The sequence below is a fragment of the Pseudoalteromonas sp. CO325X genome (assembly GCF_004208955.1).
Classification (GTDB): Bacteria; Pseudomonadota; Gammaproteobacteria; order Enterobacterales; family Alteromonadaceae; genus Pseudoalteromonas; species Pseudoalteromonas ruthenica.
In genome coordinates, this window is the sequence record NZ_SGPG01000013.1 from 115,343 (window position 1) to 161,627 (window position 46,285).

General features: G+C 47.1%; 56 protein-coding genes, 2 tRNA genes and 1 pseudogene (1 of these 59 only partly in view). 8 read left to right on the forward strand and 51 right to left on the reverse strand.

Annotated elements, in window-relative coordinates; translation table 11 throughout:
- Together EXT46_RS05195 and EXT46_RS05200 are read right to left on the reverse strand one after the other, a co-directional pair.
- A protein-coding gene (locus tag EXT46_RS05195) for a reverse transcriptase domain-containing protein (RefSeq protein WP_130145659.1) crosses the window boundary here: on the reverse strand, window positions 1-963 show its beginning. It extends 4,386 nt beyond the left edge of the window; only the first 963 of its 5,349 coding nucleotides appear in the window; it begins with the start codon at window positions 961-963; the stop codon falls past the left edge of the window.
- A 193-nt stretch (window positions 964-1,156) separates the two neighbouring features.
- A complete protein-coding gene (locus EXT46_RS05200) occupies window positions 1,157-1,429 on the reverse strand; it encodes a transposase (protein WP_165381056.1) in 273 nt (90 codons plus the stop codon).
- Between the two features lie 97 nt (window positions 1,430-1,526).
- On the opposite strand from EXT46_RS05200, the gene EXT46_RS05205 reads away from it, so the two are divergent.
- Window positions 1,527-1,835: a helix-turn-helix transcriptional regulator gene (locus EXT46_RS05205; RefSeq protein WP_205988213.1), complete on the forward strand. Its 309-nt coding sequence runs from the start codon at window positions 1,527-1,529 to the stop codon at window positions 1,833-1,835.
- Between the two features lie 141 nt (window positions 1,836-1,976).
- Window positions 1,977-2,093: pseudogene (locus EXT46_RS18980) on the forward strand (thioredoxin-dependent thiol peroxidase); the annotation flags it as partial.
- 71 nt (window positions 2,094-2,164) lie between these two features.
- Here the strand turns inward: EXT46_RS18980 and queE are convergent.
- Window positions 2,165-2,830, reverse strand: a complete 666-nt coding sequence (queE, locus tag EXT46_RS05215; protein WP_022944491.1) for a 7-carboxy-7-deazaguanine synthase QueE — start codon at window positions 2,828-2,830, stop codon at window positions 2,165-2,167.
- 93 nt (window positions 2,831-2,923) lie between these two features.
- Here queE and queC point away from each other — a divergent pair, with 93 nt between their 5' ends.
- From queC to EXT46_RS05230, 3 genes are all read left to right on the forward strand, one after another.
- Window positions 2,924-3,631 (forward strand): 7-cyano-7-deazaguanine synthase QueC, encoded by a 708-nt coding sequence (queC, locus tag EXT46_RS05220; RefSeq protein ID WP_268743718.1) that lies wholly within the window; start codon window positions 2,924-2,926, stop codon window positions 3,629-3,631.
- 99 nt (window positions 3,632-3,730) lie between these two features.
- Entirely contained in the window at window positions 3,731-3,961 is a 231-nt protein-coding gene (locus tag EXT46_RS05225) for a hypothetical protein (protein ID WP_022944493.1), read from the forward strand.
- A 37-nt stretch (window positions 3,962-3,998) separates the two neighbouring features.
- Window positions 3,999-5,330, forward strand: a complete 1,332-nt coding sequence (locus tag EXT46_RS05230) for a diguanylate cyclase (RefSeq protein WP_130145663.1) — start codon at window positions 3,999-4,001, stop codon at window positions 5,328-5,330.
- Here EXT46_RS05230 and EXT46_RS05235 read toward each other — a convergent pair whose 3' ends face one another.
- From EXT46_RS05235 to EXT46_RS05330, 21 genes are all read right to left on the reverse strand, one after another.
- Entirely contained in the window at window positions 5,331-6,053 is a 723-nt protein-coding gene (locus tag EXT46_RS05235) for a transporter substrate-binding domain-containing protein (RefSeq protein ID WP_130145665.1), read from the reverse strand.
- Window positions 6,054-6,175: 122 nt separating this feature from the next.
- Entirely contained in the window at window positions 6,176-8,182 is a 2,007-nt protein-coding gene (gene uvrB, locus EXT46_RS05240; protein WP_130145667.1) for an excinuclease ABC subunit UvrB, read from the reverse strand.
- 12 nt (window positions 8,183-8,194) lie between these two features.
- On the reverse strand, window positions 8,195-9,565 hold the full coding sequence (locus EXT46_RS05245) for an MATE family efflux transporter (RefSeq protein WP_130145669.1): 1,371 nt from the start codon (window positions 9,563-9,565) through the stop codon (window positions 8,195-8,197).
- A 669-nt stretch (window positions 9,566-10,234) separates the two neighbouring features.
- A complete protein-coding gene (locus EXT46_RS05250) occupies window positions 10,235-10,507 on the reverse strand; it encodes a hypothetical protein (RefSeq protein ID WP_130145671.1) in 273 nt (90 codons plus the stop codon).
- 144 nt (window positions 10,508-10,651) lie between these two features.
- Window positions 10,652-11,059 carry a hypothetical protein gene (locus EXT46_RS05255; RefSeq protein WP_130145673.1) on the reverse strand — a complete coding sequence of 136 codons (408 nt, stop codon included), beginning with the start codon at window positions 11,057-11,059 and terminating at the stop codon, window positions 10,652-10,654.
- A gap of 61 nt (window positions 11,060-11,120) precedes the next feature.
- Window positions 11,121-11,369: a hypothetical protein gene (locus tag EXT46_RS05260; protein ID WP_130145675.1), complete on the reverse strand. Its 249-nt coding sequence runs from the start codon at window positions 11,367-11,369 to the stop codon at window positions 11,121-11,123.
- A 4-nt stretch (window positions 11,370-11,373) separates the two neighbouring features.
- Complete coding sequence (locus tag EXT46_RS05265; RefSeq protein WP_130145677.1) at window positions 11,374-11,955, reverse strand: hypothetical protein; 582 nt, start codon at window positions 11,953-11,955, stop codon at window positions 11,374-11,376.
- Entirely contained in the window at window positions 11,952-13,433 is a 1,482-nt protein-coding gene (locus tag EXT46_RS05270) for a LamG domain-containing protein (RefSeq protein WP_165381057.1), read from the reverse strand. The genes EXT46_RS05265 and EXT46_RS05270 overlap by 4 nt, the downstream gene beginning before the upstream one ends.
- A gap of 2 nt (window positions 13,434-13,435) precedes the next feature.
- Entirely contained in the window at window positions 13,436-14,281 is an 846-nt protein-coding gene (locus tag EXT46_RS05275) for a hypothetical protein (RefSeq protein ID WP_130145681.1), read from the reverse strand.
- Entirely contained in the window at window positions 14,278-15,681 is a 1,404-nt protein-coding gene (locus tag EXT46_RS05280; RefSeq protein WP_130145683.1) for a hypothetical protein, read from the reverse strand. The genes EXT46_RS05275 and EXT46_RS05280 overlap by 4 nt, the downstream gene beginning before the upstream one ends.
- The gene (locus tag EXT46_RS05285; RefSeq protein ID WP_130145685.1) at window positions 15,678-21,920 is read right to left on the reverse strand and encodes a hypothetical protein; all 6,243 of its coding nucleotides are present in this window, start codon (window positions 21,918-21,920) and stop codon (window positions 15,678-15,680) included. Before EXT46_RS05285 ends, EXT46_RS05280 begins: the two co-directional genes overlap by 4 nt.
- Window positions 21,913-22,305 carry a DUF1799 domain-containing protein gene (locus EXT46_RS05290; RefSeq protein WP_130145687.1) on the reverse strand — a complete coding sequence of 131 codons (393 nt, stop codon included), beginning with the start codon at window positions 22,303-22,305 and terminating at the stop codon, window positions 21,913-21,915. The genes EXT46_RS05285 and EXT46_RS05290 overlap by 8 nt, the downstream gene beginning before the upstream one ends.
- A gap of 32 nt (window positions 22,306-22,337) precedes the next feature.
- Window positions 22,338-22,688: a hypothetical protein gene (locus tag EXT46_RS05295; protein ID WP_130145689.1), complete on the reverse strand. Its 351-nt coding sequence runs from the start codon at window positions 22,686-22,688 to the stop codon at window positions 22,338-22,340.
- 53 nt (window positions 22,689-22,741) lie between these two features.
- Entirely contained in the window at window positions 22,742-23,680 is a 939-nt protein-coding gene (locus tag EXT46_RS05300) for a hypothetical protein (protein WP_130145691.1), read from the reverse strand.
- A 6-nt stretch (window positions 23,681-23,686) separates the two neighbouring features.
- Complete coding sequence (locus tag EXT46_RS18810) at window positions 23,687-23,836, reverse strand: hypothetical protein (RefSeq protein WP_165381058.1); 150 nt, start codon at window positions 23,834-23,836, stop codon at window positions 23,687-23,689.
- Window positions 23,829-24,269, reverse strand: a complete 441-nt coding sequence (locus EXT46_RS05305) for a hypothetical protein (protein WP_130145693.1) — start codon at window positions 24,267-24,269, stop codon at window positions 23,829-23,831. Before EXT46_RS05305 ends, EXT46_RS18810 begins: the two co-directional genes overlap by 8 nt.
- On the reverse strand, window positions 24,269-24,688 hold the full coding sequence (locus EXT46_RS05310; RefSeq protein WP_130145695.1) for a phage protein Gp36 family protein: 420 nt from the start codon (window positions 24,686-24,688) through the stop codon (window positions 24,269-24,271). Before EXT46_RS05310 ends, EXT46_RS05305 begins: the two co-directional genes overlap by 1 nt.
- A 3-nt stretch (window positions 24,689-24,691) precedes the next feature.
- Window positions 24,692-25,162 carry an HI1506-related protein gene (locus EXT46_RS05315; RefSeq protein ID WP_130145697.1) on the reverse strand — a complete coding sequence of 157 codons (471 nt, stop codon included), beginning with the start codon at window positions 25,160-25,162 and terminating at the stop codon, window positions 24,692-24,694.
- Between the two features lie 74 nt (window positions 25,163-25,236).
- Complete coding sequence (locus tag EXT46_RS05320) at window positions 25,237-26,151, reverse strand: Mu-like prophage major head subunit gpT family protein (protein WP_130145699.1); 915 nt, start codon at window positions 26,149-26,151, stop codon at window positions 25,237-25,239.
- Window positions 26,151-27,299: a phage protease gene (locus tag EXT46_RS05325; RefSeq protein ID WP_130145701.1), complete on the reverse strand. Its 1,149-nt coding sequence runs from the start codon at window positions 27,297-27,299 to the stop codon at window positions 26,151-26,153. Before EXT46_RS05325 ends, EXT46_RS05320 begins: the two co-directional genes overlap by 1 nt.
- A 329-nt stretch (window positions 27,300-27,628) precedes the next feature.
- The gene (locus EXT46_RS05330; RefSeq protein ID WP_130145703.1) at window positions 27,629-28,081 is read right to left on the reverse strand and encodes a phage virion morphogenesis protein; all 453 of its coding nucleotides are present in this window, start codon (window positions 28,079-28,081) and stop codon (window positions 27,629-27,631) included.
- Window positions 28,082-28,121: 40 nt separating this feature from the next.
- Between EXT46_RS05330 and EXT46_RS18815 the strand changes: the two genes are divergently transcribed.
- Window positions 28,122-28,200, forward strand: a tRNA-OTHER gene (locus EXT46_RS18815).
- Here the strand turns inward: EXT46_RS18815 and EXT46_RS05335 are convergent.
- The 27 genes from EXT46_RS05335 to EXT46_RS05455 form a co-directional block, all read right to left on the reverse strand.
- Entirely contained in the window at window positions 28,193-29,539 is a 1,347-nt protein-coding gene (locus EXT46_RS05335; RefSeq protein WP_130145705.1) for a phage minor head protein, read from the reverse strand. The two genes, EXT46_RS18815 and EXT46_RS05335, sit on opposite strands and share 8 nt — an antisense overlap.
- The gene (locus EXT46_RS05340) at window positions 29,532-31,094 is read right to left on the reverse strand and encodes a DUF935 domain-containing protein (protein WP_130145707.1); all 1,563 of its coding nucleotides are present in this window, start codon (window positions 31,092-31,094) and stop codon (window positions 29,532-29,534) included. Before EXT46_RS05340 ends, EXT46_RS05335 begins: the two co-directional genes overlap by 8 nt.
- Window positions 31,095-31,096: 2 nt before the next feature.
- Window positions 31,097-32,680 (reverse strand): terminase family protein, encoded by a 1,584-nt coding sequence (locus EXT46_RS05345; protein WP_130145709.1) that lies wholly within the window; start codon window positions 32,678-32,680, stop codon window positions 31,097-31,099.
- Entirely contained in the window at window positions 32,673-33,266 is a 594-nt protein-coding gene (locus EXT46_RS05350; RefSeq protein ID WP_130145711.1) for a DUF3486 family protein, read from the reverse strand. The genes EXT46_RS05345 and EXT46_RS05350 overlap by 8 nt, the downstream gene beginning before the upstream one ends.
- Before the next feature lies 1 nt (window position 33,267).
- Entirely contained in the window at window positions 33,268-33,567 is a 300-nt protein-coding gene (locus EXT46_RS05355) for a hypothetical protein (RefSeq protein ID WP_130145713.1), read from the reverse strand.
- Window positions 33,554-33,901 carry a DUF2730 family protein gene (locus tag EXT46_RS05360; protein WP_130145715.1) on the reverse strand — a complete coding sequence of 116 codons (348 nt, stop codon included), beginning with the start codon at window positions 33,899-33,901 and terminating at the stop codon, window positions 33,554-33,556. The genes EXT46_RS05355 and EXT46_RS05360 overlap by 14 nt, the downstream gene beginning before the upstream one ends.
- 2 nt (window positions 33,902-33,903) lie before the next feature.
- A complete protein-coding gene (locus EXT46_RS05365; protein WP_130145717.1) occupies window positions 33,904-34,125 on the reverse strand; it encodes a TraR/DksA C4-type zinc finger protein in 222 nt (73 codons plus the stop codon).
- Window positions 34,112-34,561, reverse strand: a complete 450-nt coding sequence (locus tag EXT46_RS05370; RefSeq protein ID WP_130145719.1) for a 3TM-type holin — start codon at window positions 34,559-34,561, stop codon at window positions 34,112-34,114. The genes EXT46_RS05365 and EXT46_RS05370 overlap by 14 nt, the downstream gene beginning before the upstream one ends.
- Entirely contained in the window at window positions 34,554-34,814 is a 261-nt protein-coding gene (locus tag EXT46_RS05375) for a hypothetical protein (RefSeq protein ID WP_130145721.1), read from the reverse strand. The genes EXT46_RS05370 and EXT46_RS05375 overlap by 8 nt, the downstream gene beginning before the upstream one ends.
- A complete protein-coding gene (locus EXT46_RS05380; RefSeq protein WP_130145723.1) occupies window positions 34,807-35,382 on the reverse strand; it encodes an N-acetylmuramidase in 576 nt (191 codons plus the stop codon). Before EXT46_RS05380 ends, EXT46_RS05375 begins: the two co-directional genes overlap by 8 nt.
- 120 nt (window positions 35,383-35,502) lie before the next feature.
- Window positions 35,503-36,027: a hypothetical protein gene (locus EXT46_RS05385; RefSeq protein ID WP_130145725.1), complete on the reverse strand. Its 525-nt coding sequence runs from the start codon at window positions 36,025-36,027 to the stop codon at window positions 35,503-35,505.
- Window positions 36,027-36,311, reverse strand: a complete 285-nt coding sequence (locus tag EXT46_RS05390) for a hypothetical protein (RefSeq protein ID WP_130145727.1) — start codon at window positions 36,309-36,311, stop codon at window positions 36,027-36,029. Before EXT46_RS05390 ends, EXT46_RS05385 begins: the two co-directional genes overlap by 1 nt.
- Window positions 36,312-36,615: 304 nt before the next feature.
- Window positions 36,616-36,801 (reverse strand): hypothetical protein, encoded by a 186-nt coding sequence (locus EXT46_RS05395; protein WP_130145729.1) that lies wholly within the window; start codon window positions 36,799-36,801, stop codon window positions 36,616-36,618.
- A gap of 1 nt (window position 36,802) precedes the next feature.
- Entirely contained in the window at window positions 36,803-37,453 is a 651-nt protein-coding gene (locus EXT46_RS05400) for a KilA-N domain-containing protein (protein ID WP_130145731.1), read from the reverse strand.
- A 270-nt stretch (window positions 37,454-37,723) separates the two neighbouring features.
- The gene (locus tag EXT46_RS05405; protein ID WP_130145733.1) at window positions 37,724-37,987 is read right to left on the reverse strand and encodes a hypothetical protein; all 264 of its coding nucleotides are present in this window, start codon (window positions 37,985-37,987) and stop codon (window positions 37,724-37,726) included.
- Between the two features lie 76 nt (window positions 37,988-38,063).
- Window positions 38,064-38,222, reverse strand: a complete 159-nt coding sequence (locus tag EXT46_RS18820; protein WP_165381059.1) for a hypothetical protein — start codon at window positions 38,220-38,222, stop codon at window positions 38,064-38,066.
- Window positions 38,222-38,662 carry a Mor transcription activator family protein gene (locus tag EXT46_RS05410; protein ID WP_130145735.1) on the reverse strand — a complete coding sequence of 147 codons (441 nt, stop codon included), beginning with the start codon at window positions 38,660-38,662 and terminating at the stop codon, window positions 38,222-38,224. Before EXT46_RS05410 ends, EXT46_RS18820 begins: the two co-directional genes overlap by 1 nt.
- Window positions 38,659-39,117, reverse strand: coding sequence for a hypothetical protein (locus tag EXT46_RS05415; RefSeq protein ID WP_240701086.1), 459 nt, complete (start codon window positions 39,115-39,117; stop codon window positions 38,659-38,661). Before EXT46_RS05415 ends, EXT46_RS05410 begins: the two co-directional genes overlap by 4 nt.
- Before the next feature lie 22 nt (window positions 39,118-39,139).
- Window positions 39,140-39,760, reverse strand: a complete 621-nt coding sequence (locus EXT46_RS05420; protein WP_130145739.1) for a regulatory protein GemA — start codon at window positions 39,758-39,760, stop codon at window positions 39,140-39,142.
- Window positions 39,761-39,862: 102 nt separating this feature from the next.
- Window positions 39,863-40,036 carry a hypothetical protein gene (locus tag EXT46_RS18825; RefSeq protein ID WP_165381060.1) on the reverse strand — a complete coding sequence of 58 codons (174 nt, stop codon included), beginning with the start codon at window positions 40,034-40,036 and terminating at the stop codon, window positions 39,863-39,865.
- A gap of 9 nt (window positions 40,037-40,045) precedes the next feature.
- Window positions 40,046-40,648 (reverse strand): DUF3164 family protein, encoded by a 603-nt coding sequence (locus tag EXT46_RS05425; RefSeq protein ID WP_130145741.1) that lies wholly within the window; start codon window positions 40,646-40,648, stop codon window positions 40,046-40,048.
- Window positions 40,638-40,859: a hypothetical protein gene (locus tag EXT46_RS05430; protein ID WP_130145743.1), complete on the reverse strand. Its 222-nt coding sequence runs from the start codon at window positions 40,857-40,859 to the stop codon at window positions 40,638-40,640. The genes EXT46_RS05425 and EXT46_RS05430 overlap by 11 nt, the downstream gene beginning before the upstream one ends.
- Before the next feature lie 4 nt (window positions 40,860-40,863).
- Complete coding sequence (locus tag EXT46_RS05435; RefSeq protein ID WP_130145745.1) at window positions 40,864-41,187, reverse strand: helix-turn-helix transcriptional regulator; 324 nt, start codon at window positions 41,185-41,187, stop codon at window positions 40,864-40,866.
- The gene (locus EXT46_RS05440; RefSeq protein ID WP_130145747.1) at window positions 41,174-41,773 is read right to left on the reverse strand and encodes a hypothetical protein; all 600 of its coding nucleotides are present in this window, start codon (window positions 41,771-41,773) and stop codon (window positions 41,174-41,176) included. Before EXT46_RS05440 ends, EXT46_RS05435 begins: the two co-directional genes overlap by 14 nt.
- A gap of 9 nt (window positions 41,774-41,782) precedes the next feature.
- Window positions 41,783-42,490, reverse strand: coding sequence for an ATP-binding protein (locus EXT46_RS05445; RefSeq protein ID WP_130145749.1), 708 nt, complete (start codon window positions 42,488-42,490; stop codon window positions 41,783-41,785).
- A 19-nt stretch (window positions 42,491-42,509) separates the two neighbouring features.
- Entirely contained in the window at window positions 42,510-44,723 is a 2,214-nt protein-coding gene (locus EXT46_RS05450; protein ID WP_130145751.1) for a Mu transposase C-terminal domain-containing protein, read from the reverse strand.
- Between the two features lie 2 nt (window positions 44,724-44,725).
- Complete coding sequence (locus tag EXT46_RS05455) at window positions 44,726-45,019, reverse strand: helix-turn-helix transcriptional regulator (protein WP_346428459.1); 294 nt, start codon at window positions 45,017-45,019, stop codon at window positions 44,726-44,728.
- Window positions 45,020-45,292: 273 nt separating this feature from the next.
- Here EXT46_RS05455 and EXT46_RS05460 point away from each other — a divergent pair, with 273 nt between their 5' ends.
- Both EXT46_RS05460 and EXT46_RS05465 read left to right on the forward strand, forming a co-directional pair.
- A complete protein-coding gene (locus tag EXT46_RS05460; protein ID WP_130145753.1) occupies window positions 45,293-45,874 on the forward strand; it encodes a helix-turn-helix transcriptional regulator in 582 nt (193 codons plus the stop codon).
- Between the two features lie 335 nt (window positions 45,875-46,209).
- Window positions 46,210-46,283 (forward strand) — tRNA-Asn (locus EXT46_RS05465).
- The last annotated feature ends 2 nt before the right edge of the window (window positions 46,284-46,285 follow it).

Here is a 46,285-nt window from a genome sequence, read left to right on the forward strand (position 1 = left end):
TTCAAATAAAGAAAAAATATCATGCAATATTTTTTCACCTAAGTTCAAATCACCCTTGCAATCTATATTACAGAACAAGCCAACCAATAATACTCTCTCTGAATGGCTAGGGCTTTCCTTGTTTTCAATTTTTATAGCTAACTTTTTTAGTGGTTCTGATTTTTTCCATAACTCCAAAACATCCTTTAATTCGAACCCTTTTTTTACAACTTTTATAGACTTAACACGGTTGTGATGAACGAAATTTGTTGTATAACTTTCAAAAAAAACGCCCATAGCGCTTTCTAGGTAGGATTTACTTGTGTCGGTATGGCTTTCAAGAATTTTTATATTTTTTTTAACCAGGCTTTCATTAAGTGTTCTATGTTTCACTACCTCTTTAATCTCTGCTACATTTTCGATAAGGTAAGAGTAGGTAGCTGATTTCTTATGTTTTGACAAAGGTATTTTCACGCCCTTCCCAACTCCCCCAGTAGGTGAAGCTGAATGCGGAAATCGGTCTAAGCCGACTAAATCGCTATCAAATTCTAGCCCTGTCGAATTAAGTATAGCCTGCTGAATATCATAACCAGTCCTGTAATTAATAGACTCCTCAAAAGTAATCCATACATGAAAACCTCTATTTCCTGAATACTCTAATAAATATGGTATTTTTAGGATTGATAATTCGTTACAGAATTCTGTAACGACACGATTCAATTCAGCTAGCCCTTTTTCTATATCATTACCAATACATTTTTTTAGAATATCAAAATCGAAACATATCCATTTTATATTTGAGTCAGCGTTCTTTTGATAAACAGCTATCGAGCCTTGATTGGAGAGGACACGCTGAATAAGGTTGGGGTTAACTACGCCTGCACGTTTATGGTAAGAGCCGTCAGATTGCTGCTCTACATAGTGATTTTGGTTAGTTGCTAAATGCTTACATAACAGTTCACCGTACCTTTTGTATAACAACATCAATCCTGTCCTTGTATCAGCCCGAATTAGAGAAAGCGACTTGACTTTAATTTTTTCAATACATGAACTTACCATATTAATGCTCGGTTGCTAAGACCTAGCAATGCCACAACTCCCTAATAGTATGCAGAATAGTTCGTGGCAATTGCAGCTAGCTAAACCATACGCGTCGAAATTTTTTCTAGCTACCTTTTCAATTCTTGTTTCCTAATTCACAAGCCAAGATGTGTATAGCTTGAATTAAAACGTTCTTGTCATTAAGGGCTTTATTAAGGTTATCTTCCAATTTTTTATTTATAAACATACGCTTAGACTTCATTTTAAGCTCTTTGTCAACATTGATCCAACTATACAACGTGCTAGGTGAAACTCTTAACTCTTTCGCCACGTCAATGACACTTCTATTGAACTGAGTTACTTGTTGGATTGCTGAAACTTTCAACTTATTTGAATAGTATTTATTCATGTTAATCCTCATCAACAAAACTTAGGATTCCTAAGTATACAATAAATTATTAAACTTAGAGAATCTAAGTACTATTGGTATTGCTTATGAAGGCCACTTGCAAGCTGTCACTAACCCAATTCCTTCTCGACTTAAAAATGCGAGAGTATCACAAGGAATTTCTCAAAAAGAACTCGGAATACGGATTGGTTTGGACGAAAGCTCCGCCAGTAGCCGAATGAATCACTATGAGAAAGGCAGACACGTGCCTGACATACAGACTTTGAAAAAAATCGCCGATGAACTGGAGGTTCCGTTGGCTTACTTTTTTTGTGAATCAGAACTATCAGCGGAGCTTAGCTGCTTGATCGAGAAGCTAAGTGATGAAGAAAAATCGAAATTAATAAACTCCCTTAAAAAGAAGTAGTTGCTATTCTTTGGCTTGATTTGTAGCATTACCTTCCGCAAAAAACTCTAAATGTGCAAAAACTAAAATGCACACTTCATAAATATTCACAACCCGCCTGATCGTTAACGTAATGTGCAAATTATTTGGGGTATAAAGCAGCATCGTATCAGCTTCCTTATTGGCCAAGATGGCAATATCAAACACGTATTCAACAAGTTTAAAACTAAAGAACACCACCAAGTGGTGCTCGATTATTTGCAAGAGCATAACGCGTAACGCAAAAAGCCCACGGTATGTGGGCTTTTTCATAACCTCAGTATGCTGCAGCACTCAGCTCGTGAGCGAAGTTAATTAATACCAATGTATTTATGGACTTGTACTGATAAACGCCAGTTTTTCTGAATGCAGGTATCAATCGCCAGCTTGGTAGCTTTCGCTTTTTGGCTAATTGGCTGTAGGTACACAAGCTTAGGTGCCACACCTGTTTGCGCAAATAGGGCCTCGAGCTCATCCACGTGTTTTTGCATCGCTACTGGGTGCTTAATTTCATCGGCGCGTTGCATGGCACTGGCCAGCACATCATATCCACCACGCATATTAATTTTCGGCGACACTGTCACCCAAGTTTGCGCCGGGGCCTTTATGGCAAAAGTACCGCTGGTTTCTATTTGCGTGGAATACCCATGTTCATGCAATAGCTCACACAGTGGGTTTAAATCAAATAAGCAAGGTTCGCCGCCAGTGATCACGACATGTTTGGCAAGATAACCACGCTGTTGAAATAACGCCAGTACGTCTTCGGCGCTGGCATGGGCCCAATGTTGAGAATCCGCTTTTTTCTCCACTGTTTGCTCAAGGCTTACAACGTAGCTATCACTTGCATCCCATGTCTGTTTGGTATCACACCACGCACACCCTACAGGACACCCTTGCAAGCGCACAAAAATAGACGGTGTACCAGTGTAACTGGCTTCCCCTTGGATGGTTTCAAAAATCTCATTAATTTGGTACAAAAAACTTACCTACTGCTCATACTTTACATTAGCGTGTGACATTTACAGCCCCGTATTCGGGAATAATTGTGATCCACTCTCAAACCCTGTAGTATACCGCGCCCGAATGCAAACCTCTATGATAAAAGGCTAGAAGGCACCATGGCAGAAAAAGTTGTAGTTATTTATTCCGGCGGCATGGACTCATTCACTGTGCTGAATAAAGCACGCATGCAGGGGCACGAAGTGTATGCGCTCTCCTTTAACTATGGTCAGCGCCATGTTAAAGAGCTTGAGGTTGCAAAAGCAGTCTGTGAGCGCCTTGGAGTGGATCATAAAATCGTTGATATTTCTGCCATAAATCAATTGATTGGTGGCTCGTCTTTGACCGACGACATCGATGTTCCCGAAGGCCATTATGAAGAAGAAAGCATGAAAAGCACGATAGTGCCGAACCGCAATATGATTTTGTTGTCGCTCGCTGTCGGTTATGCTGTCTCACTTAAGGCCAATAAAGTCTATTATGGCGCTCACTCGGGCGACCATGCCATTTATCCAGATTGTCGTCCTGAATTTGTGAAGAAAATGGATGATGTGTGCCGTATTGCTAATTACGACGAAGTCGAAATTGTCTGCCCATACTTAGATAGCAGTAAGATTGATATTCTCCGTGACGGCTTGGCCATGGATTTAGACTACAGTCAAACATGGACCTGCTACAACGGCCGTGAACAAGCCTGTGGCAAATGCGGTGCTTGCCAGGAGCGCTTAGAAGCGTTTGCGGAAAATAACGCAACGGATCCTCTCCCCTACGAGTCTTAACCCTGCCTGCTGACCACTGATGATTGTAAAATTGTCAGTGGTCATACTGAATTTTCCCGTTATACTGAACAGTAGATCAAATTAATAGGGAATTATTTCATGTACATAGCGCTGATGTTGGTGGTAGCCGCCCTTGTTATTGTCGCCACGGTGATGGTGGTGGATGTTCGCAATAAACAAAAAGCGCTGAACGCACGTGCTGGCCGCGAAAATGAGCAGCTCACAACCATGAGCAAGGAGCTTTCCCAACTCAAAGAACGTGTACAAATATTAGAAAAAGTCGTGACGGATAAGGGATTTAGCGTCGAACAAGAAATAAATAACCTATAATGCACCCAGTTGTGTGCTATTTGTGGCTGCCGCTACCATGAGCGTAAAGCGTTTATACCTTTATATCTTTGCGAGCCTAGCGTATTTTTGCCTGGCTGGCTTTGGTATTCACCTACTCACTTCGGCATATTATGAAAAACAAAAAGCAGAGAGTGAGCAACACCTGCGCGAGCAAACGGCACTTGTCCGCAACAAAATAGAAACCACCATTTTCAAAGATGTATTCGCCGCTGAAAGCTTGGCGACTGTGGTCGCTCTAAACCCTGAGCTGGCCATTGCTAATTGGCATACCATCGCCGCTAAGACCCTAGAACAATCGCAATTGGTGCGCAATTTAGGGCTTGCTCCCAATGACACCATCAGCCACGTATTCCCATTAGAAGGAAATCAACGCGCCATTGGTTTTAACTTCAAATCCAGCCCAAAGCAATACGCCACCGTGGTTAAAGCACGACAAAGTAAAAAGGTGGTCATTGCAGGCCCTTTAGAGCTAGTGCAAGGCGGCCAAGCGATCATCGCACGTTTCCCTCTTTTTGATGACTACCCCGTCAACGCCCATTATTGGGGCACTCTCAGTGTGGTTATGGATTTAGCCACACTGTATAAACAGGTCGGTATCAAAGATACTGAGCATTTGCATATCGCTTTGCGTGGGGTAAATGCATCGGGTGCCGAGGGCAAGGTGTTTTATGGCGATGCGAGCATCTTCAGTAATCCTGACAGCACCTCCACCATCCAACTTCCTAATGGCCGCTGGCACCTTGCGGCCCGCTATAGCATCCTCAGCAACCACGGTGACAATGCCCAACTACTCGGCGCCATCAGTATCGCGGCTGCCATTATACTGTATTTCTCTATCGCGATACTGGTGCGGGCATACCACCTCACTAAAACAATGTCTTTGCAGGATGAGCTAACCAAGCTGGCAAACCGGCGATATATCATGCAACGCCTTAATGCCTTGGTAAATGACCCACAGCAAGAAAAGAAGTTTGCCATCATCAGTATTGATTTAAATGAGTTTAAACAAGTAAACGATAACTTCGGTCATGCGGTGGGAGATGCGCTGCTAGTTCACGTTGCCCGAGAACTAGAAACTGCACTACGCGACGCGGATGTGGTTGCCCGCCTTGGCGGCGACGAGTTTTTAGTGCTTTTATATCGTATAAATGATCCGGATACGGTCGCACAAATTGTCGAAAAAGTGCGTCGCCATATAGAAAGCACTCCCCTCGCTCATGGCGATTTGTTTATCTACCCTTCACTAAGCTGCGGTTACAGTTGCCATACCGAACAAACACTGGATATTGAAGCTCTGCTAAACGAAGCAGATAAACGTATGTATAGCGACAAAGCGCAGCAAAAATAATCAGTGGTTGATGAGCTCAGCCAAAGCCGCATCCATTTTCGCTATAAAATCATATTTAAAGGGGTAGTTGCCGCGTTCGTCCCGCGCATAGCCGATGTGGGCTGAGCGTGTCATTAACACATGCTGCACAGTCAAATTCTTCGCCTTTATAGCAAGTTCAGGCTGTCGCTGCACTATTAGCTCTAATTCATACTCGCTTGAACGGCGGTCATTCACATAGCACTCAATTCGTTGCTTTAGTAGCTTAAACAAATTTGAACGGGTATTGGCATTACGCCATACTCGCACATCGCCGCGCTGCTGGGCTGCACGCACGGCATGGTCAAAAATCAAGTACCCAGCGTTGACACCAATATTAACCGCTGCGCCCGGTTTACCAGCTAATGCTGCCGGTAAATCAGTGTCATTGTGGCACAGTGCGACCACTGTTTCTTGCTCCAGTGGCAGCGAATACATATCGATAAAGGGACGTTTATCAAGGTGTTTATAGGGCGGTAATATCGCAAACGCAGCGCCCTGCTCAAGCTGCTGCAGTGCCCGTTTCCAGGGCATTGGCTTTAATACCACCTCATAGTCTGTCAGTGATTTAGCAGCGCTTTGCACCAATGCAACGTAATCGCCTTGCAAAGTGCCTTGGCGAACATAAGTGTAAGGCGGATAGCTTTGATCAACCAGTATTTCAACGCGTTGCGACTGCGCAAAAACCGGCGCCACCCAGCACATAACAGCGCAGCCGAGAAGTGAAAAACACGCTTTTAAAATCAACGTGCGCCAACCGCCTTTGCAGGAATAATATCCTTAGTTTATAGCCTCCAACGAGCTAATATGCAAGGAGCCGATGGCCACTAGCTATGAATAAGCTGCTGCTGCAGTTCGTGCACTTGGTCGCGTACTTTGGCCGCTTTTTCAAATTCCAAATCACGAGCAAATTCGTGCATTTGTGCTTCTAGGCGACTAATTTCTTTGGCTATCTCACTGGCATCCATTGTCGTGCCGGCCTTTTTCGATGCCGGTTTAAGGCGTGCCTGCGCCGCTTTGTTTTGTACCTCTTCGCCGGTATCCATCACATCGGTAATGCGTTTTTTCAGCGCTTGCGGGGTGATCCCATGCGCTTCGTTATGGGCTATTTGTTTTTCTCTACGGCGGTTGGTTTCGTCCATGGCTTGACGCATTGAACGAGTGACCACATCACCATATAAAATAGCACGGCCGTTAATATGGCGGGCCGCACGGCCAATGGTCTGAATAAGCGAGCGCGCTGAACGTAAAAAGCCTTCTTTATCAGCATCTAAAATAGCGACCAATGACACTTCCGGCATGTCTAATCCCTCTCGCAGCAGGTTGATGCCAACGAGTACATCAAATACCCCTGCCCGTAAATCGCGAATGATTTCCATGCGCTCTACGGTATCAATATCGGAGTGTAAATAGCGCACCTTCACATCATGATCGCTAAGATAATCAGTGAGGTCTTCCGCCATTCGCTTAGTGAGGGTGGTCACTAAAACCCGCTCGTTCACTTCAACACGTTTATATATTTCAGAGAGCAAATCGTCCACCTGAGTGGCCACGGGACGCACTTCTATTTGCGGGTCGACCAAGCCAGTAGGACGGATCACCTGTTCAGCAACTTCGCCTGCGGACTTGTCTAGCTCATAATCCCCTGGGGTGGCAGATACATAGATAGTCTGGGGCATAATGGCCTCAAACTCTTCAAACTTAAGCGGCCGATTGTCCATTGCCGAGGGCAATCTAAAACCATACTCGACAAGATTTTCTTTACGCGAGCGGTCGCCGCGATACATAGCCCCCACTTGTGACACGGTAACGTGAGACTCATCGATGATCATCAAAGCATCATCCGGGAGATAGTCCAGTAAGGTTGGCGGTGGCTCGCCTGGCGCCCGACCCGACAAGTAACGGCTGTAGTTTTCAATGCCACTGCAATAGCCAAGCTCTTGCATCATTTCAATATCGTACTGGGTGCGTTGTGCAATACGCTGCTCTTCAATCAGCCGGTTGTCATCAAGCAAGCGTTGGCGGCGGCTTTTCAATTCGGTTTTGATATTCTCAATAGCCGCTAAGATTTTCTCACGGGGTGTAACATAGTGTGTTTTTGGGTAGATGGTGGCGCGCACAAGGTTTTTTTCCACATGACCGGTGAGCGGATCAAATAAGCTTAAGCGCTCTATTTCATCATCAAACATCTCGACGCGTACGGCAATATCATCGGACTCAGCGGGGAAAATATCAATCACCTCGCCACGCACGCGATAGGTGCCCCGGCTGAAATCCATATCATTACGGGTGTATTGCAACTCAGCTAAACGCCGCAGCATATCACGTTGGTCTATGGTATCTCCGACCTTCAATAGCAGCATCATTTTCATGTAGGAATCAGGATCGCCAAGACCGTAAATGGCAGAAACGGAAGCCACAATCACCACATCGCGCCGCTCTAATAAGGCTTTGGTGGCCGACAACCGCATTTGCTCAATATGCTCATTAATGGAGGCGTCTTTTTCGATAAAGGTGTCGCTTGCAACTACATAGGCTTCTGGCTGGTAGTAGTCGTAGTATGAGACGAAATATTCCACAGCATTATTGGGAAAGAACTCTTTCATTTCGCCATACAACTGCGCCGCCAGCGTTTTATTGTGCGCCATGATAATAGTCGGGCGATTAAGCTCTGCCATAATATTAGCCATAGTAAAGGTCTTGCCGGTTCCTGTCGCGCCGAGCAAAGTTTGGTGAGCCAGCCCCGCTTCTAACCCTTCGACCAACTGGGCAATGGCACTAGGTTGGTCGCCACTTGGCGAGTAACCTGATACCAATTCGAACATATCTTTCACTAACAAGACTCCTTATTGTTGGCTGTGGCGTTTAAGCTCGTGTGTGAACCATAAGTACGCAACGACGGCAGTAAACAGATTACCTATTGCCGCGCCAATAAATAAACCGGTTAAGTCGGCGATTAAACTGCCGACATAGGCAATCGGCACATAAAAGACAAACAACCGAATTACGCTCAAAACGAGTGCATTCATTGGCCTGTGCAAGGCATTGAACGAGGAGTTAGTTAAAATAATAACGCCTTGTAGGCCATACGATAGCGGTAAAATGTAAATAAATAAGCTGATCAGCTCCCGCACTTGGCTCTCACTGGCAAAAGCAAGCGCTATCCAATGACCCACAGCTAACAGTAATAAGTAGATGAGCAATTGCCAAATAAGGACAAACTGCAAGGTCTTTTGGTATGCCTCGCGCACCCGCTCTATTTTCCCGGCTCCAAAGTTTTGGCTGATAAACGGCGGTAGTGTCATTGACAACGCCAACACCACCAACGACGCTATCGACTCTATCCGGCTGCCGACACCGAACGCAGCCACCGCTGGTGCACCAAAGGTAGCGACGATAGCAGTCATAACGGCCATCGCTAGAGGCGTTAGCATATTCGCACCCGCCGCAGGAAAGCCTATTTTTAAAATCTTCCGTGTTGCCCCATAAAAACTCTGACTGCGGCACTGACTGCTCAGTAGTTTACGACGCACAATGAGAATATGCAGCACCAAAATAACGCCAACAACCCAAGAAATCGCACTGGCAATGGCCGCGCCTTGGACACCTAGTGCCGGAATTGGGCCCCAGCCGAAAATCAACACAGGATCAAGTATGGCATTGATAAGTCCAGAGCCGCCCATGATCAGGCTAGGCGTCTTAGTATCGCCATTCGCGCGCAAAATAGCATTGCCAATCATGGGTGTGACTAATAGCACACTGGCTAGAAACCAAATATGCATATATTGGTCGATGATGGGTAGCAACTGTGCTTGGGCCCCTAGAAGCTTAAACAACGGTTCGCTAAAGAGATAACCTGCTACCGATAGCAAGAGCACAAGTATCGCTGAAACAATGAGCGCAACCGTGCCATCAAAGCGAGCTTGAGCATGCTCACCCGCTCCCAATGCTTTAGCTATCACCGCTGAGGTCCCAATCCCTAGACCAATAGCGAGGCTAATAACGGTGAATGTCACAGGGAAGGTAAAGCTAATTGCCGCTAAAGGTTGTGTACCTAGCATACTAATAAAAAATGTATCAACTAGGTTAAACATCATCAAAAAGATCATGCCAAAAATCATCGGCACAGTCATTTTCGTTAAAGTCGGTACAATGGCAGCATGAAGAAGCTGAGAGGGTTGCGCATGATCAGAAGAATGAGTTTCGGCTGTAGCCATATCGACGCTTATTGCTGCTAATTCCAAATCTCCATTCTAAAGCATCAAAGCATCCCTCGCTACGCCTAAATGGTGCATAAAAAATGATCTTTTTCTAAATTTGGCTGACTTGTTTGTGCAAAAGCATGTAAAAAACAAATTATTTACAGCATGTATACATTTTGGGGATGAAATGACTTTTTTTTACACAGTAAGATGAATACATCGTCAATTCAGATTATAACAAACGCTCTTTAAGTAACGCCAAAGAATATAAGAGCAAATCATTGATTTTAAATAAAAATATTTTTTATCCTTTTCCCCTTGCATTCTTACTCGCTCTCTGTCGATACCGATAGCTACTGCCCTTGCCCTATTCATAAACAGACTTATCCACAGATTTCGTGGATAAGTTACGCCACCCCTTTAATTATAAGGGGTTAAGCTAATTTGCTCGTTTTTTACTGAGTTTACGTTCATCTTCGGGTTGTTTGCGCTATGAGTCATGAAAGTATAAGTTACTGTAGCCGCGCAGCATAAATGATACCGGCCACCGCCAATAGTGATAACCGAGGCGACGAACACACTTGCGGCGTCACTAAGAATGATAACGGTTTTGGGCTCGTGGGGTGAATAAAAGATACTCGAATCGACTTTTCAAACAGTGCTTAAACGATTGTTAAACACAACCTACTCGTTTATTTTATTTTTTAGTAATTCTATGGCCGCAGAAAAATCCCTTTTTGTTTCGTCTGCAGTAATTGTCAGTTCCTGTAACGCCCTCTCGAGGCTAGCTTTATCATCTGCATAGGTATCATTACCTATTCGTCTTAAAGTCTCACCTAAGTATATACAGAAGCAACCAAGCGCATTTAATAGCCCTACACCTAACTTCAATAGAACTGCAACTGTAAAATAAGCTAACACTATCATGTATATATAAAGACCCACTTCCATCGGCATTGCTTCACCTCACGACCTGAGAAAAGCCAATTTACTGTATATTTAAACAGTATTCAAACGTCATTTTTGATTTGTAAACTTTAGGGGATGCTCTAAAGTTTCATTTCATCAAGAACAAGCTGGACGATGAGTGAATGGGCATGTCTACTGACAACGGCTTGCACCAAGCTGAATCCATTGCTGCTTGTATTTAAGTTGGGCTATGTCGATAACTTGCACTGTCAGAGATGCATTAACGTAGCCTAAGTCCGTAATAACTTGGCATACATATTTCGCATAACCATCTCGATTAGTTCCATCATCAATCACCCCAACCTTAAATACGCCGTCAGATGCCCATATAGCATCTTTAACGGTTGGCTCTTTTGAACTGGTGAAGTGCTCTAAAAGCACTTGTTGTTGTGCTTTTTTGGTCGCGGACAAGTCATCTTGAATCGGTTCATCATGCGCAAAAAACGCATATGCGCCATATACAATGACTATAAGAATAAACAAGTGGCCGATTGAGAAGTGGCGTTGCAAAATTGGTGTTTTGGTGTGTGCTGAATTCATATTTAACTCCTTTTAAATATCACTAGCCAGCATAGGTGTGTTCTGGCTAATGATCAATGCGCTAATAGTAACTCGCTCTGTCCCATTCAATGGAGTTGTAGCAGTGGTCATCATCCCAAAAGAAGATTGCGTTTATTACCATCTCAGCAATTAACCATCGCTTTAGCTTGGTAGTGTGGGCTTTGTAACCAACTCTACCGCTAATTGTGTGGTCTTCGTGGCCGTTGAGTAAAAGTACGTTTAACCCCTGATCAAACACTAATCCAAGGCGTTTTAAATAGGGTTTCTTTTTCTTCATTTTATCTTCCATAGCGTCACCTACTAAAGAATGCCTGGCGGGCTTGTAAGAACAACAACGCGAACATTTCAAACTCTGCAGTACTCTCAAATGTGATGACACTCTCACCATTCTTTGAATCAGCTTTAAAGTTAAATGGAGTAATGTTTGCGCCATGCTTTTGCGCCAGTTCGCACGCTTTAAGCACTGCTGCGATACCATTTTGGTTGGACTCAGTCAGGCTCACACTCTTACCTGCATAAGTCATCCCATCCATTTTACGCTTAGAGGCCACCGTCGCGAGTGATTGCGTATCTAGTGGTCCCATAGAGTATGGCTTTAAAGGGGGCGTGATGACTTGCTCATTACCTTCATCGTCGGTGATGGTCTGTGGCTCTCGACTGTACACTGATTCCAAAAGGGCCATGCCATCATTAATAAATTCGTAGTCACGGTTATCTAGGTGGTCATAACCAATGAGTTGGTGGCCACTGGAAAGCTGGGGCGGGTGATACAGTGAGCGTATGACATACACTGCAGCATTGCCTTTTTTAATAACTTGGGCGCTAGGGTGCTCAGCATTGGCATAGTCACCAATGTAGATTAGATAGTCTTTCATGGTCTGACTCCTGATAAGAATTTCACTTCATCAGCGTTGAGAGCGAAATCGTAAATCCGAAAATCTGAGATATGCATCTGCTGTGCAATGAACCCTGTCCCCCCTTGGCTTCCTATATAAACTGGCTCAGTGAGAATATCGAGGGCCGTTTTGCCCGTTGTAAAAGAGTCTGCCAGCTCACCGTTCACAAACATCGTGGCATGTGAGCCATTGAACGTGACAACGACTGTTGCGCTAAGGCTCTGTGTAGGCAAGTCATAGCTGGCACGCTCGGCGATTTCCACTCGATTAGCTTCGAATCTCAACACTGTTTGACCGGCGATGGTAACGAAATACAATCGATAGTCATCGTCGATGGTGCCCGCCGACCAAACAACCTCAGCGCCTTCAATAAAGTGCTTTTTATCTATATTAACAACAACGCTTTGGCCCGCACTTTCACACGGGATATTGCCCTCTGCGGGGAGCTTGATTTCATCGCTCAACCGAGCTACAGGATTCGTATTGGTAGCAATGTAGCTAGATGGGAATGGCAGCTCTTCCAATTGCGCTCCCCAAATAGCGAGGCCAGAACTCCCGTCGCCAATAAAGGGGGTAAGGTCATCGTTATATGGGAACCAACGACAGGTAATTGAATTCGAAGCACCGCTGGTAAAAGTCAGAGAAATACGCAGATAGTTATGTCGGACCTTCTGTACCGTGGCTGATGCGTTACTAAACGTTCCTTTCGCAACAGCTTCGCCAATGATAGCGCCATCGCTTAACCTTACCGTAAGGCTCGCATTATTTCCTGAAGAACTGCTATAAGGCTGGAGCCTTACAGCGGCGACATTGCCTACAGGCCTGATGAAAGCGCTCAATGTGACCGTAGCGTTGGGTGTTGTCGTGGCCGTTTGGCTGCAGATACCTGAGTTGTAAGAATCAAATCCATCCGAAGGAATGATTGCATCTGCTGAGAGGGTGCCATCAGGTGCCGTTTCGCTATCTGTGTTGACAGTAAACTGTGGGCTTGTAACCCATGCGGCTGCAGCTAAGTCCTCTGAGTGTAAAAGAAGGTTGGTGCTTTGAGCTTCAAATAAATAACCGTTGCGCTCAAGACGGGGCTGGTCGATAGGTGCTTGTTTTACGCCGCCGTAGGTATCAATAAAGCTCGCGGGCGTGGCTCTCGACACAGTTAAATTGCCTGCCATCACCGGAGACAAAGCACTTTTGGTAAACAGTCGACAAAGCGGATCATCCATAAGTAATTTGCGGACTTGTAACAAAGGGTCTAATACAATAAGCGCTGCGCGGTCTGCTTCTTCTCGAGCGCGGTCGGCTTCACTTGTCGCGAGCTGGTGCGAGTCTATCTGTCGGTTATAGGCGATAGTGGCATTTTTTGTGGCGGTGAATATCGCGGTCATTTTTGCCAGGAACGTCGCGCCTTGGTCATTTGCTTCTAGTTGCTCGGTCGGGACGGGCAGTTTATCTAATGCCATAATCAGCATTCCTCTACATTAAAGTTCATTTGATAGCGGTTGAAGTGACTGGCGGTCGCAGGCGGTAGCTCGGTGAGTTTACAAGCAAAAGCATACTCACTTTCTTTTTGGCCTCCTTCGCCTGGGAACATAGATATAAACCAGTCTCGGTGAAGGCCCACATGACGCAGTGCATTCATTAATCGGGGGCGGTCTTGCTCATCGATGTAGCTCAGCTCAAATTGGGCTACGCGCCAGGTGGGCAGTGCCTGTGAAAATATAGAGCCCGCGTCTGTGCGCTCACTGCTAGCATGAGTGCCGAAACCCAACTCATGACCATACGAAAAATTGAAGGTAGGCTCGAAGTGATGGCCACAGTAAAGGCGTGTAATATCGATAAAACCATCGGGATTGGTTGGGTCATCGATGGTGATCCGAAAGGACTTCGCAAAGAGCGCTTCTTTGAGCCAATGCTGAGTAAAGCGCGTCGACCAACTATCCATTGATGAAGCAATAATAGGTTGCGTTTGCCAGTTCCATTCATTGAGCGTAATTTGAGGGATGACATTGATGTTGCCACTGTCATAGAGGCGTTCACCGCTTTGGTGAGGACCGTCGAACAGCTCTAACTTCCACGTCGCAGCATTGGATAAATTATGGCGCCAAAGGACTAATGCCGTCAGCAATTGAATATCCGCTAAGTTCCCAGCAATAACGAGATTGGACAACGTAGTACTGCGAAAGCTGTGACTATTGCTGTATCGCTGCAAGTTGCTCAGTGGCAACGTCGCGAGCTCCACACCATTAGCCAGGCTAAGCTCGGCATTGTCAGCCTCGTTTAAGATTAACATTCTTAGTTTCTTGTTCATTGCCAAAATTCCACGATAGTTCGGCTGGTTAGGAGACTTTCGGTTAAGTGTGTGATCACCGCCGCATTGCCATTTATACCTGGTGTTTCCAATGCAACCTCATCACCCAGTATCCAAGAGAAGGGCGCAGCAAATTGTTCTGTCTCGTAGATATAATGGGCTTGGGTTTTTAGTGCCAACCGACGAGCTAACTCCGTGTTCGCATCGCTTTCGTGCGCAATAAGCGTATCGACGGTCAGTCTATCCCCCTGGTTTGTGTTCTCACCAGTGGCTAAACGCGCCTTAAGCTGCAAACGCTGCGCGAGCTCCGCATTGGTATCGAGTACAGACGCGGCGATATTACTCAGCTCTGTGTAATTGCGGCCATAGCTCAAGGATAGGCGTTGAACCGCATTCAACCGAGCGCGCGGGGCTCTTGAGTCATAGATATTCTGATCATCCCGAAGTACATCGACGGGCGCACCACTGAACCCCCGAAATGATGCACAGGTAAACTGGCCAAGGCGGTTAAAATACCAATAGGCACCAATGGATTTGGCTACCTCATCCAGCGCCTGTGAGTACGTCATTTCAGCATCAGTGATGTAAAGGCCTAACGTATAGCTTGCTAGAGAGCCTAGTAAAACACTTTCCCCTCGAAGGCCGAGCAGGTAGCTGATAAAGTCTGCCGCCGTTGCTAAGTAGTGGCCATCGACTACCCCTTTCACATCGGCCGTGACTGAGCCAATGGGCTGCACTGAAAAGGTAATGGTGCTGGCACTAAGGTCAACTGAATAATCACTGCTGCTGACCTCATCGCCATTGAACCGCACAGCTGTAACCGCTTGGCTCGGCGTCGAATTGAACTGATAAACGTGGTTGACAGCATCGATGAGCACAGGGGTCACATTGAAGCATTCCCCCAAGGCTAAGGGCTTAGGTCTGCCTTTGCTTGGCCCATTGGTAAAATGCTCCGATAGTACGGGAATATCCAGCGATGTTGCCTTTTCAGCAAAGCTGATAGAGACGCGTGACGAGCTGAACGTGACATCTTCGCAGATACCCGTAAAAACAGTAACAAAATCTGACTTTGCCCAGGTAGGGTCGCCCATATAAATGGTCACAGGCAACGCATTGACCTCTTTAAATCGGCGTGTATCGTCGTTCAAATACAGCTCTAAGCTGCTTAACTGTGTGCTGCTGCGTCCTGAAAAGACCTCACTCATGCTTCTGGCTATTTCGAGCCCACCGGCAATCACATCGTCATAGGGCATGTGCGCAGGGCTGTCACTTGCGCCACTTCTAAATGGCGTGTTTGCAACATGGGCGGTTTTTATCTCTCCTTCATCTCGATACTGCAGCTCAACAAGGATGCATCGATGATGCCTAGGATCGGCTAGCCATTGGTTAATATCATTCATGCCTGGGCCTGTCGTTTGTGGGCGCTATTAGCACGTTTCACTTCGCGCTCTGTCGATTGTGAACTGCGTACAATTTTCGCTAGTTCCATGTTTTGCTCCCTCATCGCTTGAAGCTCCGCTTTATGCATGCGCTCCTGGTTCTGCATGCGCCGCTCCATTTGTTGGTTGGTGCGGTTGAGCGAAACGAGCTCATCTTTAACCGCTCTAAGCTCCGGTGTCGGCTGAACAACGATAGGAGGCGTTTCATACACTGGCGGCTTGGGGATCAGTTCCCCGCCAGGTATCGGAAGAACAACTCCCCAATCCACTGGACGGCCAACAACATCGGGTCTAGTCGATGGATCACTTTGTGGGGGAGGGGTGTTTTCAATTGCGGCTTTAATGCCGATAAGCACATCAAGTTCTTGCTCCATGGAGTCCAAGAATGCTTGTGTGTGCTCTGGCAAAAGCGTGCGAATGGTGGCTATTTCCTCTTCCAATGTTTCCCGGACAGCAGCCTGCTCACTTGCATATTGCTCTTTAAGTGACTCAATAGCTTCGTTTTGCTGGCGCAACGACTCGCTTTCCAATTGCGAGGCCTGGGCTGCAAGCTCTTGAAGCTGTGCGAGCGTTTGCGACTGCAGTTGTGTTTGCGTTGCCTGCAATGCGGTGACTTCGTCATTGGCTGCGCTGAGTGCCGACTCAAGTTGGGCTGCTTCGCTTGCGTATGACTGGCGCAGCGCATCGGTTTGACGTGATAGCTCAGCCTGAGACTGAGCACTAATGGCAGATGCCAACGACTGTAAAGACTTGAGCTCATCAGTGGTTGAGTCTGCCAGTATTAATTGCTCAGCCTGCAAGTCGGTAATGGCCTGCGCAGCTTGCGTTAGCTCACGCTCGATGCGGCGCGAGTCTTGACTAAATTGAGCGCGTAGCACTCGCAACTCATAGTGCATGCTCTCTGTCGCGTCTTGAGCGAGGCTATCGGTTAGCGTAGCCAGCGCGCTTAACTCATTTAACGTGCTATTCGCCAGCGCCACCTTTTTAGCATCTAGTTGTTCAGTGATTGCATGAGGTGGGGGCGCTGTAGGCTCGCTCAGCTCAAGGGCAGCGAGCTCATCATAAACACTCAATACATTATTAAATGCGCTACTGTAATCGCCGGGTTCGTACTGCTGCGCGAGCTCTAAAAACTTCGACCCTGCAGAGTCTATTTGTGCCATTGCGTCGGCGTCACCGGCGCGGGCGCGCTCAACCAAGCGCTCAAACTGATCTTGAGCGGCCACATACTGCTCTTTGGACGTGAGTGCACTGAGCGGACCTACACGCAATGCCTCTGCCGCGTCCGCTAATTGTTCAGACGCATCTTTAAGCTGCTGATAGCTGTCAAGCTCTAGCTCGTAACGAGACTGAGCCGCATCGGCTGTGTCATTCACCGCAGCCAGCTCGGCATCGTAGCGCTGGGAAATGGCCGCTTGCAGATCATCGAGCAACACAAGCTGCGACTGAACATCATCGGTATTACTCAGCTGCGTATAGAGACGCTCAATATCAGTGTTGAGGGCTTCAACCGGGTTGTAACCCGGCATATCTGCCCGTATAGCAGCCATTGTGCTGCGTGTTGAGCTGGCAACACGCTCGATGCTGCTAATGAGTGATTCAAACTCACTTCTCACAGAGGCGGTGGCTGACTCAAATTCACTGTTAATGTCGCGCAGATTGGTTTGTAGAGCACTTTGTGACTGCTCTAGCGCTTTAATTTGCTCATCAATGACTGCTCGCTCAGCGTTGTAACGTTCAAGCACGGCCGATTTCACTCGAGTGATTCGATCTAGCTCGTCTTGCGTGACTTCTGAGGTAAGATCAGCATAGGCCTGTGTGGCCTGGCGCGTGTAAAAGGCGACAGGGTCGAAGTCCGGTTTCGTCGTTTCAATTGACAGGATGCTTTTGCTAAGCCCAGAGCTGACACGCTGTGCTGAGGTACTTAGCTGCTCAAACTCGCGCTTCAAGGCGCTGATATCGCTGGCAAGCTTTTCTGGAATAGCATCAAGCGAGGCCTGTACTTTATCGCGGCGGGCCAGTGCATCATTCAGCATCTGTGTATTCGCGGCGGACTCTTCACTGTATCGCGCCATAATCGCGCCGTGAAGCTGCTCTAATGCGGCCAACTGCTCATCAACACCCTGTGCCTGATTTAACGCGGTGCGCGCATCCTGCTCTTTGGATTTAAGAAAATCGAGCTGTGTCATATTGCCCAGAGCGACATTCAGCTCAGCCATGCTCTCACGCAATGCAGAAGAGAAGTCGCGGACTGATGCAACGCGCTGGGCATAAAGCTCGCGTTCATGCGCAACTGATTCTTCGTATTGTGATTTAATGCTTGCTAATTCAGCATCGGCTTGCGCCATAGCATCTTGAATACTTTGCTCAGCCAACGCTTGGGCTTTTTTATCAAACAACTTATCAAGTAGGGCCGTATCAGCGCCCAATTCTTCCGCTTCTGCTTTGGCTGCGTCGTACCAGGTGCGAATATCATCCAGGCTTTTTTCGAGCGCGGTCATATCCATACGCTCAAGCTCTTTGGTAAGGTCATCATTAAAGCCGGTGCGCGCTTCGGCCAGTTTTTTCTCTTTTTCAGCGGCTTTATCCGCCGCGTCGGCCTGGTCCTCAAGGGCATCATAGTATTGGTCAAGCAATGGCAATAACGCCATCAGCGCTGAGTACATTTGTTGGCCTGACTCGGTGGTCAGATCCAATGATTCAAGAAGCTCAACAAAGCCATCTCGGCTATCTGGCAATGCTAAGTCTAACGACTCAAACTGCGCCGCGACTTTGTCAGCAATAAAATCAAACTGCTGATCGTCACTTAAGAACTCGTTGAAAAAGGTGTTTGCAGCATCATTGAGCGCTTCAATCCCACCGGCCAACTCAATAATGCTTTGAGTGGCACCAATCATATCAACGCCCACAAGCTCACCCAATGCTTGGCCTGTCATCTCTAGGACCGAGTTAAAGACGGCTTGCTCTTGGGCTAAACGCATGAGTGTGTCATAAAGCCCTTCACCCATTTTTTGAAAGTCAGTCAGCCATGAATCGCCCATAGCCTGACGAGTCACTTCATATCCGTCAGACTCATGCAAAAACGGGCCTTCGCCACCCCATTGTGGTCCTGAATTCTCAATGGCGGTTGAGACGCTGGATGTGATCCACTGCGCCATCTTGTCAGCCTGTGCACTGAAAACGGCCTCGAGCTCGGCTTGCAGTTCTTCACCACTTAAATCTTTGAGACTGATATTGCTCATGCTGAGCACAAAGCTCTCTAAGGATTGTGTTGCCTCAATACCGAGCACATCGAGCGCACCAGTCAAACTGTCGCCAATGCTGGTAAATATCAGTGCAAACTCACGCTGCAGGGATGCATCAATATCTTCATATTCTGTGTCATAGCTGGTTTTACTCGACAGCCCCCACCATGACGATTTCTTGGTCTTGATATCAAAATAGGCCACTGCTTTGAGCATGCCCGTCTCGAGGATGGTCTGCATGCTCTGGCTGATAAATTTGATACCCGAGTCTTCCAACGATTTTTTCGTTTTGCTGAATGAGCCAATGATACCGTCGAGCAGCTCACCTAGAGGATCGCCTAAAAAGCCGCCCAGTGATGAGCCTAACTTTTCAAATAACCCCCCAGTATCCAGATGAGACACTGAGCCTAAATCACCTCCAAACGTATTCTCATCAAAACGGCCATAACTTCCAGCCAGGCGGGTGGCCATGGAAATGATGGCGCTGTTAAGGTCTTTAATGCTGCGGTTGATATCGCGCAGCTCTGCGTATTGGTCAAGCTCCAAATCTTCGATACGCTCAAACGTGTTGAGGATGCTTTCGCTCTTAGCAGAGGCATCACCCAACACCGTGCCAGTGCCTTGCGTTTCTTGGCGTACCGCACTGCTCGGTGGCGCTGAGCCTGACACAGAGCCACTGAATAAACCAAGGCCCGCCATCAGTGCCGCCATCGCCGCAATGCGGCCAAAGGCGGTATACGGGTCGCCTTGGCCTTGAGTTGCTATTGCATTAAGTGCATTAGCCGCTGCTTTTTTCAATGCTAGGGCCGTTTCGATAATCGCAAAGGCCGTTTCTATTTTGTGGAGTTTTTCACGGGCAGAGGATTGTTCATCAAAGAACTGACCAGCAGCGCGGGCCATCCCAGCATAGCTCCCCATATTCGCTTGCAAACGTTGATCAGCCAGGTTGATTTCAGCATCAGTTAAATCCGCAAGTTGGCGTTCGCGCTCACCGGCTGTGAGGTTTGCGTCTTTTTCAACCTCGATTTTCTTATCAGCCAGTGCTGTGGTCAGTTCAAAGTAACGGGTTTCACTGTCTGTCAGGGCATTGATTTGGTCAGCCACTGAGCCAAAGGCCTCGGTGATGGCATTGCCGGCGTTTGACCAGGCTTTGCCAAAATCATTGGCTTGTTCGACTAGCTTATCGGTTGAGACTGACTTGCTGGCGTTCTGTTGCTCGTACAGCGCTTCGGTGAGTTCGCGCACCTGTTTTTTCTGGGCTTCAGTTGCGTCCGCATCGAGCTTTTTAAGGTTGAGAAGGACAGCGCGCTCTTTCTTAGACACTTTGCCCAGTGCAAGCTCTTGGGTAAGTTGCTTAATGTATTCTTCGTTAACGTCGACAATTGCATCAGTCGCCGCTTTGTTTTGTGTAAGTACGTCTGTTTGTTCTTGTGTTGCTGTCGTCTTTTGCTCTGTGGCTTCTGCTGCAGCAAATTCAGCTTCTGCAGATTGCCACAAGCCAAACATCACTTCGTCAATTTGGTCTTTGGCGTTTTCATACTCGCTGGACAGGGATGCGAGTTTTGTTTGTAAGTCGTCTTGCGATGTGATGTTGTCGCGGGTGGCACTTTCCCAAGCTTGGATTTTAGCGGCGAGTTCGTCAGCACCAATTTTATCTGCAGCCGTGCCGATAAAACCGAGCAGCGTCGCATAGCGCTCGCGCATGCCATTGAGCATGCTATCCCATACATGCGAAATAGATGTGGTGGCAACTTCAAAGCCGTATTTGAGGGCTTCCCACCCTTTAAGCATACCACTAACAAAGGCCAGACCCGCTAAGCGAGCGGTGAGAAACTGCTCTTGCAGGTAATCACCAATTTGATACCCAGTCACCGCAGCACCAATGAGTGCGAGGGACTTCTGTGTCATTGATAGTTGGGTGTTCAATGCGCCAATGGCCGTTGCTGCTCCAAGCGCTCGCGCTTTCATTTTGGTGAAGATAAGCGGTGCCAGGTAAAGCGCTGTGCCCGTACCCACGATAATGCCCATGGTCTCAAGTAGGGCAACGACTTCAGGTAAGTTCGCCGCTAAGGCATCGACGCCTGTGGCCATACCATCTATAGCACCGCCAATTGCATCTGCGGCCCCCATATTCCCGGCAGTGTCCCACAACTGCGTAAAACTCATGCCAAGGTTGGAAGATTTTGCAGACAATCGACTCATTTGGTCTGTCATTGCACCCGCAAAGTCTGTTTCACCGATATTGAGCAAGTACTCCTGTATTGATTGGGCGTCTTTTTTAATAGTGGTTGTAGTGCCTTTGAACGTGAATGAAACGGTGTTTGCAGACTGACTGGCTTTAATACCAAATTCTTTTAAACGCTCGAACTCGCCCACACTGGCATCTGCTACCGCTTCAACCATTTGCATTAGATCTTTATTCATCGCAGCTGCAGTATTACCGTAACTACGCAAGGCTCGCTCGCTTGGAACAAGTCCCAAGTTCGTCAACTTAGCAAAGCCTTCAACAGACTGCTCTAACGTGTAAGGCGTGGTTTTGGCAAATTCGATAAGGCGCCGCAACTCGGCTGTCGCAGCGGGAATGTCACCCGTAATCGTTTTCAATTGAGCGCGATAACCCTGCATGGCATCAATGCCCTGGTACATTTCACTGGCGGCGGTGCCAATACCCAGGGTGGCGAGCAGACCAGTAAACACCCCCAGAGAAGCGGATGCACTGGTCACATTGCTATCAAAGTCTTGAACACCTTTACCTGTCGCTATAAATCGACCTTTGGCATCGCGTAAACGCCCACTGGTGTCCCGAACAGCTGCGCCAAGTTCGTCGGTTTTACGCCCGGCATCATTTGCTGATGCAGCAAAGCGCTTTACTTCAGCACTGCTTTCACGCGACTTACTAACGAGCTGCTTGTTGTCAGCATTAAACAGCAAACTCAGTACCAGTGGATCACTCACGCGCTTTGCGCTCCTCTTTAATCGCGGCAAACTCGCTTAGGGCATAACGCTCCATTGCGGTGATTTGCCAAAATACTTCGTCGAATTCAGGTTCAGGTAGCGCCTTAACTTCTGGGTGGCGCGCCATCACCGTATTCACCGCCTCCCATCTTAGGGCGAGAAAAGTGCCATCCATGGCAGCACGGTCCCATTGAGTTGCACAAGCCAGGAACGCGGTTACAGCTAAACGGTTCTCAGGCCAAACAATGCAGTCCTTGTTGTTCTTCTTTTCTTCCTCGATGCGACGCTCTACTTGCTCAATAGACTCAAGTGGAGCGCCTAGGCGAGCCATTTTGTTCAGCAGTGCTTGTAACTTAGCGTCTGTCACTGCGGTTGACTCACCCATAAACTCTCGCGCCCAGTGGCGGGTGGCGTCTTCTAGTTTTTTGCTTTAGCGCCCCCTTGCACAGTGCGCATAAACTGCTCCCACAATGCTGTTTGTAGGTACGTTGTTTTTAAAATTTGTTCTTTAACCTCATCGGAAAAATCAATGTCGTCTTGATCACCTGGTGTAGCCCGAATGTCCTTGGCGTCAACAAAGTAGGTATCGAGCACTTCACGAATGGTCTTTTCTTCCATCTCATCTTTGAGCGCGTCCGAGTCAGGCACGATAAACTGCGCTTTAAACTCGCCTTTTTTGAAGCCTGTTTCAGCAGGGTATGAGAACTTGATGGTTTGCCAAGAGCGGCGCTCATCAGACGCGATATTCGTGCTTAAATAAAGGGCCATGCTATTTTCCTTTTAAACGTTTGTTTGTATTAAATTGAGGGTGAGAACGACGTTTAGCGCGTCGTCCAGGTTAAGTCGTTGTTGCGTGCCGTTGGCCTGATTTTGGCTTTGAGGCTCAAGAACAAGCGACCTGCATCTTTGGAGCGGCTCACACCGTTGAGCTGCACGTTCGGAATGTCAGTGGCAAAGATTTTGCCTGCATCATCCACATCCGTACCGCGCTGAAACGCAAACGGGCCTTCAGTGCCTTTCTTAACCGCTTCCCAAAAGTTGTACACACTGGGTTTGGGCTCAGCGACTTTGATATCAATCATGCCTTCTCGGGTCTCAAACTCGATTGATTCGTTGCCCGACACATGCAAGTAACTAAACTTGTTCCCTGGCGTAATCGTGAGGGTGGTGTAATCCACCGCTTGACCCAATAGCGTACAAGCGCTGACGGTAGCCGCTGTTGTGGGTACTGGCGTTGTAAGTGCCGACCAATCCACCGCTGGAGCGCTGGCTTCAGATACGGCTTCATCCAAGCCATAAAACGTGAATTCACAGTAAGGTAGGGCACCGATGTTGTGCACGAACGTGAACTCACCACGTACACCACTGAGCTTGTGCAGCACCTCACCCACGTAGTAGTAAATATCACCGTGCTCGAAATTTTCATCGACCAGGCTGTACACCACATCTTGCGCTGCTGTCACTGTGACCGCCGAGCCACACAAGCGCCAAAGCACATCGTTAATCGTTGGCACATCAACATTGCCATCGCCTGCAGGGCGAACAAGGGTTTTAAACTTGATGGCCTGGTACACTTCAATTGACTGCTCTAAGTTGCCACCCGCATAACCGAGTGCTTCTTGGATTGCCTCGGTCTTAATTTCTGGGTTGTAGTCGATGTCATACACTGGCACAGCAGCGGCTGCATCCAACGCCTGACCACTGCCATAAGCTCCCGCATTGATACCTGCCAGCACAAATTCGTTTAAGTCGCGCATCATAATGCGTTACTCCTTCTCAGTTTTGGCCGTGTTGGCCTGTTTGTTTTGCGATGCTTTAAAAGCGTCAAATTCGGCTTTGTTTACTCGCTTACCATCTGGCAGACGATAAGTAACACCACCATGGTGTGGGTTGTGTTGTAATTTGGGTTTAGCCATATGTCACCTCTTCAAAGGTTTCGATTGAGTAAAAATTTATCCACCACAGACCGTTGTCTGCCAGCGCTAACAGCTTGTCTTGCCCTCTTCTAAAAGCAGTTGATTGCCCTGGAGGCAACCAGCCTTGCAGTGAGGAGTGGGTAATTTCACGCAGCTGCTTAATGAGTTGATTGCCCTTTTCACCTGTTGGGTCATTTCGACTTTGCACCCCGAGAACCACAGCAAAAGACTCTTTGCGCATTCCGAACTGGCCGTTACTTGATGACATGCTCTTCATCGGCTCACTCCCCAACGGCAACACATAAGCACAGGTTGAAGCAGGCACCGATTGGTTCTTTATTGCCGCAAACGCCAACGCTCCTTTCACCTGATGAAAAACACGTTTACCGTCTGTTTGAAGGGCATTTAAACGGTCTTCAATCAGTGTTTCCATCAGATGAACCCTTTGCTTGTATCTCTTGCGAAAACACTGCCCGCACTTTCAATCACGGCCAAATCTGCACTTTGTGCTTTATCGCCGGTATCTGATATGCCCAGGCTAGTTTTGCCATCCCGAACGCTTTTTAAATAGCCAATCGCATCGTCATAACGCTTATTAACTTGGTCGGGAGCCTGCTCGTCGTAGAGATTGAATCGTGCGATATTGCACGCAAGCGAAGTGATAATCGGTGGCACGGTTGTCAGTGGCAGTTGGTAACGACCACCAAGGTAGCCATCAATCGTTGCTTGAGCATCAGCAATAGCCTGATCAAGCACCGCATCATCAATAGCGCCCTGGAGCTGGCGGTCTGTTAAGTCAGTCAGCTCACTTTCACCGAAACGGTCAATTAACGCTTGCTTGGTGCAATACATAACTTACTCCGACTCAGTGCGTAGCTGGGTTTGCAGCCAATCCCATGCTGCGTCACGCTCTGCTGCACTCGGCGTTATTTTCACCGTACTGCCTTCCTCTTTACCTTGTGTTTCATAGGTCAAGTCTTTGCACGTTGGCTTGTCAGTGAAATTGCCATCAATCAACAGCGCCACTAAAGGAGCGAGTTCTTCAGGCGCTGGCTCTATATCAACCGCCTTGATATCGGTCAGAGCCGGACCCAAACTTCCAGTGTCCACGTTTGATTCCCCGTCGGGATTTTCACCGTTCGATACCACTTCCACCGCAAGGCGTGGATCTTCATCAAGTTGAAGTAGGCTTTTTTCTGTAAGCTGGTCCACTGGCAGATCATTCTGACCTTGCTTAAGAGCGAAACCTGCACGACGGTAGCCATCAGGTTGCGTGCTCGTAACCATGACTGACGCAATTGCGCTAAGAACGAATTTTTTGGCCATAACATAGGTTCTCCAATAAGTTGGGAGTTAGTGAGCGTGCCTCAGCACCCTCACTATCACTGCGTTAAAATGCATTACAGGTAATCTGCAACCAATAACTCAACGCGACCTTTCAGTTCATTCGAGCTATTTGCATCAAGTTCACGCTCCAATAAGCGCGTCGCTGTTTTCTCCAGTGATGCAGGCACCACCAGCAAGGTTGGACGAACACCCAACTTGCGACCACCATCTGCTTTGAAAGCACGCATTTTTTCGATTGCATCCCAGAGGTTGTCTGCTGTTAGCTCACGCTTGTTACCAAAAGCGAGTTGCCAGAAGCCAAAGCCAGCTGCGTCTCGGCAATCCACGCCATAGCGGAATTGCTTACTCATAAACACCGCTTCATCATCATTTTTCGTCATCGCAACAAGCTGCGGCTTTTTGCGCTCTTGGAAAATGATGGGCTTCAGTGCTTTTGATGTGTCGAGTAAGAACCACGGCGCACCTGTGTAACCGCTACCCGTTTCGTCCACCATGTTAGCCACAGACTCTGTTGCACCTGATCCATCTGCATTAGCCGCTACTGGGTGGTCCGTATCGAAAAAGTTTTGACCGTCATAACACAAGGTCGTAAAACCTGCCGATAGCAGAGGGAAGCACATTTCGTCCGGGTGTATTTCCGCAGCACGCCCCATTTCAGTGAAAACAGGTGAGTAGATCCCTAAGTTATCATCTTCAATGTCGTTCTTATCAACGCCGACCGTTGACTCGTAATCTTCATTGGTGATGGTGTACGCATGCGCTTGCATGCTTTGGATTGTTCTATCCCCTACCCACTGTTTTAGTGAAGGGAACTTGCCAAGCCAGCCGTAGGTGTTCGACTTAGTCGTCGATTTAATCACCGTAGCAATTTTGCTGAACTGTGGTTTTGCTTCTGACTTACCTGCTTCAAAGTTTTGTTTAAAGCCCGTCATCAGCGAGGTTAAAAGTGCTGGGGTAACTAACGCCATTAGTTTTGCTCCTTAGCTTTGGCAAATTCTGCATGACTGATACCTAATTGGTCTGCAGCGTACGCATCTTCAACCGACAATGCGGCTGTGCCCTGGTTTGGATCTTGTGGTTTAGTTTGCTGAGTAGTTAACGCAGCAAGGGGTGAGCGCGCAGCCAGTACTGAACGAAGTGCAGCAACACCTTGCTGTTTGCCTAAATCCGTGAGGTACTCTTCTTCGCTGGCGATGACGCGACCATCTTGTTTAGCCTTGGCAATTTCTTGCTCAACCGATAAAGAGTCGCCTTCGCTTTTCAGTACAGCAATTTGTTCAAGTGCACCGTTATAGGTGGCAACAGGCACAAATTTTGATAAATCGACACCACCATCACTTGGCTTCTGCGCTTTAAGCGCTGCTACTTGCTGATTGGCGTCACTGAGTTGCGTACCAAGGCTGTCAACTTTGTCAGCTTTTGCCTTCAATGCTGTCAGCGCTGTGTGCGCGCTTTGGTAGTGTTCGTCGGTGACAGAGTCGCCATCAACTTGCACACCCAATAGCTGCAGCAATTTAATTGCTTCATTCATGGGAGATTCTCCACGTTGTGGGTTTGTTGAACTTTTAAGAACTGCCACTTTGTCCATGCCGTCCAACGCAGGGTCGTTGGTTAGCGCAAAGTGGCGTAATTTGACTGGACGCCCTGTCTGTTTGTCATAGTGAAAAACAGGGCTGACGTATCGGTATTCTTCGTTTTTCAGGTATTCACGCGCCTTGGGAGTCCAACGAACGTTGAGAGCAAATAACCCTTCACCTGGTACATATTCCAAATCCTCAGGAGAGAACCAGCCACTGGCTGGCGCTTCTTTGCCATTTTCTTCGGCAAGTAGCGTTTGGTGTTCATAATCAAAATGAAAGTCATTGCTGCGCAGCTGAGCATTGGCCTTTAACATGCTGGCAGCTTGCGCATCCAGCAACCAGTGGCCAACTTCAACATCATCTGGGCGGCCATCGCCTGATTTAAATGCACCGTCTGGCATTAGCATCACGCGAGGGCTGACACCTTGCTCGTCGATTTCTGCATCAAATCGACAGGCTGCTAAACCCAAGTCGACAGCTGACGACGCACACAGTGCGGCTAGGCCAAGGGATAATGTGAGAGTGCTGTTGTGCATAGTGAACGCAAATCAAGAAAACGTGCGTTCATTATTGAAAAGGAGTTAAGGGAGTTGGGTATGAGGTATTTCCCGAGAAATTGAGCTTGGTTCACTTACTCAGATTTGGGTATCTCGGCTGGTCAAAATATAAATGATCGCCCAAGCAACTACCAGCAATTTGCTGTCAATTTGCTAGTCAACATGGCAACAGATGAGAATCGCCATTGAAATGATGAGCACAACCCTGTTTAAACACTGTTTAAATTTCTCTGTATTGCGTTATTTTTAAATTTACTCACCATCATGCAAGTTTTAATAAATAACGCCTTAAAATGGCTTACAGTGCGTTAGCCAAGCAAATGATTTGCCAGTAGATCTAATATTTCATCTTCCCCTTGCTCGCCTAAACCCAAATATGGGCGTGCGGGGATTGCTGCAGGCCCTGGTGCCATATCGCTGGTCCCTCCGAGTTGGTGTATTGCCGCATACTCTTTATTACTTCCTATTTGTGCCCAGGTAGAACCGCTGTCTGTGGTAATGCTCGATGCCAACCCACCTTGGCTCATTTGCAGTATCTGCCCAAGTGCGCGAGCAGGGTTTTGCTTCACATAGTTATCTGAGAGTGCTTGCCATGCTTGCCCTGTTTCTGGGTCTTGTTCATTGGCGAAGGCATCTTCTGACTCACCTGAAAGCACTTGGGCAACGGCGGCCATTGGTGTCGACAAGTCGACTCCTGCTCTTGCCAGCTGCTGCAGACGCGCAAACGCGTTGCCTTTTAAACTGATACTAAACGTTGACAATAGCTTCACCCTTTTCAATAATCGGTTGTAGAAATTTTATGCGGTAGTGTTTCCAATCGGTAACGGTTAAGGCACGTTTACGTGCGTTATTATGCAGGTTCGACTCCTGCCCTACCGCAGCCTTTCTAACTTCCCGTCCCCAACGGCTCCCTGGATGTCGGCCAACTGAACCCTGAAAACGTTGATCACCGTATCTAATCCGTCGGCCTTATTGTCGTTAAACGCCACAACCACCTTAGTGACCTGTTTACCCTCTTCATGCACCAGCATCAGGTTGTTGTGCTTGGTATCCCAATACACTTTTGTGCCAGGGTCATTTATCCAGGTATAAAGCTGGCGGTATTCGCTAAGCGTCAGGGCTTGCCCTTTCGCCTTATGCTTTTGGCTGTGTGCATGCGCCAACGCACGCTCTGAGATAACCAATACCCGAGCCGCATCAATACCTTTATCGAGTAATGCCAAATGAATTGCGTCATCTAAAAAGCTTAATACTGTTTTATGCATAGGCCGTGGACCATTAGCTCTGAGTGCAACGTTATCACCCACACGCTTTGCTGCTTGATAACGCTCCACTCTTTCTATGGAACTCACCAACCAATTGCTTGCAGCTAGCTCACGCAGTCCCGATTGGTTTAAAGCTTGTATTGCTTGATAGCGGATAGACGCAGGCACCCGCCCTAACTTTTGAGCAACGGAGATATCCGTGCCAAAGGTACTTGCTCCTGGTGAATACGCCCAGCCAATGTCGGGGGTCATTACTGTATCTTTATCGACCCTGATACGCGCATGATCAACGGCCATCACTTCACCTGTGGACTTTCGAACAGTCTCTGCAGTAAAGCGCTCAATCATACCGTCGCCGCTTTCGACTTTCAGTCCACGGGCTTTCACCTGTCTTGCTGTCAGCGTTCGAACACGACAACGGCACCCCCAGCCATTTGGCGGAAATATCACTTGCCAAATTGGGTCGTCATAACGAAACACCTTGCCATGTAAGGCGCGATGCTCAGGGCGCGTTTGCGTGTCTCGTATGGCGATGTATTGCCAATAGGGGTGCGTGTTGGCGCTGGCAAGCATCCCTCTGTAGCGACCTGACATGTACGCTGTTTGCAGGTTCACGCGATAAATATTGTTTAGCCGATGTGGACTACCGAGCTGGACCTCGACGCCATCACGCTCTTCTTTTCCCCACCAACCCAATGCTTTTAGTTTCGGGGTTAAACGCTCTCGAAACTGTTTAGCGCTGAGCCCTTCTGTGAGCGCGGCATCCAGTTCGGCTCTTATTGCCTTGAGGATATCAAGGCTTGCTGCACGCGCTACTGTGAATGCCTTTGCGTGAACGCTCTGCCACACCTCTTGCCAATCATCTGAGATGCGATACCCCTTGGCACGAAAGTAAGCCACCGCATCCGCTGGCGGCAACCCAAACACTACACTTAAATCAACCGCTTTAGGCATCAGCTTCACCAAGTAACTCAGCCGCAAACATTAACCGTGATAGATACTCGGTCAGCTGCTCATGTGACAGTGTTGGGTATAACGCTTCTAGCGTCACCTGCGCCAACTCTGGCCCCTGTGCTAAGTCTTCAAATAACGGGGCAAGCATCGCTTCATACTCAGGTGATTGCTCACCCGTAGCAATCGCATCTAGTGCTTTGTCTAACTCATCTTGGGTATCGACAGAGGGATTACTCTTCAAAGCTGCCAACGCTTTCAATGCTGTAGGTGCGTCTTGTTGTGGCTGCACTTCAGGTGTTGAGAGGGATAGCACCGCTTCACCGTCTTTGGCTTCGGGTATTTGTGTTTTATCGTGCAGCCATGACATCGGGATTTTGGTGCCCAGTTCAACTAAGGTGCGCAGTCCTGGTGCTAACTGACTGATGTCTTCCGCCTGACTTAAATCAAAACTAAAGCGCGGTATACGACGCGGTCCGCTGTAACTGCGACTATTTAGTGCATGCAACGGATAAATGACATCGCGTGTAATAGTGTTAGCAACTTGGTGTAAGTCGGACTCAACAAGGTCGTCCATAACATCAAGGTGCACATTACCCAGCGCATTGGTGCTGGTTTTGCCATCTGCCTGGCTTGTTAAGGTGGCACCAAGCACCGCTTTAGACTGTGTTAATTCGCACCAACGGATCATCGCTTCAAATGGCGAGCTTTGACCGTCTGCAGCATTGTGGAAGTCAATGTCCATACCTTTTGGAATAACACCGCCTGCGTTGTGGCCAATTGAAAGAACGGCGCGAAGCAACGTCGTCTTTTCTTCTTCACTAGCGCCACTTGGGTACTTACCTAAACGCAGCGGCAAGCCATATATTTCTAAAAACTCTGCCAGATCACGAATGCTGTAATTCTTGAACAAATACGGCCATGCCAACACAGAAGTGAGCCCAGCGCGATGGATATACCCAGATTTTGATTTGTGTACATGCTTCACCCAGCCAAATGGGTTTAGCGCCTCACCTTCTACCGTTCCATTGACTAGACGCAGCTCGTTGTAGTCTTCTGGATGGGTGGTAAATAGTTTCTGATCACGATACTGGTAGCCAACAATGTCATGACGATTTTCGAAGTAGTCCCAATTCAGCTCACAGGCACTGAAGCCTTTTAGAATACCGTCGCTCAAATCAAAGATGAGATCCGTTAACCAAGTGGCGTCTTGCAACTGCTCTTTGAGCTGCTCTGCGTCTTTTTCTTCTTGCTTGCTCGCGTTACGCGGTGGCTCTATGGTCCAATCGAACTTTAACCAGGCACGTCGACGCTTTGATAGCTCACTAAATAAATGGCCGTCTTTATCTTCCATATCCTTGGCTAAATCAGCTTGGGCGGACAAATCTCCCCCTTCAGCTGCTTTGAGCACCTGTGTTAGTTTGGCTGGCGTTAAGCCTTCACTGGGGTGCTCAAACTGCTTTAATAGCGAACCAACTTGGCTATTGTCTACGACTTGGCTTTGAGCAAGCACTTTGCTCGAAATCGGTTGCCCATAAATATCTACTAACTGGCTCATCGTTACCACCCACCGGCATTTTCAAACATGCCGCCTCTGTAATCATTGTCTTTGTTTGCAGTGTTCTTGCCTGGAAGCGCTGTGTACTCGATAGCACTGCCGTCCATCTCTACTGCTCGCACCAACATGGCGATTGAGACCGCACTGTCACCATGGCGCTTCTCACCATCACTGCCCTTGTTTTTACCTTTGTCTACTTGAGGAATACCGTTTTCAATTTTGATGTGGCCAAGGTCATCAAGTACATCCTGATCTTTTGGCAATTTGATGTTGTTTGTCTCAAAGTAATCCTTAAGTTTCGGCATCCATTCCCGATACCACGCTTGTGATAAATGGATACAATCAACAAGCTCTGTGCCAAACTTTAGTGATGCGGCTTCAGCCAAATATCCGCCGTTACCCGTTGCATCAAAGGCCATGCCTCTGAGCCTTGGCAATCGCGTGGCGATATACAGCATGATTTGCTTTTGCTGCTCGTAGGTCACATTGCGCAGTTCGACCATAAATGGCGCGGTGAGCGATGTGTCCTGATTCACCTCACCAATGGTGAACACGGTTAAGTCACCGCTTCGCGCGAAGTCCTCACCAAAGGCATGGCTTAGATCAGGATTTAACTTACTCAGTAACGGGTCTAAATTCTGTTCGCACCAGGTGTTAACTTCACTGACTCGCTGCTCTTCTGTCCAGCTTTCAAAGTCATCAGGTGCTTTGTAGCGCACCACAACACAGTCATCACTTTGCGCACGTTCGCGTAGCCGACGACTTAAGTATTGGCCCGCACCTTGGCTTGGTACGCAGTAGAGTTCTTCATTTGCCGCGTCTTTAGTTGGGTAAAACGCCACTTGCGCAGCGAGCCATTCGTCTTCTTTGTCCTGGCTCCATTGCTGGCCACTGACCAAACAAATGCGCTTATACAAGCCATGTTCGAGTGCTTTATCTATGGGGATATGATGAACGGAATAGTTTTTATCCCCCCTTCTTGCAGCGGTTATTAGGGTGTTAAACAGGTTATCTACACCATTATGAGTCGAGATAATACGTACTTTTCCGCCCCACATCGTCAGTGCCATGGCGGCTTTAAGCACTTCGTCTAAACGGTCATGGAATGCGGCTTCATCAATCACAACGTTGCCCTGACGACCACGTAAATTACGCGGGTTAGAGCTCAGTGCGACTATCTTCTTACCGGACTTTGGAAACTTTATCTCAAAGGTGTTGATGCTCTTTTTGGTGCCGTCTTCGTCTTCATCCTCGAATACACCTTCTTCTATCTCGCTCATGACCATATTGAGCTTTTGTGCCCAGAACGCGCAGGCATCAATAAACTCCTTGGCCATTTCTTTATCAGAGCCGAGGTAGTAAGTATTTTGGGCATTGGTGGTTGCCACCGCGCTCATGACATCATCAAGCGCTTCAGCGAAGGTTAAACCTGTACGGCGTGACTTTTCGGCGATTTTTACCACCGACTTATCTTCTATCCAGTCGCGCTGATACTTAAACAGGATTTCAGTACCAAGGGCGACAGCTAAACTCCCCGTGATTTTATTAAGCGGTTGCTCACCTGTTTGCAAAACATGATCACCCATGCTGCAGCCCCAGAATATCGCGCTTAAAGAAAGCCAACATTTCTTCTTGGGACTGTGGCAGGTTCTCGTTTTTCACCTGCTCGTCCAAGTCGGCTGCTAGTTTTTCTGCGTAAGCTTTTTCAATTTCCTGCTGGCGCTTGTGCGCAGCCATGGCCGTAGACTCTAGGCGCTGTGCGGCCAGCATGGCGTCCTTTATCATGCCAATATCAACATCGTTTTCATCATCAGGATTTAGCAACTGGTGCTGCATGGCCTTGAATAGTTGCGAGCGGCCCATCTCTAGAATGAGCTTGGTGGTGTCGCCTGTTGGCTTGTCTCCTAACTCAGCGGTCAGTGCCTTTGTTGATTCGCGTAACTCACGCAGCTTCTGGCCGATGGCTTCTGTTTTTTGTGCATGACGAGACAAGCCGCTGCGACTAATCGTCGCCTCTTCGTCGAGCCCGGCATCGAGTATCAAACGGTTTATTTCATCTAAGATATCCGCTTGAGAATGCCGCTTATCACGCAGCATCGCGTGTAACTTTTGCTTGATACACTCCGGCAACTGGTCAATCTTACTGGACTTGCCTCGGTTCACTTTGTCCATGTTACCCCCGAGGTGCTGGGCGTTTTATGCCTGGCACAATACTTCGCCCCTCTGCCACATCAATACCTGCGTGCGTCACTTTTACCACCCATGTATTTTCAGACAAACGTTCAATGATTACGTAACCGTTTTGCTCCAACCAATTGAGTTGAGTTTTAAGTTGATCACGACTGCAACCAAGTCCATAGCTTTGCAGAACGTCTGCCAGCATACTGGTGTTGGCACCGTAATCAGGTGATTCTTTAAGCGATATTAAGATGCTGATACGTTGGTGTTCAGCCATTACTTTATTCAGTGCCACTGCGAGTTCCCCTTAGCTCATTTTCCATCAGTAAATCGGTTACACGTTGCAAGTTACCTAGTTGCGGTGACAGTGCATCAATTTTGCCACCCACTTCGATTAAACGCTTGTCTAACTCATGAATGTCATCTGCACTTGGCAAATCTGCAACCGTCGTTTCAACGGTGTTTAACCGCTGTGTAAGGCCGTCGTAATGCTCTCGTTGCTCTTGTCTGTAAAGCTCGTGCTCTTTTTTGCTGACAAACGTTGAGCGCAGCCACGCAATAGCACCACAGCCTACGATTAAAAATCCTGCAGCAAGTAACTGCTTCCACCACTCCAAAATAAAATCCATGTTTAGCGCCTATAGTGTTTTTGTTTTTCTTCTATTAGCAGTTGGCAATCTGCACAAGTACTGCAATTGCGTATTGCCTCGCGTCTTCGTCGTGGGATTGACTCACCACACTCTTGGCAATGTTCAAACTCAGCACCTGGTGCGTTGTATCTCGCACTTTGCTGCGCGAGGGCCGCCTCACGTAAGAGTTCATCGGTGCATTGGGCACGGTCAAACTTGTCCATCGCCAGCTCCTTTGGTTTTAAGTTTATCGAGCACTTGGCCCACGCCTGGTATAGCCTTTTCAACCGAGCGGCCGACCACATAACCACCAAGGCCAAGTTTGAGCAGCTCCCACGCTTGCTCAGACAAGCGAAACTCCAACAACCCAAACGAGTCGCAGATGATGAGAAATAGAAATGTCAGCATGGTGAGAGGACGCCAGCTACGCTGGAGCCAGCTGTGCCCTTGCGACTCAGCGGTAATAATACTGGCTTGCTGTTTTACAACCACGCTTTTGAGCTCCAGCACTTGGCGCTGCAGGCCAATTACTTCGGTGTTTATTACACTCTCAATTTTTGCGAGTTCGTTGGTTGCAAGCAGCTTTTCTTCATCAGAGGTAAAGAGGTCATCAATTAGATTGGCGACAGGCTCAACTACGTTTATCCAAGGGCTAGCCATTGCGATGCTCCTTGATGTTCAAAGCTCTTAGAGGTGCTCTTCTGCCGTGATTCAATCTGTCTAAGCGCACACGAATGTCTACCTCTGAAACCGACTGCCAACCTTTAGAGAACTGACTTTGCATCGTGCCATCGTGGCTGTGCAGGGGGATATCATCAGGGTTGAACGGATGCTGGTTCATGCGCGCAGCTAACTCATTCTCAATGCGCGTGGTGCGGCCCTTGTCATACGACCATTGCCAATTATCAGCCATGATGCACCTCCGCAAAGGCCAGCTCGGTAATGTGTTCAAGGCGGTTGTACCACCCTTCAAGATTGGGGTTTTGGCTTGGATCATTGACGCAAATACGGGCATATTTTCTGGCTCGGCCAATGCTAAGACGCGCAAGGATGGTGGCAACTTCGAAGTGGTACAGCTCTTTCAGCGTGTTTGGGCCGATGATGCCATCAGCACTGACGCCTATTTTGCGCTGCAACAACTTAGCGCTGGAGCCAACACCGTGCTGAACTGCCGCATCAAACAGCATGAGGTTAACCCCATCTGGTAGCTCTTCACCGTGAATGGGTCGCCAGTAGTGGCGATGATAAAGGCGTACCGCCTGTTCAAGCGTGAGACTCGCAATATCTACGCTTGGGAATGCCCGTTGACTGATACCGAACTTAGTAAGTCCGCCACGGTCACTGGCTTTGTCATTGATGCCGCCATCATCACGCAAGCCACCTTCAAGGTGCAAAATTTGCAGCATGCATTGTGAGAATGCCAATGAGTAAGGCGCGAGTGCGGCCTGTACGTCTGGGGATGTTTTAAAAACTGATTGCATATCGAAAAACCATGATGTTTTTCGATATTTTGGCTAGGTGCGGTTGACTATTGGTGGTGCGGGGTTTCGGGAATGTCAGTGGGTGCGATGTTTACGTTAAGCTGCTTAAAGTAAGCACCGCTATTTACCACCTTTTCCTTTTTCATTTTTGGTCGTTTGTTGAGTTTCAGATATTTTTTTCATTTCTGTAAACAGCTTACTAGCAGTGCCATTTAAGAACCAGCCACCGACAGCCAACCCACCTGCGATCACTCCGCCTATGACGTATGCTTTGAGTTTAAACTTATCAAACTCAGTTTTGTGTGCGTCTACTTTGGATGTTATGGAGTCATTCTTGTCGTCTAGTTTTTGAGACAGGGTTGATACCTCGTTACTAACAGAGGTAGTTACTTTATCCACACCACTATCTAAACGGTCAGCAATTTTCTCCATTTTGGTTTCTAATGCTGAATCAATTTTTTCAACAAGCTGTTCTAACTTACTAAATGATTGGCTTTGGTGCTCCAAATGAGCCTCAGCACGGGCCAGTTTTTCACCTAGTTCTTTTTGGCTTTTTAGAACCCATTGAAGGTGTGTGTGTTCAGAAGCACCACCACTCGCCTTGCTCTGCTCCGCTGTGGGAGTTGAATATGGTTGTTGATCCATCAATCTACCCTCTTATTCAGCCATTCCCATACGTCACTCGTTTGAAATCCAAAATAAGCATCTACAGGCATAAACATTGAGGCCGATGGCTCATGCTTCTCACCTTTAGGGTCACCAAAAAACTTTTTATACACTCCCTGAGGGGTAATTTTCTCTTCCTCGTACACCAACCACGCTAATTCGCCAATTTCGATATAATTATCAGGAGCATAAAGTCTTTCGATAATTATTTTTAGACCAGAACTATCTCTTTCGTTTCTTCCAATTACAGAAAACACAGCCATTATGGAACTCCATCAAAATTAGACACAAAAAAAGCCCACCACCTCTTGTAGTAAGCATACTTCTTCTTTGCTTTAAAGTGCGCTGTAACACGTATATAAGTGCGTTGAATAGCTTTATCAAGTACGCAAATTAACACGTTTTGTGTTACTTAATAACGGTAATCTTAATTGGTGTTAGGAATGAATACAACGTTTTTAGTTAAGCGAAGTGTAACCGAAACACGATTAAAACCGCATTTACCAGCTGTTTAAACGCTATTTTTGCTTAACTAAAATTAATAAAGGCCGCATTGCGGCCTAAAACTTAATTGTGTTGTTGTGTTTGAATAGAGTGCTGCAATCGGTTGGCTACGTTCTTTAGCACCGTTGCTAAATCGGCAGGGTCGAAGTACAGCTCTGTGCCACTGGGCACGCTGGACAAATCAGCGAGCAACGACAAGGTCGCGTGAATTTCTTGCAGCTCATCTAAAGCGCGTGTGGAGTTGCACATATTAACGCCCTCCATTGGCTATAATCACATTGCGCACCGCACTACGTGAGCGTCCCACTTCTTTAGCAATAGCGGTGTAACCCAACCCCTTTGCGGCCAGATTTAGAATTTTACTGTGCTCAACCTGATTGAGCGGAATATTCGGGGCGCGCGTCGTTAGCTTGCGCGTGTGCAGCGCCACGGTTTGTTCTAGCAATTCAATGTACTTTTGTTGCAGCTCATTATAGCCCTGCTCATGGGCCAAGCTCTCCTGCAACAACGCATGATAGACCTGTTTATCAACCCTGATGCTCTCTTGCTCAGGTTGCTTTAAGCGTTTGGTGTCGAGAAACACTTGGTTAACCTGCAATTGAAATGCGGGGCTGATCCAGCCCGCGTAACTAATGGCCAGCAGCTGGTGCGCAAATGTGCCTTGTACTGAACCACCGCGAACTTTGTGTAAAAGTTCACCGTTGCTCAGATCTGAGCAACGCTCCCCAAGCTCTTTTATAAGCTCAGAGGTGCTATCCAGTCTAAGCCAATTGCCTGGTCGCTTTTGGGCACCGACACCACTGGCTTTATGCAAAGCATTAAGGTTAATACGCTGCTGTTCATCAAACGGTATGGGGGTGTTGGCGATGGTAATGGTCGCTAAAGGGTGTGCATTAGGCATAAATGCCTCCTATATGTTTTTCTGAAAATAATGGGTGTCAGGAGGTTCAGAACGGCCATATAGAGCCGCGGACTTATTTCCCCGAAGGGTGTTGTATTCGTCGCCCTCCCGACATAGACGTGAGATCTATGCTGGGGTTAATGCGCATTACTGCTGGCGCAACAGGCATAAAAAAGCCAACACTGTCGGGGTTGGTAATATCCGCTATATGTGAGGTTCTGACGCCTCTGACAGCGATAACTCTATGCCTGCTTGGGGTTTATGTCAATTTTATTTTGTATGCACTGATGAAAACTGCGCCCAATCCAGTTCTTTAATTTGCTCAACCGTGGCCGCCACTTGGTTCAGGCGCTTGAGCGCTCGGTTCAGGTTTTGCTGCGGTACTTGGTTTAAGGCGGACGCCGCTTCCTGACTCATGCCTTTGCAAAGGTGGTCAATTAGCGCTTGCCTGATTGCAGCGCTGTCTAGGCGGGTAAGCGCAAACAATAGCGCTACCCTTTCTTGGCTTTCACCACCTTGAATTAATGCGTACATAAAACATCACTTATCTGATTTGGGTTTAGGCTCGGGCTTAGGCTTCGTAAGCGCAAACCAATTGTGCGCACGGCGCTTAACGGTTCTTTTCATTGTCTTCACCCCCGCTCACTAATGCGAAATACTTAACAACCAAAAACCGACCTAACTGACGCGCGATACGGCGCAAATAAGGCAACACCAGCAAGATGGCCAGCATCAATGCCAACTGCAAAACAGCTTCTTGTTCACTCATTAGAACAAACTCCTTTGTCTACGTGCTTTTTCCGCACTGCGTTGCTGTTGGATAATCTCCAGCACGCGGCGCTCAGTTAATGCAAATTTCACTGCCAACGACTCGATGTTGTTGCCTTTGAACTCAGACCAAATCTGTATGTCACGCAGCGCTGCTTTTAAGCGCTGGTCGGTAGGCAGGTAAATATCACGCCCGCCGAAATAGTGACTAAGCGCAAACGTTAAGCCCTCGGCTACTTTGTCTGCGTCAGCAATGTTTTTCTTTTCAAGCTCGCGCTGAAGCAGCATCACTAAACTTTGTAAGGTGCTGGGCCAACGCTTGCGTACATCGTCTAGTTCTTGGCCTTCGAGGTTGGCCAAGCATGCTTGCAGTTGTTCAACTTCACTACCAAACAAGTCACTTTGGCTTTCCTCTGGATGGTTCGTCTTTGGCTGGCTCATGACTCTTCACCTTTAAAATGTGGTTTAAAGTTATTGCTGTAGCGTTTCATCTGTTCTTCAAACGCTTTCTTGTTCTGCTCGTTAGTTAGCTCGACACCCTGAGTCTTTACTTCAATGCTATTGCTTCGCTGCTCTTGAGTCGGGGCTGTGCATTGCTCAAGTGCACTACTGAGCACTTGCTTCAAATAGTTATGATTTGCGAGCGGTTTAACATCTTGATTGTTTAACCGCTTATTCATAATGGATTGCACTGTTTGGTCCATTGCCATTGCGAGCGCTTGGTGATTTTGTGTAAGCGCTAGCACCTCTTGGGCTAACTTGACGGCGCGGCTGTTACTTAGGTCTTGCTTCGCTGGACGGAACAACCCCAAGTAGCTCACCATAGCTCGCCCGGTGTGTTTGCCCATTCCTGCAACGATAGCCAGCAGCTCTTTACCTGCATCATCCTGGACCATTTGATCCAATGTGATGTGGCTCTTACATATGGGGCAACGACTTAGCTTCATTAATGCTGTACTCATAGATTTCGCGAAGCTGCTCATATCCGTATTCAGGCAGCAGGCTCATTGAAATTCTGGTGGCGACTATCCGTTGCGTCGCGTCGTCAAAGGTTTGCACATACACATCGAGCTCATTAAGCATGAGATGCTCAATCATTTCACGCGTGTGCCACTTCTTAAGTGCTTCAAGCACTGGGACCGCTTGTTTGTAAGTCAAAAACTGAGTATGAAAACTCACGTTTTCACCCACTTTGCGGCGGTTAAGCATGCGATTAACGAATGCATCCAGTGCAGTCTCAGAGCCATCACGCACAAACCCTTGCTTGTGCATGGTGATCCAAATGGCGCGAATCTTATTAATTTCGCCCAATTGTCTTGCGCTGGACTTAGGACTCATACGCTTTTTAGACCCGTTTGAACGGCATTTAAACCCGCTTTTTTTAAAGTGTTCCAACACCGCCGTGAGCTCTTTTACCCCTAACTCCTTGCATGACGTTTTGCCTGTGACGCCGCGCAGTGCTGAGCGATAGGTGTCATCATCCAAAGCAAGTTGAGACTTAGCGATATGGATAAGCTGAATTAGCTTTGCTTTGTTCATTTCTCATCCTTATTTGTTTCTTTTTTGCAAAACCCGTTCTCGCCAGGCTTTGGAAAAAAGCCGCATCCATGCAGCTTGCAAGGTCAAACGTTAGCGCTAGTTCTAACGTTTACTTGAAGACATTTCGACGCCGTTGATTTTCATCAATTGGCTTTGAACACTCATCGTTAACCCCTGAAACTCGTACTGAAGGAGTACAGGCTCTTTGGCTTTTACTATCTCGTTTAATAACTCAACGGCAGATGTTCTTGGTGTTACGCGAATTTGCTTTTCCATGGTGAACTCCTAGAGCTTGGCGATATCGAGGGAGATGGCTTTCTCTTGCTCGCCATCTTTGGTGTAAAAGCGAATGAAGCGGCGAGAGTCAATCACCTCTATGGCATCCGCGATAATGTCCATTGCCTGTTGCCACTTGCCGCTTTCATCATTGATGGTGAGACGACGCAAGCCCAGAACACGCTGTACGCTAATTTTGCCTTTCTTATCTGTTGCAAATGTTTGCTCAATAACAGCCTTGAGGTTTTCATTGGCCCCGGCACTCCACTCATTAAGGCACTGGTCAATTAGCGCTTTTGCGGCAACCAATTCAGGGCCCAGCTCAATGGATTCTTGAACCTGCATCACAACCTTATGCTTGTGGTCAAAGCTGCGTAGCGTCACATTGCCTTTTTTACCACCGAGTTCTACGCCATATTCGTCACTTAATAACGACACGAAGGCGTCAAACTCAGCCATTTGCTGGCGCTTAAATTGTGCCAGTGCTTCTTTTTGCTGCAACGCCAGTTCAATTGCCTTACATGCAAACTCATGACGCACCACATCTGCAGGGCGAATGTTTTTCACAGGCACTTGAGCACCGCGATGATCAGTTAAAAATTCAGCTTGCATTTGCTTCTCCTTCAATAAATAAAATCAGTTGCCCGAACAGCGTCGCGCTGCGTACACTGCGCGTTTGGCCACCCCGCTTTTCTGTGATAACAGGCAGGTTATTTGGCGCTTTGCCACAGACTTCAAAAACGTGACGTTTGTTGCCTTTGCGCATCGATAGAACCTGCAATCCTCGACGCTCTAGCTCTGAAATAATGGGTTGTATCTTCATCGTTTTATTTCCCAATTCTTGAATGTGGGCAATCACCACGACACGCCTTGTACAGCTGCACTCGAATGTGGTTGGTTGCCGCGAACTTGCGACTTTGGTGGTCAAGGCACACGTTGATAGGAATGTCGCCAATAATCGGGCAACACACTTCTTTGGCCATAAAGGCACCATTAACTTTTTGCTCAATGGTCTGGGTACTGGCGTTGTATTTCCCCTTCAGTACCTGGCTAACAGTAGCCTTAGACATATTTAATTTCTGAGCCACTCTGCTTAAGCCATGTGTGTCCACTTCCTGTTGGAGTACCTCCAACCAATTAGAGCTGCTCATGAACTTCTCCTACATTGACTCGCTGCATTACCGATGCCTTCTGCTCTACCTGCTTAAATGGCTGCAATTCCTTTTTATTCACATCAAATACGCCATCTGCTTTAGGTATGGGACGCGTTGGCCCCGTATCTTTTAGCAAGCGATAAACCGTTGTTTCACCCGCACGCTCAATAACATTGCCAGTACGCGGAGCTTGTTTAACAACAAACAAGTACCCTGCTTTTTTTAATTGTGAGATATAGGACTGCGCTGACTTAGCTGACACCTCCGCTGTCGTTGCCACTTGTGCAGCATCAAAATCTCTTAAAATTCGCATCGACTGCCACATTTTTTGCCTTCCCGAAATTGGTGTTACAGCTTTAGATTTTGCTTTATCAAACGGCCTTGCTTTAGGTTTCAGGACAGTGAAAAAATCTTCGTCATAGTCCTTTGTTCGATTGATAATGCCTTTCCCTTCTAGACGCTTAGCGAACGCCTTTAAACTTTCCATGTTCGTATGCTGTAGCGCCGCGTTGACCTGGCTTAAGCGAAACGTTTTAAGAACCGTCATGGCCTCCCAAGCTTCTTGTAAATGTTTACGGCTCACAGCAACCTCTTACGCTTTCTTTAAGAACAAGTCTTTGTTGCCCCATTGCATGAGGTCGATACTGTCTAAATCATTGGCCTTAGCCATGGCCTCAATCTTTGATAGGCCCGTGATGATGCGACGAACTTCCCCATCTGTTTCTGCTAACAAAAACTGCAGCAAGTCGTCTTGGATTTTAATTTCGGGCTCAACAACGGCTGCTACCAAGGTTTGTAGATCGTCAAATGTCGCGGGTTTGAACTCTAACCACTCAGAAATGCGGTTATAGAACTGTTTGTGGCGCTGCAGCTTGCGACGCACTGACTCCATACCAATAAGGATCACAGGGCTGGCTGTTAAGTCGTGAATATCGCGAACACTCTCAAGTGTGCTTTTGTCATTTAAGAGATAATCGGCTTCATCGATAAACAATGGGCGGCTTTCAAGCGCCATACGTTCAACGATGTACCCAAGCATGAGTTCTTTGCTGTGGTATTCAGGGCCACTCAATTCTTTCACGATTTGGCGCAGCAATTGCGCTAAGCTCATACCTGATGTGGCGCGGATATAGATACCGTTACAACGGTTGACCACGAAGGCTGTAGCGGTAGTTTTCCCCAAGCCTGGATCGCCATAGATTAGGCCAATTCCTGGTACGCCATATGCGCGGCCAGACAGGCTTTCAACCATCATTTGAGTTTCTACTACGTTGTTAACAATTGCGATTTGTGTTTTCATGACTTATAGTCTCCTAGGTTTATTGGGGGATTTGGCGGTGTTGTGATTGGCTCGCCATATCCCTGTCTTCTATCAATGAATCGAAACGCGATGACATCGCACGGTTTTGTTGTTCCCACGTATTCAGCCAAGTCGCCTCTTTCTCTGTCAGCTCACGCTCCAAACGTTGTTGCTTTAAATACATGGCTTTATCATTTGTGTTTCTGAAGATTGGGGTTGGGTTGACAGCCGCAACTTCTGCTTCTTGCTGCATTTGTTGGCGGCGTTTTTCTATTTCGCTCAGTCGCTCACTATCCAATACAGGGCGCTCACTATCGAGTGCAGCTAACGCTGATTGCATCATCGTGTTAGTGTGTTCTACCTGCTGTTTTGGTAACGATGTCAGAGATTGATTTTGCTTTTGGTAATGATCGAGTACTTCATTCGCAATGTCTGAAACATTGACCGACTTAGCCGTTTTCTTGGCTTCTTTAAGCTTTTTAGCTGTGACTGCCTTTTGGTTCTTCTTAGCAAGTTCAGCTATTTCCTGTCGCGTCAGCCCTGCTGATTCAATTTCGGGGTCAACTGCGATACAGACAAACTCTTTGTTGATGCGATTAAAGACATAAATGCGGCCAACATTCTGAGGGTCCCATTTACAAAAGACTTCCTCGCCGATAATTGCACCAAGTTCGGGAGCAATATAAACACCACCACTAACTTTGATACCCTCTTTACCTACGGAACGTAGCCCGCGATTCGATGGCACCGGTTGGAGCATGACATCTAGTAATCGTTCATCATTAATGACTCGAATCTGGTCGCGACTTGCTGCGTAAACATCATGCGGAGTTTTGCCATTTAAATTGCTGTGGGGGCGATGCATATAGCGGTTTTCAATCCAGCTATCAATAAAGCTTTGCAATTGCTCAGCCGATAAATTCACTTCAATCGGTTCTTGGGCGCTGCCTGACTTTTGTCTCTTAGCCAAACGTTCTGCAAACGTCTTTCTTGCCTCAATAGCCTGGCGCTCGGACACGTTATGTCCGATATATCCAGTTAGCAATTCAGCAATATCATGGCTGAATGTCTTGAAAAAACGCTCAATATAAGGCTTTTCTTCACCAGAAAACGGGCGTGTAGTTTGGTGTTCAATTTCTAAAGCATCAAACACGCTTTTTATTTGAATTGATGTGTAATCTTTACCGTTATCCGTTCTTGCAACCTCGGGGATCCCCCACTCTAAAATTGACTTACGAATAACAAGGCAAATACCTTCTGAGTTTGAAGTTGGATGCACAACGACCGCTGGACGACGTGTGTACACATCAATAATACCGATTAGTGAGAACCTGCCGTCTGTCAGCATCACATCTGCTGGTGTTGAATCGAACTCCCAAAGTTGGTTAATTCTGGTAATGTTCTCATCCATTTTGCCCATTGCAGACATGAACTTATTTTTCCAGGCATCAGGGTTCGAAATCTTTGTGTACAAAGATTTATTCTCAGCTTTCCAATCATCCAACCAACGACGGGTTGCTGACTCTGAAGGAATAGCCTTTCCTGCCCCAGCAAAACGACTAATTAGGCCGTCCCTTAACTGAGAGGCTTTTACATGGGGATATTCATAGATCATACCTATGCAGAATTTCTGTAGGCATTCATCATTTTTGATGATGGACTTTACTTTTTTCCCTTGGCGACTAACCAGCCCAATAGGGCCGTTCTCTCTGACAATTTTTTCCCAACGAAGCAAGGTAATACGCGACAGGCTTGGTACATAAATTCTTAGCTCTGGTTCTACAGGCAGCCAGCCATTATTATATCCCTCACAAAAGAGGTCATAACCACGCTTCTTGGGCAATCTCCGTTCTTGAATAAACGCTGCTGCTAGCTTAGTTAAGCGAAACTTGGCCTCAGCTTTCTTAGGTAGACTCTCAAGGCCGCCTAAAGCTATTAATTTTTCAGCGTTACGTTGCCGCTGTTCTTGAACGTTTTTCTGGTTTTGAAGCTCGGTTACGGCTAGATACTGACGACCGCTCACTGATTCACTGGAAGTGTCCATCTCAATTTCTTTTTCTTGAACTTGAATACGAACATATTCAGGCAAGTTTGTACCTGCATACTTTCTAGCCACCCCGCCACGCACACGTTCTTCAACATAAGGCCACTCTTCTTCCTTGGCTTTTATTTGCATTGTGCGCTTGCTTACACCGAGTAAATCTGCGAGTTGATGTGCTGTGTAATACTTCATATTCATAGCTCCGGCTTACGCACTGGTCTGCCACGTCTTCGATTTGGCTTACCATCTACACCATAACGCTCAGGCCATATGTTTACGGGGCTCTCACCAATCACTTCAGCTATAATCCTCTCCGCTTTTGGGTACGGACGATGCAAAGCACTTTGCATCGCTCCTGCGCAATAGCCTCTTGATAAAGACAGTTGTCGCAACGACCAACCTTCCTTTTCTATTGCAGCTTTAATATCTGCTTTACTCCAACCAATGCACATAAAAACAATCTCACCTGTGTATATTTTTGTGTTCATGCAATCAAATATAGCAACACAAAAATGGACTTTCAACACGTTTTATGCACACAAAAATAAACTTTCACTTATCTATATGATTTTTAAAGTATTAATTTGGCAGTTGCAGAAGGTACGTTCGGATCGCCCTTTCGCTCTTTTAAGATCGTGCTTTCGCGCTTTCTACATAACTGTTTGAAGAGATTACCTAATGGGTGAGTTAGGATTTATTTTGTATGCACGCAGATTCATGCTTAAATACAAAGAGTAGATTCATCCTAATAAATGTTTTAGATGGGCAAATTTAATCAGTTACTAAAAGAACATCGAGAGCAACAAGGTATGCAAGTCAAAGAACTTGCAGCAGCTACCGACTTACATAGAAACACTGTTTCGAACTATGAAGTCGATAGAGATCAACCTGTTGATTTCCTAATTAACTTTTCATACTTGCTGAACTATCCATTTTTGGATCTGATGAAAGAGCGAGTGTCTTGCGCGAATGCCTTGCCAGAAGCCATTGAGTCAGCGATGGATTCTCTTTTAGGTGCAAATAAAGAATTACCTGGAAACTCATATATGGTTGAAGAAGAATCATATATAGACATCCCTATAGGAACCACAGTCTATTGCGAGAGTATCCTTACAAAAAATATCAAGATTGTAGAAAATAAGGTTTATGGGTTTATAAACCCTATGAACAAGAAGTTTTTTACAGCCAGGCTAAAATCTGGAGATAACTCTTTACATCTAACTTTCAACAATCCAGCTAGAGAAGATCTAACCTTCTATGTAGAAGGTGAAACAGAAAGAGATGTATTTCTACAAGCCCTCGGATTAGTTGGTAGAGTCACTCAGGCCACTATAAATTATTAATTATCATCTTTAGTGGTGTTCTAACTTCTGAATACCACTATCGACATCATTTTTGCGCACTTTGTTATTCGCTCTTAATTTTGGACTCTCTCTCCCCTTCCCCGCGTTTTCTCTCACTTTCTCCCACTTTCTCTTATATATTCTCGGGTTATCATTCTTATTGGTTGGTTACAACAGGCGCAACGCAGCCCCAAATAGAGGCTGTTTTGCGCGCTAAGCAGTCAATTTGAGTGAAAAAGCGCCGAACAGTCTACTTTTTTTATTTTTAGAGTTTTTATTGGTTGACACTTTAGGGCGCGGTCATTAATATTTCGCCCCGTTGAAAGGCAGGCGCTTCCCCCTTAGCTCAGTTGGTTAGAGCGACGGACTGTTAATCCGCAGGTCCCCCGTTCGAGTCGGGGAGGGGGAGCC

What these genes read in the sequence shown, in the direction of transcription:
- EXT46_RS05200 (WP_165381056.1), bottom strand. Translation starts at nt 1,429, where the DNA reads ATGAATAAATACTATTCAAATAAGTTGAAAGTTTCAGCAATCCAACAA.
- EXT46_RS05225 (WP_022944493.1), top strand. Translation starts at nt 3,731, where the DNA reads ATGTACATAGCGCTGATGTTGGTGGTAGCCGCCCTTGTTATTGTCGCC.
- EXT46_RS05230 (WP_130145663.1), top strand. Translation starts at nt 3,999, where the DNA reads ATGAGCGTAAAGCGTTTATACCTTTATATCTTTGCGAGCCTAGCGTAT.
- EXT46_RS05235 (WP_130145665.1), bottom strand. Translation starts at nt 6,053, where the DNA reads ATGTGCTGGGTGGCGCCGGTTTTTGCGCAGTCGCAACGCGTTGAAATA.
- EXT46_RS05245 (WP_130145669.1), bottom strand. Translation starts at nt 9,565, where the DNA reads ATGGCTACAGCCGAAACTCATTCTTCTGATCATGCGCAACCCTCTCAG.
- EXT46_RS05250 (WP_130145671.1), bottom strand. Translation starts at nt 10,507, where the DNA reads ATGCCGATGGAAGTGGGTCTTTATATATACATGATAGTGTTAGCTTAT.
- EXT46_RS05255 (WP_130145673.1), bottom strand. Translation starts at nt 11,059, where the DNA reads ATGAATTCAGCACACACCAAAACACCAATTTTGCAACGCCACTTCTCA.
- EXT46_RS05260 (WP_130145675.1), bottom strand. Translation starts at nt 11,369, where the DNA reads ATGGAAGATAAAATGAAGAAAAAGAAACCCTATTTAAAACGCCTTGGA.
- EXT46_RS05265 (WP_130145677.1), bottom strand. Translation starts at nt 11,955, where the DNA reads ATGAAAGACTATCTAATCTACATTGGTGACTATGCCAATGCTGAGCAC.
- EXT46_RS05270 (WP_165381057.1), bottom strand. Translation starts at nt 13,433, where the DNA reads ATGGCATTAGATAAACTGCCCGTCCCGACCGAGCAACTAGAAGCAAAT.
- EXT46_RS05275 (WP_130145681.1), bottom strand. Translation starts at nt 14,281, where the DNA reads ATGAACAAGAAACTAAGAATGTTAATCTTAAACGAGGCTGACAATGCC.
- EXT46_RS05280 (WP_130145683.1), bottom strand. Translation starts at nt 15,681, where the DNA reads ATGAATGATATTAACCAATGGCTAGCCGATCCTAGGCATCATCGATGC.
- EXT46_RS05290 (WP_130145687.1), bottom strand. Translation starts at nt 22,305, where the DNA reads ATGGGTGAGTCAACCGCAGTGACAGACGCTAAGTTACAAGCACTGCTG.
- EXT46_RS05295 (WP_130145689.1), bottom strand. Translation starts at nt 22,688, where the DNA reads ATGGCCCTTTATTTAAGCACGAATATCGCGTCTGATGAGCGCCGCTCT.
- EXT46_RS05300 (WP_130145691.1), bottom strand. Translation starts at nt 23,680, where the DNA reads ATGATGCGCGACTTAAACGAATTTGTGCTGGCAGGTATCAATGCGGGA.
- EXT46_RS18810 (WP_165381058.1), bottom strand. Translation starts at nt 23,836, where the DNA reads ATGGCTAAACCCAAATTACAACACAACCCACACCATGGTGGTGTTACT.
- EXT46_RS05305 (WP_130145693.1), bottom strand. Translation starts at nt 24,269, where the DNA reads ATGGAAACACTGATTGAAGACCGTTTAAATGCCCTTCAAACAGACGGT.
- EXT46_RS05310 (WP_130145695.1), bottom strand. Translation starts at nt 24,688, where the DNA reads ATGTATTGCACCAAGCAAGCGTTAATTGACCGTTTCGGTGAAAGTGAG.
- EXT46_RS05315 (WP_130145697.1), bottom strand. Translation starts at nt 25,162, where the DNA reads ATGGCCAAAAAATTCGTTCTTAGCGCAATTGCGTCAGTCATGGTTACG.
- EXT46_RS05320 (WP_130145699.1), bottom strand. Translation starts at nt 26,151, where the DNA reads ATGGCGTTAGTTACCCCAGCACTTTTAACCTCGCTGATGACGGGCTTT.
- EXT46_RS05325 (WP_130145701.1), bottom strand. Translation starts at nt 27,299, where the DNA reads ATGCACAACAGCACTCTCACATTATCCCTTGGCCTAGCCGCACTGTGT.
- EXT46_RS05335 (WP_130145705.1), bottom strand. Translation starts at nt 29,539, where the DNA reads ATGCCTAAAGCGGTTGATTTAAGTGTAGTGTTTGGGTTGCCGCCAGCG.
- EXT46_RS05340 (WP_130145707.1), bottom strand. Translation starts at nt 31,094, where the DNA reads ATGAGCCAGTTAGTAGATATTTATGGGCAACCGATTTCGAGCAAAGTG.
- EXT46_RS05345 (WP_130145709.1), bottom strand. Translation starts at nt 32,680, where the DNA reads ATGGGTGATCATGTTTTGCAAACAGGTGAGCAACCGCTTAATAAAATC.
- EXT46_RS05350 (WP_130145711.1), bottom strand. Translation starts at nt 33,266, where the DNA reads ATGGACAAAGTGAACCGAGGCAAGTCCAGTAAGATTGACCAGTTGCCG.
- EXT46_RS05360 (WP_130145715.1), bottom strand. Translation starts at nt 33,901, where the DNA reads ATGGATTTTATTTTGGAGTGGTGGAAGCAGTTACTTGCTGCAGGATTT.
- EXT46_RS05365 (WP_130145717.1), bottom strand. Translation starts at nt 34,125, where the DNA reads ATGGACAAGTTTGACCGTGCCCAATGCACCGATGAACTCTTACGTGAG.
- EXT46_RS05370 (WP_130145719.1), bottom strand. Translation starts at nt 34,561, where the DNA reads ATGGCTAGCCCTTGGATAAACGTAGTTGAGCCTGTCGCCAATCTAATT.
- EXT46_RS05375 (WP_130145721.1), bottom strand. Translation starts at nt 34,814, where the DNA reads ATGGCTGATAATTGGCAATGGTCGTATGACAAGGGCCGCACCACGCGC.
- EXT46_RS05380 (WP_130145723.1), bottom strand. Translation starts at nt 35,382, where the DNA reads ATGCAATCAGTTTTTAAAACATCCCCAGACGTACAGGCCGCACTCGCG.
- EXT46_RS05385 (WP_130145725.1), bottom strand. Translation starts at nt 36,027, where the DNA reads ATGGATCAACAACCATATTCAACTCCCACAGCGGAGCAGAGCAAGGCG.
- EXT46_RS05390 (WP_130145727.1), bottom strand. Translation starts at nt 36,311, where the DNA reads ATGGCTGTGTTTTCTGTAATTGGAAGAAACGAAAGAGATAGTTCTGGT.
- EXT46_RS05395 (WP_130145729.1), bottom strand. Translation starts at nt 36,801, where the DNA reads ATGTGCAACTCCACACGCGCTTTAGATGAGCTGCAAGAAATTCACGCG.
- EXT46_RS05400 (WP_130145731.1), bottom strand. Translation starts at nt 37,453, where the DNA reads ATGCCTAATGCACACCCTTTAGCGACCATTACCATCGCCAACACCCCC.
- EXT46_RS05405 (WP_130145733.1), bottom strand. Translation starts at nt 37,987, where the DNA reads ATGTACGCATTAATTCAAGGTGGTGAAAGCCAAGAAAGGGTAGCGCTA.
- EXT46_RS18820 (WP_165381059.1), bottom strand. Translation starts at nt 38,222, where the DNA reads ATGAGTGAACAAGAAGCTGTTTTGCAGTTGGCATTGATGCTGGCCATC.
- EXT46_RS05410 (WP_130145735.1), bottom strand. Translation starts at nt 38,662, where the DNA reads ATGAGCCAGCCAAAGACGAACCATCCAGAGGAAAGCCAAAGTGACTTG.
- EXT46_RS05415 (WP_240701086.1), bottom strand. Translation starts at nt 39,117, where the DNA reads ATGGTCCAGGATGATGCAGGTAAAGAGCTGCTGGCTATCGTTGCAGGA.
- EXT46_RS05420 (WP_130145739.1), bottom strand. Translation starts at nt 39,760, where the DNA reads ATGAACAAAGCAAAGCTAATTCAGCTTATCCATATCGCTAAGTCTCAA.
- EXT46_RS18825 (WP_165381060.1), bottom strand. Translation starts at nt 40,036, where the DNA reads ATGGAAAAGCAAATTCGCGTAACACCAAGAACATCTGCCGTTGAGTTA.
- EXT46_RS05425 (WP_130145741.1), bottom strand. Translation starts at nt 40,648, where the DNA reads ATGCAAGCTGAATTTTTAACTGATCATCGCGGTGCTCAAGTGCCTGTG.
- EXT46_RS05430 (WP_130145743.1), bottom strand. Translation starts at nt 40,859, where the DNA reads ATGAAGATACAACCCATTATTTCAGAGCTAGAGCGTCGAGGATTGCAG.
- EXT46_RS05435 (WP_130145745.1), bottom strand. Translation starts at nt 41,187, where the DNA reads ATGAGCAGCTCTAATTGGTTGGAGGTACTCCAACAGGAAGTGGACACA.
- EXT46_RS05445 (WP_130145749.1), bottom strand. Translation starts at nt 42,490, where the DNA reads ATGAAAACACAAATCGCAATTGTTAACAACGTAGTAGAAACTCAAATG.
- EXT46_RS05450 (WP_130145751.1), bottom strand. Translation starts at nt 44,723, where the DNA reads ATGAAGTATTACACAGCACATCAACTCGCAGATTTACTCGGTGTAAGC.
- EXT46_RS05455 (WP_346428459.1), bottom strand. Translation starts at nt 45,019, where the DNA reads ATGAACACAAAAATATACACAGGTGAGATTGTTTTTATGTGCATTGGT.
- EXT46_RS05460 (WP_130145753.1), top strand. Translation starts at nt 45,293, where the DNA reads ATGGGCAAATTTAATCAGTTACTAAAAGAACATCGAGAGCAACAAGGT.